General features: G+C 70.7%; 36 protein-coding genes, 2 tRNA genes and 1 pseudogene. 14 read left to right on the top strand and 25 right to left on the bottom strand.

All coding sequences use genetic code 11. The features are described from left to right. The 8 genes and pseudogenes from VED21_RS30020 to VED21_RS29985 all read right to left on the bottom strand — a co-directional run. Positions 1 to 464: pseudogene (locus tag VED21_RS30020) on the bottom strand (hypothetical protein); the annotation flags it as partial. A gap of 148 nt (positions 465 to 612) precedes the next feature. Further along, positions 613 to 2,040: a S41 family peptidase gene (locus tag VED21_RS30015; protein WP_324889045.1), complete on the bottom strand. Its 1,428-nt coding sequence runs from the start codon at positions 2,038 to 2,040 to the stop codon at positions 613 to 615. Next, entirely contained in the window at positions 2,041 to 3,369 is a 1,329-nt protein-coding gene (locus VED21_RS30010; protein ID WP_324889043.1) for a murein hydrolase activator EnvC family protein, read from the bottom strand. A gap of 141 nt (positions 3,370 to 3,510) precedes the next feature. Further along, positions 3,511 to 5,076: a 2,3-bisphosphoglycerate-independent phosphoglycerate mutase gene (gpmI, locus tag VED21_RS30005; protein WP_324889041.1), complete on the bottom strand. Its 1,566-nt coding sequence runs from the start codon at positions 5,074 to 5,076 to the stop codon at positions 3,511 to 3,513. A gap of 59 nt (positions 5,077 to 5,135) precedes the next feature. Continuing rightward, positions 5,136 to 5,594 (bottom strand): 23S rRNA (pseudouridine(1915)-N(3))-methyltransferase RlmH, encoded by a 459-nt coding sequence (gene rlmH, locus VED21_RS30000; protein ID WP_324889039.1) that lies wholly within the window; start codon positions 5,592 to 5,594, stop codon positions 5,136 to 5,138. Positions 5,595 to 5,630: 36 nt separating this feature from the next. Then, positions 5,631 to 6,041, bottom strand: a complete 411-nt coding sequence (gene rsfS / locus VED21_RS29995; protein WP_324889051.1) for a ribosome silencing factor — start codon at positions 6,039 to 6,041, stop codon at positions 5,631 to 5,633. Between the two features lie 15 nt (positions 6,042 to 6,056). After that, the gene (locus VED21_RS29990) at positions 6,057 to 6,677 is read right to left on the bottom strand and encodes a nicotinate-nucleotide adenylyltransferase (RefSeq protein ID WP_324889037.1); all 621 of its coding nucleotides are present in this window, start codon (positions 6,675 to 6,677) and stop codon (positions 6,057 to 6,059) included. A 121-nt stretch (positions 6,678 to 6,798) separates the two neighbouring features. After that, on the bottom strand, positions 6,799 to 8,037 hold the full coding sequence (locus tag VED21_RS29985) for a glutamate-5-semialdehyde dehydrogenase (protein WP_324889049.1): 1,239 nt from the start codon (positions 8,035 to 8,037) through the stop codon (positions 6,799 to 6,801). A gap of 203 nt (positions 8,038 to 8,240) precedes the next feature. Between VED21_RS29985 and VED21_RS29980 the strand changes: the two genes are divergently transcribed. Further along, positions 8,241 to 8,729 carry a hypothetical protein gene (locus VED21_RS29980; RefSeq protein WP_324889035.1) on the top strand — a complete coding sequence of 163 codons (489 nt, stop codon included), beginning with the start codon at positions 8,241 to 8,243 and terminating at the stop codon, positions 8,727 to 8,729. A gap of 34 nt (positions 8,730 to 8,763) precedes the next feature. On the opposite strand, the gene hemA is transcribed toward VED21_RS29980, so the two are convergent. From hemA to VED21_RS29960, 4 genes are all read right to left on the bottom strand, one after another. After that, positions 8,764 to 9,978, bottom strand: coding sequence for a 5-aminolevulinate synthase (hemA, locus tag VED21_RS29975; RefSeq protein ID WP_324889033.1), 1,215 nt, complete (start codon positions 9,976 to 9,978; stop codon positions 8,764 to 8,766). A 182-nt stretch (positions 9,979 to 10,160) separates the two neighbouring features. Beyond that, positions 10,161 to 10,442 carry a type II toxin-antitoxin system RelE/ParE family toxin gene (locus VED21_RS29970; RefSeq protein ID WP_324889031.1) on the bottom strand — a complete coding sequence of 94 codons (282 nt, stop codon included), beginning with the start codon at positions 10,440 to 10,442 and terminating at the stop codon, positions 10,161 to 10,163. Next, on the bottom strand, positions 10,439 to 10,678 hold the full coding sequence (locus tag VED21_RS29965) for a hypothetical protein (RefSeq protein WP_324889029.1): 240 nt from the start codon (positions 10,676 to 10,678) through the stop codon (positions 10,439 to 10,441). The genes VED21_RS29970 and VED21_RS29965 overlap by 4 nt, the downstream gene beginning before the upstream one ends. Before the next feature lie 4 nt (positions 10,679 to 10,682). After that, on the bottom strand, positions 10,683 to 12,053 hold the full coding sequence (locus VED21_RS29960) for an aspartate aminotransferase family protein (RefSeq protein WP_324889027.1): 1,371 nt from the start codon (positions 12,051 to 12,053) through the stop codon (positions 10,683 to 10,685). 178 nt (positions 12,054 to 12,231) lie between these two features. On the opposite strand from VED21_RS29960, the gene VED21_RS29955 reads away from it, so the two are divergent. Next, positions 12,232 to 12,864, top strand: coding sequence for a glutathione S-transferase family protein (locus VED21_RS29955; RefSeq protein WP_324889025.1), 633 nt, complete (start codon positions 12,232 to 12,234; stop codon positions 12,862 to 12,864). A 6-nt stretch (positions 12,865 to 12,870) separates the two neighbouring features. Here VED21_RS29955 and VED21_RS29950 read toward each other — a convergent pair whose 3' ends face one another. Further along, complete coding sequence (locus VED21_RS29950; RefSeq protein ID WP_324889023.1) at positions 12,871 to 14,619, bottom strand: putative bifunctional diguanylate cyclase/phosphodiesterase; 1,749 nt, start codon at positions 14,617 to 14,619, stop codon at positions 12,871 to 12,873. 325 nt (positions 14,620 to 14,944) lie between these two features. Here VED21_RS29950 and VED21_RS29945 point away from each other — a divergent pair, with 325 nt between their 5' ends. Next, the gene (locus tag VED21_RS29945) at positions 14,945 to 15,784 is read left to right on the top strand and encodes a universal stress protein (protein ID WP_324889021.1); all 840 of its coding nucleotides are present in this window, start codon (positions 14,945 to 14,947) and stop codon (positions 15,782 to 15,784) included. A gap of 198 nt (positions 15,785 to 15,982) precedes the next feature. Here VED21_RS29945 and VED21_RS29940 read toward each other — a convergent pair whose 3' ends face one another. The 4 genes from VED21_RS29940 to VED21_RS29925 all read right to left on the bottom strand — a co-directional run bounded on the left by VED21_RS29940 (position 15,983) and on the right by VED21_RS29925 (position 18,701). Beyond that, positions 15,983 to 16,342, bottom strand: coding sequence for a hypothetical protein (locus VED21_RS29940; RefSeq protein WP_324889019.1), 360 nt, complete (start codon positions 16,340 to 16,342; stop codon positions 15,983 to 15,985). Between the two features lie 128 nt (positions 16,343 to 16,470). Then, a complete protein-coding gene (locus VED21_RS29935) occupies positions 16,471 to 18,306 on the bottom strand; it encodes a bifunctional diguanylate cyclase/phosphodiesterase (RefSeq protein ID WP_324889017.1) in 1,836 nt (611 codons plus the stop codon). 238 nt (positions 18,307 to 18,544) lie between these two features. Further along, a tRNA-Gly gene (locus VED21_RS29930) sits at positions 18,545 to 18,619 on the bottom strand. Between the two features lie 5 nt (positions 18,620 to 18,624). Further along, positions 18,625 to 18,701 (bottom strand) — tRNA-Asp (locus VED21_RS29925). Between the two features lie 344 nt (positions 18,702 to 19,045). Here VED21_RS29925 and VED21_RS29920 point away from each other — a divergent pair. Then, positions 19,046 to 20,278: a nucleotide disphospho-sugar-binding domain-containing protein gene (locus VED21_RS29920; protein ID WP_324889015.1), complete on the top strand. Its 1,233-nt coding sequence runs from the start codon at positions 19,046 to 19,048 to the stop codon at positions 20,276 to 20,278. A gap of 26 nt (positions 20,279 to 20,304) precedes the next feature. On the opposite strand, the gene VED21_RS29915 is transcribed toward VED21_RS29920, so the two are convergent. Next, on the bottom strand, positions 20,305 to 20,904 hold the full coding sequence (locus VED21_RS29915) for a response regulator transcription factor (RefSeq protein ID WP_324889013.1): 600 nt from the start codon (positions 20,902 to 20,904) through the stop codon (positions 20,305 to 20,307). Further along, complete coding sequence (locus VED21_RS29910; RefSeq protein WP_324889011.1) at positions 20,901 to 22,466, bottom strand: sensor histidine kinase; 1,566 nt, start codon at positions 22,464 to 22,466, stop codon at positions 20,901 to 20,903. The genes VED21_RS29915 and VED21_RS29910 overlap by 4 nt, the downstream gene beginning before the upstream one ends. A 158-nt stretch (positions 22,467 to 22,624) precedes the next feature. Here VED21_RS29910 and VED21_RS29905 point away from each other — a divergent pair, with 158 nt between their 5' ends. From VED21_RS29905 to VED21_RS29890, 4 genes are all read left to right on the top strand, one after another. After that, positions 22,625 to 23,749, top strand: coding sequence for a 2OG-Fe(II) oxygenase (locus VED21_RS29905; RefSeq protein ID WP_324889009.1), 1,125 nt, complete (start codon positions 22,625 to 22,627; stop codon positions 23,747 to 23,749). 16 nt (positions 23,750 to 23,765) lie between these two features. Beyond that, positions 23,766 to 24,983 carry a Na+/H+ antiporter NhaA gene (nhaA, locus tag VED21_RS29900; RefSeq protein WP_324889007.1) on the top strand — a complete coding sequence of 406 codons (1,218 nt, stop codon included), beginning with the start codon at positions 23,766 to 23,768 and terminating at the stop codon, positions 24,981 to 24,983. A 5-nt stretch (positions 24,984 to 24,988) separates the two neighbouring features. Then, the gene (locus tag VED21_RS29895; RefSeq protein ID WP_324889005.1) at positions 24,989 to 25,672 is read left to right on the top strand and encodes an MlaA family lipoprotein; all 684 of its coding nucleotides are present in this window, start codon (positions 24,989 to 24,991) and stop codon (positions 25,670 to 25,672) included. Between the two features lie 155 nt (positions 25,673 to 25,827). After that, positions 25,828 to 26,238: a hypothetical protein gene (locus VED21_RS29890; protein WP_324889003.1), complete on the top strand. Its 411-nt coding sequence runs from the start codon at positions 25,828 to 25,830 to the stop codon at positions 26,236 to 26,238. A gap of 557 nt (positions 26,239 to 26,795) precedes the next feature. Here the strand turns inward: VED21_RS29890 and VED21_RS29885 are convergent. Then, the gene (locus VED21_RS29885) at positions 26,796 to 27,686 is read right to left on the bottom strand and encodes a LysR family transcriptional regulator (RefSeq protein ID WP_324889001.1); all 891 of its coding nucleotides are present in this window, start codon (positions 27,684 to 27,686) and stop codon (positions 26,796 to 26,798) included. 176 nt (positions 27,687 to 27,862) lie between these two features. After that, positions 27,863 to 29,557 carry a thiamine pyrophosphate-binding protein gene (locus VED21_RS29880; protein ID WP_324888999.1) on the bottom strand — a complete coding sequence of 565 codons (1,695 nt, stop codon included), beginning with the start codon at positions 29,555 to 29,557 and terminating at the stop codon, positions 27,863 to 27,865. 158 nt (positions 29,558 to 29,715) lie between these two features. Between VED21_RS29880 and VED21_RS29875 the strand changes: the two genes are divergently transcribed. From VED21_RS29875 to VED21_RS29860, 4 genes are all read left to right on the top strand, one after another. Further along, positions 29,716 to 29,967, top strand: coding sequence for a hypothetical protein (locus VED21_RS29875; RefSeq protein ID WP_324888997.1), 252 nt, complete (start codon positions 29,716 to 29,718; stop codon positions 29,965 to 29,967). 85 nt (positions 29,968 to 30,052) lie between these two features. Beyond that, positions 30,053 to 31,720 carry a peptide ABC transporter substrate-binding protein gene (locus tag VED21_RS29870; RefSeq protein ID WP_324888995.1) on the top strand — a complete coding sequence of 556 codons (1,668 nt, stop codon included), beginning with the start codon at positions 30,053 to 30,055 and terminating at the stop codon, positions 31,718 to 31,720. 166 nt (positions 31,721 to 31,886) lie between these two features. Beyond that, complete coding sequence (locus VED21_RS29865; protein WP_324888993.1) at positions 31,887 to 32,852, top strand: ABC transporter permease; 966 nt, start codon at positions 31,887 to 31,889, stop codon at positions 32,850 to 32,852. Continuing rightward, positions 32,849 to 33,742: an ABC transporter permease gene (locus VED21_RS29860; protein ID WP_324888991.1), complete on the top strand. Its 894-nt coding sequence runs from the start codon at positions 32,849 to 32,851 to the stop codon at positions 33,740 to 33,742. The genes VED21_RS29865 and VED21_RS29860 overlap by 4 nt, the downstream gene beginning before the upstream one ends. Before the next feature lie 128 nt (positions 33,743 to 33,870). Here the strand turns inward: VED21_RS29860 and VED21_RS29855 are convergent, their stop codons facing one another. Genes VED21_RS29855 through VED21_RS29845 form a run of 3 tightly spaced genes read right to left on the bottom strand, consistent with a single transcriptional unit; the run spans position 33,871 to position 36,165 of the window. After that, complete coding sequence (locus tag VED21_RS29855; protein ID WP_324888989.1) at positions 33,871 to 34,350, bottom strand: protease complex subunit PrcB family protein; 480 nt, start codon at positions 34,348 to 34,350, stop codon at positions 33,871 to 33,873. A gap of 2 nt (positions 34,351 to 34,352) precedes the next feature. Next, positions 34,353 to 35,528, bottom strand: a complete 1,176-nt coding sequence (locus tag VED21_RS29850; protein ID WP_324888987.1) for a M20 aminoacylase family protein — start codon at positions 35,526 to 35,528, stop codon at positions 34,353 to 34,355. Between the two features lie 22 nt (positions 35,529 to 35,550). Then, complete coding sequence (locus VED21_RS29845; RefSeq protein WP_324888985.1) at positions 35,551 to 36,165, bottom strand: glutathione S-transferase family protein; 615 nt, start codon at positions 36,163 to 36,165, stop codon at positions 35,551 to 35,553. A gap of 139 nt (positions 36,166 to 36,304) precedes the next feature. Between VED21_RS29845 and VED21_RS29840 the strand changes: the two genes are divergently transcribed. Together VED21_RS29840 and VED21_RS29835 are read left to right on the top strand one after the other, a co-directional pair. Continuing rightward, on the top strand, positions 36,305 to 37,216 hold the full coding sequence (locus tag VED21_RS29840; protein WP_324888983.1) for a cation transporter: 912 nt from the start codon (positions 36,305 to 36,307) through the stop codon (positions 37,214 to 37,216). A gap of 111 nt (positions 37,217 to 37,327) precedes the next feature. Further along, positions 37,328 to 40,204, top strand: coding sequence for a patatin-like phospholipase family protein (locus VED21_RS29835; RefSeq protein WP_324888981.1), 2,877 nt, complete (start codon positions 37,328 to 37,330; stop codon positions 40,202 to 40,204). Positions 40,205 to 40,318: 114 nt separating this feature from the next. Here the strand turns inward: VED21_RS29835 and hemN are convergent, their stop codons facing one another. Next, the gene (hemN, locus tag VED21_RS29830) at positions 40,319 to 41,674 is read right to left on the bottom strand and encodes an oxygen-independent coproporphyrinogen III oxidase (protein ID WP_324889047.1); all 1,356 of its coding nucleotides are present in this window, start codon (positions 41,672 to 41,674) and stop codon (positions 40,319 to 40,321) included. Between the last annotated feature and the right edge of the window lie 55 nt (positions 41,675 to 41,729).

Genomic DNA, 41,729 nt, shown 5'->3' with positions numbered 1-41,729 from the left:
AAGGCGTCGGCCGGCGGCGCGGGGACGGCCGGCGGAGGGGGAGCCGGGGGTGCCGGGGCAGCGGCCTGCGCGGCCGGGGCCGTGGCCGGACCCGTGGCCGGCGCGGCGGGGGCGGGCTCGGCCGGGCGGGGCGGCGGGGGCGGGGTGGCGCCCTTCACGGCCACCTTCACCTGCGGGATGCCGGCCTCCCAGGCCAGCGTCGTCTCCTCGCCCTTCAGCGCCAACCAGCCGGCGGCGCCGCCCAGCAGCAGCGCCAGCACGCCGAAGGCGGCGATCAGCGCCACGGGCTTCGGCTTGCGCGGCTTGGGGGGCGGCTCGTCGAAGCCGCCGAACCCGTCCTCGGCCCAGTCGTCGCGGTGCCGCTTGCGGCGGAACGGCAGGCGCAGTCCGCCCCGCGGCAGCCATGACCGCGGGTTGAGCTTCAGGCCGAATTTCAGGCGGCCGAGCATGGCGGCTGCGTTCACCGGGGCCTCAGGATCGGGGGTCCTCGAAAATGGCACCGGCCCCGGAAAGGGGCCGGTTCACCAGATTATAGTCTAACACCGAATTCCCGCGCCATGCCGTGGACATTTGCAATCCACGGCCGGCACGGGATACCGGCCCGCCGGCGTCCTAGTTGGTGCTGGCGCGCGCCTGGAACAGCGCCACGCCGCGCAGCAGGTCCAGCGCCCGCGACAGCTGGAAGTCGAACGGCGGCTTGTTGTCGTTCGACGCCGCACCATTGGCCGGGGCACCATTGGTCGGAGCGCCGTTCGTCGGGGCGCCGTTCGCCGGTGCGTTCACGCCGTTGGCCGGCGGGGTCGCCCCGGCACCCGGCGCGCCGGGTGCGGCCGGCTGCGTGGTGGTGGCGGGCTTCGGCTTGGACGGGTCCTGCTTCACCGTGTCGTTGCGCAGCGAACCGCGCAGGTCCGCCTCGCGCCGCCGCGCCTGTCCGGCGTCCAGCTCCTCCAGCTTGGCCGGGTGCACCTCGATGTCCGGGGTGATGCCCAGCTGCTGGATCGAGCGGCCCGACGGCGTGTAGTAGCGCGCGGTGGTCAGGCGCATCGCCCCGTGGCCGGGCAGCGGGATGATGGTCTGGACCGAGCCCTTGCCGAAGGTCTGCGTGCCCAGCACGATGGCGCGCTTGTGGTCCTGCAGCGCGCCGGCGACGATCTCCGACGCCGAGGCCGAGCCGCCGTTGATCAGCACGACGACGGGCAGGCCCTTCGTCATGTCGCCCGGCTTGGCGTTGTAGCGGGTGCCCTCCTCGGTCTTGCGCCCGCGGGTGGAGACGATCTCGCCCTTCTCCAGGAAGGTGTCGGACACGGACACCGCCTGGTCCAGCAGGCCGCCGGGGTTGTTGCGCAGGTCGAGCACATAGCCCTTCAGCTTGTTGCCCTGCTCCTGCTGCAGGCTGGTGATGGCCTTCTCCAGGCCGGCCTGCGTCTGCTCGTTGAAGCTGGTGATGCGGATGTAGCCGACGTCGCCTTCCGTGCGGTAGCGCACCGACTGCACCTTGATGACGGCGCGGGTGATGCTCACCTCGAACGGCTCGGCGGTCTCGCCGCGGCGGATGGTGACCTTGATGTCGGAACCGACGGGGCCGCGCATCTTCTCCACCGCCTCGTTCAGCGTCAGGCCCATGACGGCCTCGCCGTTGAGGTGGGTGATGAAGTCGCCCGGCTGCAGGCCGGCGCGGAAGGCCGGCGTCTCGTCGATGGGGGAGACGACCTTGATCAGGCCGTTCTCCATGGTCACCTCGATGCCCAGCCCGCCGAACTCGCCCCGGGTCTGCACCTGCATGTCCTGGAAACTCTTCTTGTTCAGGTAGCTGGAGTGCGGGTCGAGCGAGGTGAGCATGCCGTTGATGGCGGCCTCGACCAGCTGCTCGTCCGTCGCCTGCTCCACGTACTCCGCACGCACGCGCTCGAAGACGTCGCCGAAGAGGTTGAGCTGGCGGTACGTCTCGGAGGTGTTGGGACCGGCGGCGGTGACCGCGCCGATGCCGGCACCCATGAATACCAGGGCCGCGGCGTACGCGGCGCGCTTGATCATGCTCATCTAACCTTGTCCTTTCCCCTCCGGGGCGGCGGCGCCGCGCTGCGGATTGATGGGCTGGCCGTTCCTGCGCAATTCGAAATAAAGATCCGGCGAACCGTCCGCCGGCATGAGTGCAATCGGTTCTCCGGCGGTAACATGCTTGCCGACGGCGGTGTCGATCCGGCCCAATCCAGCAATGAGGCTATGATATCCATTGCTGTGTTCCACGATCAAGATTTGCCCATACCCGCGGAACGGCCCGGCGAACATCACCGATCCGGCATAGGGGGCGACGACGGCGGTACCCGGCCGCGCCGAAATGGTCAGGCCGCGGCTGGTGGCGCCGAAGCGGTCCTGCTCGCCGAAGCGGGTGACGATGCGCCCGCCGACCGGCAGCGTCAGACGGTTCCCCGCCGTGGCCGGCGCCGGGTCCGGCGCCTTCTGAACCGCCGCCTGCTGGGCCGCCGCCTCGGCCCGCGCGCGCTGTTCGGCCTCGCGCTGCTGGGCCAACTGGCGCTCGGCTTCCTTCTGCTCCGTCTCTTTCTGCTGGGCCAGCTTGCGGTCCGCCTCGCGCTGCTCGGCTTCGCGCTGCCGGGCGAGGCGGCGTTCGGCCTCCAGCCGTTCGGCCTCGCGGCGCGCCGCCGCCTCCATGGTGACCCGCCGCTCGGCCTCGATGCGGTCCATCAGCTGCTTCAGGTCGCTGGCCTGCCCGGTCAGCGCCGCCATGCGGCGGCCAACGGCGATGCGCTCCTCGTCGGTCTGGCGTGACAGTTCCTCGCGCCGCGCCACCAGGGCGGCGATCTCCTGCTGGCGGGATCCCAGCGCGTCGCGCTTGGCGACGATGCTCGTGCGCTGCCCTTCCAGCCGCTCGCGCACCTCGGCCAGCCGGTTCAGCGCGGCGGCCAGCGCGTCGGCGCGCTGGCGTAGCGCCGGCACGGTGTCGCGCAGCAGCAGGGCGGAGCGCAGCGTGTCCACCGGCCCCTCGGGCCGGGCCAGCGCCACCTCCGGCGGGATGCGCGACAGGCGCTGCAGCGCGGCCAGCAGGTGGGCGATCTGCTGGCGCTCGCCGTCCAGGCGGGTGGCCTGCTGGCGCTCCTCCTCCTCCAGCGCGCGCAGCGTGCCTTCCAGCCCGTCGAGTTCCTCTTCCTGCGCGCGCGCCTGCTCGGCGAGCCCGACGAGGCGGGCGCGCAAGTCCTCGGTTTCCTTGCGGATGGCGTCGGAGCGCTGGTCGAGTGCGCGCTGGCGGGCCTTGTCCGCCTGAATCTCCTGCTCCACGCGCTTCAGCGCCGCACCGGGGGCTTCCTCCTGCGCGTAGGCGGGAAGGGCGAGGAGGAGGAGGGCCAGGGCCAAATTCCCTCTCCCCCCTGGGGAGAGGGTTAGGGTGAGGGGGTTCGCGGGGGACCGGAAGCGCGGGCGTCGCGAGACCCCCTCACCCCGACCCTCTCCCCGGGGGGGAGAGGGAGACCGCAGGCGCTCCCCCCTGTCCATTCCCTATTCCGCGGCGGCGCGGGCGGCGGCGCCGTCGATCAGGGTGGAGCCGGTCATCTCCGCCGGCTGCGGCAGGCCCATGAGGGCGAGCAGCGTCGGCGCCACGTCGGCCAGGCGACCACCGCGCAGGCGCGCCCCGGCGGGGCCGTTGACCAGGACGAGGGGCACCTTGTCCAGCGTGTGGGCGGTGTGCGGGCCGCCGGTCTCCGGATCCTTCATCAGCTCGCAGTTGCCGTGGTCGGCGGTGACCAGCATGGTGCCGCCGGCGCGCCGCACGGCCTCCTCCAGGCGGCCCAGGCTCTGGTCCACCGCTTCCACCGCCTTGATGGCGGCCGACAGGATGCCCGAATGGCCGACCATGTCCGGGTTGGCGTAGTTCACGACCACCAAATCGTAGGTGCCGCCATCGATGGCGGCGACCAGCTTGTCCGTCACCTCGGCGGCGGACATCTCCGGCTGCAGGTCATAGGTGGCGACCTTCGGCGACGGCACCAGAATGCGGTCCTCGCCCGGATACACGCGCTCCTCACCCCCGTTGAAGAAGAAGGTGACGTGCGGGTACTTCTCGGTTTCGGCGATGCGCAACTGCTTCAGCCCGGCCTCGGAGACGACTTCGCCCAGCACCTTGGTCAGGGATTTGGGCGGAAAGATGGTCGTCAGGAAGGCGTTCAGCGCGCTCGAATACTCGACCATGCCGACGGCGGCGGCGAAGTTCACCGGCGTGCCGCGCTCGAACCCGTCGAAGGCCGGGTCCAGCAGGGCGGCCAGGATCTCGCGCGCGCGGTCGGCGCGGAAGTTGGCCATCAGGATGGCGTCGCCGTCCTTCATGCCGGTGTAGCCGTCGATGACGGTGGGCGCGATGAACTCGTCGTGCTTGCCGATGGCGTAGCTCTGCTCGATGGCCTTGATCGGGTCGGCGGCCGTCGCCTCGCCCTTGCCCTGCACCATGGCGGCGTAGGCCTTGGCGACGCGCTCCCACCGCTTGTCGCGGTCCATGGCCCAGTAGCGGCCGATGACCGTGGCGACGTTGACGCCCGGCAATTCGTGCACGTCGGCCATGAACTCGGCCACCTGATCGACGGCGGACTGCGGCGGCACGTCGCGGCCGTCGGTGAAGGCGTGCACCTCCACCGGGATGCCCTCGTGCGACAGGGCGCCGGCCAGGGCCGCCATGTGGTCCTGGTGCGAGTGCACGCCGCCCGGCGACAGCAGGCCCATCAGGTGGCAGCGCCCGCCGCTGGCCTTCAGCTTCTTGATGAGTTCCTGGAGTGCCGCGTTGCGCTCGAACTCGCCCTCGACGATGGCGTGGTCGATCATGACGAGGTCCTGCATGACCACGCGCCCGGCGCCGAGGTTCATGTGCCCGACCTCGGAGTTGCCCATCTGCCCCTTGGGCAGGCCGACCTCTTCCTCGCTGGCGTCGAGGAAGGCGGTGGGCTCGCTGCTCCACAGCCGGTCCCAGGTCGGCGTGCTGCCCTGCGCGATGGCGTTGTCCGCCCGCTCCTCGCGGTATCCCCAGCCGTCCAGGACGCACAGAACGACGGGGCGGGGACGTTTGGTCTGGGTCATCGCGGGTCCTCTTATGCCGGTCTTGGCCGATGAATTCGGTGAGGGAGAAAATGGCGCCGTTATGCCCGATGGTAAGGGTGCCCGGCGAGGATCTGTTGCGCGCGGTAGATCTGCTCCGTCAACATGCCGCGCACCAGCATGTGCGGCCACGTCATCGCTCCGAAGGCCAGCAGCAGATCGGCGCGCTGGCGCACGGCCTCGCCGTGGCCGTCGGCGCCGCCGATCAGGAACGCCAGGTCGGCCACGCCGCCGTCCCGCCACGCGCCGATGCGCTGGGCGAAGGCGGCGCTGTCCATGGTCTTGCCGCGCTCGTCCAGGGCGACGACCGTCGCCCCCGCCGGGATGGCGGCCAGAAGCAGCTCGGCCTCCTGGCGCTTCATCTCGTCGGGCGGGAGGCGCTTCTTCACCTCCACCTCCCGCAGCGTCAGCGGCCACGTCAGCCGGCCGGCGTACTCCGCGTACAGGTCACGAGCCGGGCCACCCCGGGCCCGCCCCACCGCGGCGAGCCACAGGCGCATCGCTCCGGCTCCCCCTGCCTTCAGTCCCGGTCCCGCTCAGGCGTGCAGCCGCGAGGGCTGCGCTTCGGCGCGGTTCGGCAGGTCCAGCCCCCACATCTTCTCGATGTTGTAGAAGCTGCGGACCTCCGGCCGGAACAGGTGGACGATGACGTCGCCGCCGTCGATCAGCACCCAGTCGCACTGGGGCATCCCTTCGATGTCGACACCGACGATGCCGGCGGCCTTCAGCTTGTCGCGCAGACGTTCGGCCATGGCGGCGATGTGCCGCGTGTTGCGGCCCGACGCCACGATCATGTAGTCCGCGATGCTGGTCTTGCCGGCGAGGTCGATGACGACGATGTCGTCCGCCTGGTCGTCGTCCAGGGATTTCTCGATGAGCGCCTTGAGTTCCTGGGGAACGGGCGCGGGCCGCAGGGTGGGCGCGGCCGGTTGAAGATGCGTGCTTATGGTCCTCACCTCGTGTCACTGGGGTCCCGACCCGTGGGCACGTGCCCGACGGATCGCCGTCGCCGACGCCGGATGCAGCGGGTTGCGCAGGAACGTCCATACCGGCGGAGCCGCGACGGACAGCCCCTTCGCCCGCGTCTCCGCCAATCGGAAACGGGCATAGCGCTGCGCGGCAACGCCGCCCAGCGCCCCTAGAGAATAGGTTGGACGGGCGAAGACTGCAACCGGCACCGACTCGAAGATTCGCGTCCACCTCTTCCAGCGCGGAATCTGCCGCAAATTGTCGGCTCCCATCAGCCAGACGAAGCGGGTGCGGGGGAAGCGGCGGACCAGTTCGGCGATGGTGGCGGCGGTGTAGCGGGTGCCCAGTTCCGTCTCGATGGCGGTGGCCGTGATGCGCGGGTGCCGCGCCACCGCGCGCGCCCACGCCAGCCGCTCCTCCAGCGAGGCCATGTCGCGCGCGGACTTCAGCGGGTTCTGCGGGCTGACCAGCCACCACACCCGGTCGAGCCCCAGCGCCTTCAACGCATACAAGCTGATGTGGCGGTGCCCCGCGTGCGCCGGGTTGAACGACCCGCCGAGCAGCCCGATGCGCAGGCCGGCGAAGCCGGGGCCGGAGTAGCGGTGGGGACCCAACCCTCTCCCGCCCCGGGAGAGGGTGGCGCCGAAAGGCGCCGGGTGAGGGTGCAGCCAAGGATCCTTGCCTTTACCCCCACCCCGACCCTCCCCCGGGGCGGGGGAGGGGGATTTGGCATCCTTACGCCCGCGTCTGCCCATCGCCCCGCACGACGTACTTGTAGCTGGTCAGCTGCTCCGCCCCCACCGGGCCGCGGGCGTGGAACTTGTCGGTGGAGATGCCGATCTCCGCCCCCATGCCGAACTCGCCGCCGTCGGCGAACTGGGTGGAGGCGTTGTGCAGCACGATGCCGCTGTCCACCCGGTTCAGGAACCGCTCGGCCTCTGCCGCGTCCTCGGTGAGGATGGAGTCGGTGTGGTGGGAGCCGTGGCGGTTGACGTGGTCGATGGCGGCGTCCACCCCGTCCACCACGCCGCAGGCGATGATGGCGTCCAGGTACTCGGTGTCCCAGTCGGCCGCCGCCACCGGCTTGACGCGCGCGTCCACGGCCTGGGTCGCGGCGTCGCCGCGCACCTCGCAGCCGGCGTCCAGCAGGTCCTTCACCAGCACCGGGAGGTGGGTGTCCGCCACCTTGCGGTCGACCAGCAGCGTCTCCGCCGCGCCGCAGATGGAGGTGCGGCGCATCTTGGCGTTCAGCACCACCTTGCGTGCCTTATCCAAGTCCGCACCCGCCGCCACGTAGACGTGGCAGTTGCCGTCCAGGTGCTTGATGACCGGGACGCGGCTTTCCTCGGTGATGCGCTGGATCAGCGACTTGCCGCCGCGCGGCACGATCACGTCCACATAATCGCGCATGGTCAGCAGGTGCCCCACCGCGGCGCGGTCGGTGGTGGGGACGAGCTGGATGGCGGCTTCCGGCAGGCCGGCGGCGCGCAGCCCCTCGGCCAGGCAGGCGGCGATGGCGCGCGAGGAGTGGAAGCTTTCCGACCCGCCGCGCAGGATGGCGGCGTTGCCGGACTTCAGGCACAGCCCGCCGGCGTCCGCCGTCACGTTCGGCCGGCTTTCGTAGATGATGCCGATGACGCCCAGCGGCACGCGCACGCGCTGGATCTTCAGCCCGTTGGGGCGCGTCCATTCGGCCAGCACGGTGCCGATGGGGTCGGGGAAGGCGGCGATGTCCTCCAGGCCCTTGGCCATCGCCTCGATCCGCTTGTCGTCCAGCGTCAGGCGCTCGACCATCGGGCCGGCAACGCCGCGCGCCCGGGCCGCGGCCACGTCCTGGTCGTTGGCAGCCTGGATCTCCGCCCGGCGGGCGCGCAACGCGGATGCCGCGGCGCGCAGAGCCTCGTCCTTTCGCGGGCCTGGCACGGTCGCCAGTTCCGCGGCGGCCGCACGCGCCGCGCGGCCAAGCGCGAGCATCTGGTCCAGCAGGGGATCGGCAACATCGTGAAGCGCAGACACGGGACGTGATCCTTCTTTCAAGAGAGGGCGGAGACTGTACCCGATCGCCGGGGGCGGGGAAAGGCCGGCTCAAGCGCAGCCTGAGCAGAATGGTGGGCGCGGAACGGTGGAGAGGCGCCGCTGTTGCTCAGGTCAAGACGTCCTCGAACAGGAGACCGATCTTGAGCAAGCTCGCACCGCTCGCCGCCGCCCTTCTGCTCGGGCTCGCCGCCGGAGCGGCGTCGGCCCAGCAGCCCCAGACACAGACCCAGCCGCAACCGCAGCCGCGCTCGCAGTTGCCCAACGACCAGCGGCCGTCGTCCGTCGACACCGACGCGGTCAATCGCACCATCAAGCCAGGCGACACGTCGCTGGGCGAACAGCACGGCCGCCCGGCCGGCGACGCGCTGGCGCGCCCCTCCGACCCCTCGCGCCCGACGCAGGGCGAGCCCATGCGGCCGAGTGCCGAGAAGGGCGACACGTCGGCGACCAACGCCAAGAGCGGGACGACGGCCGGCGAGGCGATGCCTTCGGGCCGGTCCGGAGCGGACCGGGCCGATCCGGGGCAGGGCGGCAACCAGTCCTATCCGGTGATGCCGGACCGCAGCCAGCCGCCCAAGCGTGCCGACGACGCCAGCAACCCGCCGCCGGGCAGTTCGGGCAAGAAGTAAGTCCGGGAAGACGAAGGGAAGGGAGCCGGCGGCCTCAGGCCGCCAGCTTCAGTTCCAGCAGGTCCCACACGTCGCGCAGGGAGTCGACGAGGTGGGCCATCATGGCGTCGTCGTGCAGCGGGGTGGGGGTAAAGCGCAGCCGCTCGGTGCCGCGCGGCACCGTCGGGTAGTTGATCGGCTGCACATAGATGTTGTGGCGCTCCATCAGCAGGTCGCTGGCGCGCTTGCAGCGCTTGGCGTCGCCCACCATGACCGGCACGATGTGGCTGACGCTGTCCATCACCGGCAGCCCGGCGTCGGCGAACAGGCGCTTCAGCGTCGCCGCGCGCTCCTGGTGGCGGGTGCGCTCGGCCTGGCTCTTCTTCAGGTGGCGGATGGAGGCGAGCGCGCCGGCCGCCAGCACCGGGGCCAGCGAGGTCGAGAAGATGAAGCCGTTGGCGAAGGACCGCACGCAGTCCACCAGCGCGGCCGACCCGGTGATGTAGCCGCCCTGCACGCCGAACGCCTTGCCCAGCGTGCCCTCGATGATGGTGATGCGGTCCATCGCGCCGTCGCGCTCGGCCACGCCGGCGCCGCGCGGGCCGTACATGCCGACCGCGTGCACCTCGTCGATGTAGGTCATGGCGCCGTGCTTGTCGGCGACGTCGCAGATCGCGTGGATGGGGGCGATGTCGCCGTCCATCGAATAGACGCTCTCGAACGCCACCAGCTTCGGCCGCTTCGGGTCGATCTGGGAGAGCAGTTGGTCCAGGTGCTCCGGATCGTTGTGGCGGAAGATGTGCCGCTCGGCTCCGGAGTTGCGGATGCCGGTGATCATCGAGTTGTGGTTCAGCGCGTCCGACAGGATCACGCAGTTCGGCAGCAGCTTGCCGATGGTCGACAGCGTGGCGTCGTTCGACACGTAGCCGGAGGTGAACAGCAGCGCCGCTTCCTTGCCGTGCAGGTCGGCCAGCTCGCGCTCCAGCAGCACGTGGTAGTGGTTGGTGCCGGAAATGTTGCGCGTGCCGCCGGCACCCGCGCCGACCTGGTCCAGCGCCGTGTGCATGGCGTCCAGCACCACCGGGTTCTGCCCCATGCCGAGGTAGTCGTTGGAGCACCACACGGTGATCTCCCGCTCGCGCCCGGCGCCGTCGCGGAAGGTGGCCCGGGGGAACTTGCCGGCGTGTCGGGCCAGATCGGCGAAGACCCGGTAGCGGCCTTCCTGCTTCAGGGCTTCGATCTGGCTGCGGAAGAAGTTCTCGTAATCCATGGGGCGGTTCCGTTCGACGTCTTCGGCGCGGGGTCCGGTGCGATGTGTCCCTGCACGCGGCAACAGCGGCGGCGCAGAGAATGGCATGATTGTTTCAGACACGCCACACGGCATTGACCGAAATCAAACCCGGCGGCGAAGGCCGTTCATCAGCGTATCCTACTATACGCGGGGCGGACGTGTCACGGGGTATGCTGGCGCCGCCGGCTCCCGTGCCAGACACGGCCGATCTCCACCGCCTCGTCCTTCACGCGATAGACGATGACGTAGGGGTGGGTCACCGTCAGTTCGCGCGTGCCCGGCAGGTCACCCTGGCGCCCGCGGTGCGGGAAGGTGGCAAGGCTGTCGCCGGCAATGACGAGGGCTTCCGCGACGCGCCGGGCCGCGAATGGATTGAAACGGGCGATGTAGTCGAAGATTGCCGCCACGTCGTCCAGGGCGGCATCGGTCCAGACGACCCTCACCGCGGCCGGGGACGTTCGGTGCGCCGGCCCGCCGCCAGATCGAGCAGCCAGCGGCGGACATCCTCATGCGGCACGACGCGGCCGGCGTCGGCGTCGGCAAAGCCTTCGCGAACGGCGGCCCGCTTCGCTTCCAACTCGTCGTCATGGTCCGGCAAGCGCGCGGGATCACTGGGAGGCATGAAGGTCCCCTCGATCGTCTGCCAATCAGTATGGCGTCGCGCGCGTGCCGGTTCCACTCCTTTACCCCCTCAACGCCGGCAGGGCCGCGTCCAGCGCCGTGGTCAGGCGGTCGAACATGGCGTCGATCTCGGCCTCATTGATGATCAGCGGCGGGCACAGCGCCAGGCTGTCGCCCATGGCGCGGCTGATCAGGCCGTTCTCGTGGCACAGCGCGTTCACCTTGGCGCCGGCCATGCCCACCGGCTCGAACGGCGTCTTGGTCGCCTTGTCGGTCACCAGTTCCACTGCGCCGATCAGGCCGATGCCGCGCGCCTCGCCCACCAGCGGATGGTCGGCAAGGGCCTTCAGCCGCTGCTGGAAGCGCGGCGCCACCGAACGCACGTGGCCCAGGACATCGCGCTCCTCGTAGATCTTCAGCGTCTCAAGCGCCACCGCCGCCGACACCGGGTGGGCGGAGTAGGTGTAGCCGTGGCCGAAGGTGCCGATCTTCTCGCTCTCCACCACGCAGGCCTTGTAGATGTCCTCCGACACCATCACGGCCGAGATCGGCAGGTAGCCGGACGACAGCGCCTTGGCACAGGTCAGGATGTCCGGCTTCATGCCGAAGGTCTGCGTGCCCCAGAAGTTGCCGGTGCGCATGAAGCCGCAGATCACCTCGTCCGCGACCAGCAGCACGTCGTACTTCTTCAGCACCGCCTGGATCTTCTCGAAGTAGGTGGCGGGCGGCACGATGACGCCGCCGGCCCCCATCACCGGCTCGGCGAAGAAGGCGGCGACGGTGTCCGGCCCCTCGGCCAGGATCAGCTTTTCCAGATTGTCGGCGAGGCGGGTGGCGAAGTCCTCCTCGCTCTCGCCCGGCTCGGCGAAGCGGTAGTGGTGCGGGCAGTCGGTGTGCAGGATGCGGGCGATCGGCAGGTCGAAGTCGCGGTGGTTGTTGGGCAGGCCGGTCAGGCTGGCCGCCGCCACGGTGACGCCGTGGTAGCCCTTGGTCCGCGCGATGATCTTCTTCTTCTCGGGCCGGTTCAGGGCGTTGTTGTAGTACCAGATCAGCTTGATCGCCGTGTCGTTCGCCTCGGAGCCCGAGTTGGCGAAGAACACCTTGGACATCGGCACCGGCGCCAGCTTGATCAGCGCCTCCGACAAATCGATGCCGGGGTCGTGCGACTTGTGGCCGAACACGTGGTAGGTGGGCAGCTTGCGCATCTGCCGCGCCGCCGCCTCGACCAGCCGCTCGTTGTCGAAGCCCAGCGACACGCACCACAGGCTGGCCAGCCCCTCGATGTACTCCTTGCCGGCGTCGTCGTAGACGTAGACGCCCTTGCCGCGCTCGATGATCATCGGGCCGGCCGTCTCGTGCACCTTCAGGTTGGTGTAGGGATGCAGGCAGTAGGCCTTGTCGCGGCTGGCGGCCGAATTGCCGATGGCGGTCATCTCGTCTCCCTTTGGCACGTGCTTGATATTTTAAACACTGGTGTCCGGGATCCTACACCCCCGCCGCGCCCGGCACAAACCGCCCGATCCCGCAACACCGCCCTGCGCGAAACGGATGGCGCCAATTCCGGAATGCCATGCTCCAATGCGCCGCCTGGAACTGGGAGGCGCACCGCGCATGATCACGCTCTACAACATGCCGAGCACCGCGGGCATGGCCCCGCACATCGTGCTGCGCGAGATTGGCGCGCCGCACCGCATGGTCCTGCTGGACGGCGACGCCAAGGCACAGAAGGCGCCGGAGTATCTGGCGCTGAACCCGCACGGCCGGGTGCCGACGCTGGTGGACGGCGACCTTGTGATCAGCGAATCGGCGGCGATCTGCCTGCATCTGGCCGAGACGCACCCGCAGGCCGGGCTGGTCCCGCCCTTGGGCAGCGCCGAACGCGCCCGGCTGGTGCAGTGGCTGGTGTACCTCACCAACACGGTGCAGGCGGAGATGATGCCGTACTTCTACCCCGACCGCTACGTGCCGGAGGAGGGTGCGGCCGCCCTGCGCGCCAGGGTGGAGGCGCGCCTGGCCGGCATGTTCGCCCACATCGACGGTGAACTGGCGGGGCGTACGTGGCTGCTGGGCGAGCGCTACACCATCGCCGATCCTTACCTGTTCATGCTGGCGCGCTGGACCCGCAACATGACGCGCAAGGCGCGCGACCTGCCGAACCTTGGGCCGTACCTCGCACGTGTGTACGCGCGGCCGGCGGTGGCCGAGGCGCTGAAGGCGGAGGGAATCGGGGAGCCGTATTATTGAGGCGGGCTACATCGCCTCGCGCCAGGGCGGCTCATTCACCACCAGGGCCTCGGCGTCGGCCGGCGGCATGGGGCGGGCGAAGTGGTAGCCCTGGCCGTAGTCGCAGGCCAGCGCCCGCAGCAGGTTGGCGTCGGCCGTCGTCTCGATGCCCTCGGCAATGACGTCGAAGCCCAGCAGGCGGGCGAGGTCGACGATGATGCGCACGATGGCCCGGTTCTCCTCCGACTGGTGCATGGCGGAGACGAAGGAGCGGTCGACCTTCAGGCTGTCGATGGGCAGCTTGTGCAGGTAGGACAGCGACGAATAGCCGGTGCCGAAGTCGTCGATCGACAACTTGATGCCCAGCGCGCGCAGGCCTTCCAGCAGCCGGATCGACTGCTCGGCCTTCTCCATCACCGCGCTCTCGGTCAGTTCCAGCTTGATCCAGGACGGCTCGACCCCGGTCTCGCGCAGCACGTCGCGCACCTGGTTGACGAAGTCCGGGTCGGCCAGCTGGCGGGTCGACAGGTTCACGCTCATGAACAGCGGGGCGGAGCCGGGGATGCGCTTGTCCTGCCAGTCGGCCAGCTGCAGGCACGCCTCGCGCAGCACCCACTTGCCCAGCGTGACGACGAGGCCGGTGCTCTCGGCGATGGGGATGAAGACGCCCGGCGGGATGTTGCCGCGCTCCGGGTGGTTCCAGCGCACCAGCGCCTCGAACCCGGCCAGCCCGCCGGTGACCATCTCGACGATCGGCTGGTAGGCGACCCACAGGTTCTCGTTGCGCTCCAGCGCGTGGCGCAGGTCGTGCTCGATCCGGACCTGCTCGACGACGTGGGCGTGCATGGTCGGGTCGAACCACGCGTGGCGCGCCCCGCCGCCCTCGCGCGCGCGGCCGGTGGCGATCTCGGCGTCGCGCAGCACGTCCTCCGGCCGCTCGTGCGCGGCGTTCCAGGTGGCCACGCCGATGCTGGCCGACAGGAACACGGCGGCACCCGAGCTGGACCGGGCCGAGCGGACGATGCCGGTGGCCGCCGCGATGCGCTGCTCGATGGCCGGCGCGTCGCAGTCGCCGGCGACCAGCATGGCGAAGGCGTGGTCGCTGACGCGCGCCAGCAGGTCGACCGGGCCGCCGTCGCGGCCCAGGCGGTGCGCCAGATCGATCAGCAGCTCGTTGGCGAAGCCTTGGCCCAGGCTGGTGCGGATCTCGACGAAGCGGTCGATGTCGATGATGACCAGGGTGAACGGCTCGCCCACCGCCTGATAATCGCCCATGTGCTTCAGCAGCAGCAGGCGGTTCGCCAGCCCGGTGACCGGGTCGTAGTAGGCGAGGCGGAAGAGGTCGTCCTGCATCTGCCGCCGCTCGGTCATGTCCTGCATGAGCACGAAGTAGCCGGCGATCTCCCCGTCCGGGCCGCGGTGCGGGCCGTGCAGGCGGACGACGTAGCGCTGCTGGCCCCCGCCGTTGAAGGGCATCCACCCTTCGCTCTGCACCACCTCGCCCTTCAGCGCGCGCTCGGCCATGGCCTGGGTGGCGCGGAACTGCTCCTCCCCCATCGGCCCGGCCAGGGTGTGGCCGACCAGGGTCGGGAGGTCGCGGCCCATGTACTCGCGGTACGAGCGGTTGGCGTAGACGTGCCGGCGTTGCGTGTCCAGCAGGGCCACCATGACCGGCATGGTCTCCAGCACCTGCAGAAGCGTGTCGAGCGCCGGAGTGGCGGCGACCGTCCCGGACAGGGCGGCGGCCAGCGCGTCGAGGTGGGGATCCAGGGTCATGGGCACGGAATGGGGCACGGGAGGCGGGCACCGTCTAACAAGCAATATCCAACAATTACGCGAAACCTCGCCCGCCCGTCAAAACGAAAGCCGTCCTTTGCGCGCGATGCCACAGGGATTCTCCACCCGGCGCGGTGCGCGCCACGACGCATGCCCGGCTATGCCTGCGGCGATCGGCCGCTGGCCCGGGACGCGGCGGCGCCGCATGGCTGCATCGCCCATCGTGGGCGTCGATTTCACGGCTTGCCCATGTCTATAGTTGTACGGCCCGTGCCGGGACGGCCCGACTCCGGCCGGTGGCCGGGCGCTGCAGGGAGAAAACGACATGGCACTGAAGGATCTGCTGGTCGTCGTCGACGACTCCGCGGCGTCCGCGGCCCGCATCGCGGTGGCGGCGCAACTCGCCGCCCGGCACGACGCCCACCTCACCGGCCTCTACGTCATCACCGCCGCGATGATGCCCGGCTACATCGCGGCGGAAATCCCCGAGGCGGTGCGCACCGCCCAGCGCAGCGCCGCCGAGGAGCGCGCGCGGGAGGCCGCCGCCCGGTTCGACGACGCCATGCGCCGCTTCGGCCTGACCGACCGCTCCGAATGGCGTGCCGTGCGCGGCAATCCCACGGACGTGGCGGCGGTGCACGGCCGCTACGCCGACCTCGTCGTCGTCGGGCAGGTCGATCCCCGGCGCGACCACGACGTGCCGACGGTGCAGCCGGCCGACCTGGTGTTCGAATGCGGCCGGCCGCTGCTGGTCGTCCCCTACGCCGGCACCTTCGCCACGGTGGGCGAGCGCGTGCTGATCGGCTGGAACGCCAGCCGCGAGGCGGCCCGCGCGGTGGGGGACGCCATGCCGCTGCTCACCGCCGCACAGCGCATCGTGGTGTTGGCGGTCAACGCCAGGACCGGGGTGGAGGGGCTGGGCGACGCGCCGGGCGCGGACATCGCGCGCCACCTGTCGCGCCACGGCAACCGCGTGGAGGCGACGCACATCGCCACCGATCAGGTGGAGCCCGGCGACATGATGCTGAACACCATCGCCGACGAATCGTGCGACCTCGTGGTGATGGGCGCCTACGGCCGCTCGCGCCTGCGCGAACTGGTGCTGGGGGGCATGACCCGCTACATGCTCCAGCACATGACCGTGCCGGTGCTGATGAGCCATTAGGGCCGTCTGGGGATTGGCGTTGGGCCGACCTGCGGTTGGCCCAACATCCTCCATGTCAAAAAAACCATCCCAAAAAAACGCCGGGCTTGGAGGCCCGGCGAGTTTCTGTGGGTACGTGCTTTCATTCAGATGGGCACGCCAACGGTTTTCCGCATCCCTTCCGGTATGCCTAGGCCGCTTGGCCAGACGGATATGACCTTACGGCCCGTGCCCGCCCGGCCCGGCGCGCTGGCCGTCGTCGGTGGCGGCGCGCTCGCGCTCCATGGCGCAGGCGATGGCCAGCAGGTGCAGCGCGCCCGGCAGGCGGGTCATCGCGTCGGCCTGCGCGTCGGTCTGCGGCCGCAGCGTGCGGCGCAGCCGGACCAGCAGGCGCATCAGCGCGCGCGCCGGGATGAGGTCGAGCGGAACGTCGGGCACCACCGGCTCGGAAAAGGCGGTCTGGATCGCCCGCAGGCAGGAGAGGATGTAGTCCTGGTCGCCGCCGGTCAGCGGCAGCGGCCATTCGGGGGCGCGCCGGATCAGGCGTTCCCCGGCAAAATCGATGATCCCGTCGGTCATGGCGGCCACCCTCGCGCGCGCGGCGTAGTTCCACAGGCCCGTTTTGGCGGGCCATTCCGTAACATGGCCCCGAACGCGGCACGAATCGAGTGTTTTTCTGCCCGAACGGGCCTGCGCCGCCGCATGTCCTACATGGTTACAAAGCAAAGCTTGTCGGGGCTGCCCTTGGCGGCGGGCTTGTGGGCGGCGATGGCGTCGGTGATGGCGTCCAGCGTCACCCCGTGTTCGCCGGCCGGGATGGTCACCGCCACCCCGCTGACCGACAAAAGCGGGAAGGTGCGCACGGTGCCGAAGCGGTCCTTGGCGGTGATGTGCCCGGCGGCGCGCGAGGCGGCGTCGTACAGGCTCTCCGCGTCCGAGCGGAAGGTGGCGACGAGGTCCTGCACGCGCCGGCGCATCTCCGCCCCGGTCTCGCCACTCACCCCTAGGAAGAAGTCGTCGCCGCCGATGTGGCCGGCGAAGCCGCCGCAGGACGACGCCAGCACCTTCAGCCGTTCGCCGAACATCTGGATGGCGCGGTCGCCCTGGCGGAAGCCGAAGGTGTCGTTGAACGGCTTGAACCAGTCGAAGTCGAAATAGACCAGCGTGTGCGCCTCGCCCGTGTCGTCCAGCGCCTCCTCGATGTGGCGGATGATGGCGGCGTTGCCGGGCAGGCGGGTCAGCGGGTTCTGGTCGGTCGCCATCGCCAGGTTCTTCTCGTGCACCAGCCCGATCAGCGCGCGGCTGGTGAGGAAGCCCACGTACTCCCCGCTCTCCACGATGATGACGCCGTCCTCCGCCGTCTCTTCCGAGAACGCCTCGATCACGCGGTCCAGCGGCGTGTTGATGTCGCAGACCGGGCACTTGGCCAGCAGGTCGATCAGCGTCTTGCTGTGCCCCTTGTTGTTCAGCAGGTCTCGGCCGTACTTGGAATAGACGTACTGCTTCAGGTCGCGCTCGCGCAGCAGGCCCAGCGGCATCCCGTGCTTGTCCACCACCGGGGCGATGGGCGGGTTATCGCCGTCGCGGAAATAATCGAAGATGATGCTCTTCGGCTCGTCGGCGGACACCGGCGGGATGCGCTCGATCACCTCGGCCAGGCGCTGGCGCACCTCCACCGGCTGGCGGCGGTCGCGGGCGTTCAGCTGCTCCACCGTCGCGATGCGCGGCGGCAGCCGGGCGAGGTCGAGCGCCGGCCGCGCGATCAGGTAGCCCTGCATGAAGTCGCAGCCGATGTCGCGGCAGGTATAGAACTCGGCCTCCGTCTCCACGCCTTCGGCGATGGTCAGGATGCCCAGCGTGTGCGCGTAGCCGACCAGATGGTTGACGATGGCCCGCTTGCCCAGGTCGCGGTGGATGTCCTGGACGAAGAAGCGGTCGATCTTCAGGTAGTCCGGCTTGATCTTGTACAGGAGTTTCAGCCCGGCGAAGCCGACGCCGAAGTCGTCCAGCGCCAGCCCCACCTGATGCTTGCGGTAGGTGGCGGTGATGTCCTCCATGTCGACGGCGTCGCGGACCTCCTTGTGCTCCGAGATCTCGTGCACGATGGCCAGCTCCTTGGGGCCGGGCAGCAGCACCGGCGACACCGCCTGCGCCCCGCCCACCACGCGGGCGTCGATGTTGAGGAACAGCTTGGCGTCCTTCCAGCCGTCCAGGGAACAGTACTTCGCCACCGCCTTGGCGTGCAGCTCCGCCTCCACCAGCGGCAGCACGCCGTCGGCGTGCGCTTCGTCCAGCATGTCGGGCACGTTGGCGAACTGCGCCGGGTCGATGCCGCGCAGCAGCGCCTCGAAGCCGTGGCAGCGCCCGGTGCGCACGTGGACGATCGGCTGGAAGGCGTGCTCCAGTCCGGCCAGGATGCCCTTCCACGCGCGCTCGCGCGGCCGCGCGCGGACGGCGCGGCGCGGGTCCGGCTGCGGGCCGTCGCCGGGGTAGGGCGTGTCCGCAAGCGCGGCGGCCAGCGGGGTCTGCGCGGGGGCGGTCATCGGGATCCTCTGCCGTCGGTCGGGAGACACCGCGGGGGCGCGGGGGTGCGCTCCTGGACCGGCGCTCCTGGACCGGCAGTGTACGCGCCGGGCGTTGCAGATTTATGGCGGTGCCGCGTGCGGGACGTTGCAACGCACGCGGGCGCAGGACGGCTGCCGCGCGTCGCGTTCGGAAACTGATGTTTTGGATTGTCCGTACCGGATCAGCGGATCCGCTTCATCTTCCCCGGAGGGGAGATGGAGCGGGCGAAGGGATTCGAACCCTCGACCCCAACCTTGGCAAGGTTGTGCTCTACCCCTGAGCTACGCCCGCAGAACTGGCGCGAGTGACGGGACTTGAACCCGCGGCCTCCGGCGTGACAGGCCGGCGCTCTAACCAACTGAGCTACACCCGCGCAAGGGAGCGCCTGTATACGGCGGCGCCGCCGGCAGGGCAAGGGGAGAATTCGGGAGGCGTGCACTTTTTTTGGAGCCCCCGCGGGGTGCTGGCGAGGGCCGCCCGGGACCGGCCCGTGGCGGCCCCCGTCCGCCCCCCGCCCCGGTTCGACAGCGACGACAACCCCGGGGCGGGAGAACCCTGTTCCGGGAGGCGCGGAACCCCTCCAGCATCGGGCAGGCCGCGCGGCGCGCGCACCTGTCAGCCCTGACAGGTCCGTCCGCTCCGGCAAGGCCCTACAACGTGGGGGTGCCGGGCCGCCGGCCTGCGCCCGGCCCGCTCCACATGGAAAGGGCTTTTGCCATGGCGCGCGTTCTGCTGGCCTGGGAATTCGGTGCCGGCCTGGGGCACCTGAACCGCCTCCTGCCGGTGGCGGTGCGTCTCGTGGCGCTGGGCCACGAGGCGGTGTTCGCCGTTCCCGATCCCGAGGCGGCGCGGCCCGCCGTGGTGCGCGTGCTTCCCGACGCCGCCGCGGCGCTTCTGGCCGGCCCGCACTGGAAGCCGGTCCCCGCACCCGGCCTGCGCGACGTGCCGACCGACAGCTTCGCCGACGTGCTGCGCCTGTTCGACGCCCACCGGCCGGAGGTGCTGCGCGCCGCCGTGGCGCGCTGGGACGGCGTGCTGGCCCAGGCGCGGCCCGACCTGATCGTTGCCGACTTCGCGCCGACGCTGGCACTGGCGGCGCCGGCCGGCGTGCCGCGCGTGGTGCTGGGCAACGGCTACACCGTGCCGCCGCCCGGCCGGCCGCTGCCGCCCATGCGGCCGTGGGTCCAGGCGCTGCCGGAGCACAGCCGGGCGCACGAGGCGGACCTGCTGGACGCCGCCGGACGGCTGCACCGCGAACGGCAGGGGCGGCCGCTGCGGCACCTCGCCGATCTGTTCTCCGGCGACCGCACCTTCGTCTGCACCATCGCCGCCTTCGACCCCTACGGCCCGCACCGGCGCGGCCCGGTCTGCATGCCGTTCAACGTGCCGCGCGTCACACCCGGGCCGCCGGTGGCGGAGCGGACGGGCGGCGCCGCGCTCTACCTGCCGGCAAACCACCCGCAGGTCCGCGCGGCGTTCACGGCGCTGGAGGCGGCCGGCATCCCCTGCGACGCCCACATCGGCGGCGCCGACCCGCACGCGGCGGCGCGCGCCGCCCCGCCCGGCGTGGCGGTGCACGGCCGGCCGCTGCCGTTGGAGACGGTGCTGCCGGCGGCGACGGCGCTGATCCACCACGGCGGCCTCGCCACCGCCTACGCCGGGCTGCAGGCCGGCGTGCCGCAGCTGGTCATGCCGGTGAACCTGGAGCAGAGCATCACGGCACGGGGGCTGCAGCGGACGGGTGCGGCCGTGCTCCTCCCCGGACGCGGGGCGGTGGAGCCGGCCACCATCCGCGCCGCGCTGGAGCGGCTGACGGGCGACCCGGTGATCACCGCCGCCGCGCAAGCCGCCGCACGCGCCGCCGCGGCGCGGCCGCGGCAGGACACGCTGGAGCTGGTCGTCGCCGCCTGCCGGGACTTTCTGGAGGAGCCGCGCCGCCGCCGGGCGTAAGGAAAGGCCGGCCCTATCGGCCGGTCCTATCGGATGATGCCGTCGCGGGTGGCGCGCATCACCGCCTGGGCGCGGGTGGAGACGTCCAGCTTCCGCATGGCGTTTTCCACGTGGTAGTTCACCGTGCGCTCGGAAATGCCCATCAGCACGGCGATGTCGCCCGACGCCTTGCCGCGCGCGACCCAGGACAGCACCTCCGTCTCGCGCGCGGTCAGCAGCGTGGTGGCGGCGTTGCGGGCGCGGGCGGCGCCGCTGTTCAGCCGCGCCTTGATGACCTCGATCAGGATCTCGAAGTCGACCGGCTTGGTCACGTAGTCGTCCGCACCCAGCTGGCGCCCGCGCAGCACGCTCTCGCGGTCGGACAGGGCGGTGAGGAACACCAGCGGGATGTCCGCGTGGCGCGGATAGGCCGCCGTCAGCCGCTCCAGCACGTCGAAGCCCGACATGCCGGGCATCGACACGTCGCACAGCACGAGGTCGGGCTTGCACCGCTGGATGGCCGCCAGACCGGCCTCGCCGTCGCTGGCGGTGTCGACGGCGAAGCCGGCCTCCTCCAGCGCTTCCACCAGCAGGTCGAGCGTTTCGCGGTCGTCTTCGATGACGAGGAGGCGGGCGGTCGGGGTCATGTCCGGGCTTCCATGGTGGCGGGCGTGGTGTGCGGCAGGACGATGGTGAAGGTCGACCCTTCCCCCTCGCGGCTGGCGACGTCAAGCCGGCCGCCGTGGCGGGCGACGATCGCCTGCACCACGTGCAGGCCCAGGCCGCTGCCGGCCCGCGTGCCGACGTTGCGCCCGCGGAAGTAGCGCTCGGACAGCCGGCCGCGGTCGGCCTCGGGGATGCCGATGCCGTGGTCCTCGACGGCGACGTGGACATGGCCGGCGTCGCGCCAGCCGCGCACGTGCACGCCGCTTCCGGGAGGGGAGTATTTCACCGCGTTGCTCAGAAGGTTCTCCATGGCCTGCCGCAGCAGATTTGCATCGACGACCGCCGTCCCCGGCAACTGTGAGAAGTCCCAGGACAGGCGGTGCTGGTCGGCCACCTCCGCCTGCTGCTCGCACACCGCCGTCAGCGTGCGGGCAAGGTCCACCTGTTGTGGATCGAACGGCAGCTCGCCGTCCGCCATGGGGGCGGCCTGGAGGATGCCGTTGATCAGCGTGGTCATGCGGGTGACGGCGTCGCGGATCCGCTCGGCGCGCCGCGCCAGGTCGTCCGGGGCCAGCTGGGCGCGCAGCGTCCGGAGGCGCTGCGCCTGCCCGTCGATGACGGTCAACGGGGTGCGGAACTCGTGGCTGACCATGGACACGAAGTTGCGCTGCAGGGCGGCCAGCTCCCGCTCCCGCGCCAGCTTCTCCTCCAAAAGCCGGGCTTGCGCCTGCAGCCGGCTGCGGCTTTCCGACAGCGCCTCCTGGCTGGCGCGGAAGATGTCTACGGCGCGCGCCATGGCGCCGACCTCGTCGCCGCGCCGGGCGTAGGGGGGGAAGGGCGCCGGCCGCCCCTCCGACAGCGCCAGCATGGCGCCGGCCAGCGTCAGCATGGGCTCCGTCATGTGGCGGGTGAAGAAGACCAGCGCCGCCGCGACCAGTCCGCACTGCACCGCCAGCGCCAGCAGGATCGTCGTGCGCGCGTGCAGGAAGGTGTCGATCACGGAATCGGCGGCGGCGGTGCCGTTGGCCTGGTTGAAGTCGGTCAGCCGGGTCAGCCGGTCGGACGCCCGGGCGAACATCTCGCGCGACGCGCCGCGGTAGAGGATCCCCGCGCGCTCCGCGTCGCCGGCCTGGAAGGCGGCGACCATGGCGCCGCGTGCGTCCAGGTAGGCCTGCCAGTCCCGGCGGAAGGCGTCGTGGAGGGCCTGCTCCTCCCGATTGATCGGCAGTCGCTCGTAGGCCCGCAGGCTGTCGTCGACACGGGCCAGCGTCGCCGCCGCTTCCTGCTCCACCCAGTCCTTTTCGTCCCGTGTGGCGGCCAGCAGGCGGTTGCCGTCCATGGTGCGCAGGTCGGACATGTGGTTGTTGATGTCGCCCAGCACCCGCGTGCTGGGCAGCCAGTTGGTCTTCACCGCGTCGGCCGCCGCGTTGACCGAGTGCAGCTCGGAGATGCTGAACAGGCTCACCGCCAGCGTGAAGGTGAACACCAGCAGGAAGGCGGCGCGAATCTTCACCGACAGCGGCGTCCGGCTGATCCAGCGCATGGGACGGCTCCCCTTTCCTGAAACGACTGCGGCGCCGGCCATCGAACCGGTTGGCCACGCCTCCGGCTACCTGTGAGCCCTCACAGGCGCGCCCGGCCGGGGCGCTTGGCTAGCATAGGAGCCGATGACCCGAAAGATGCGCTGAAACAGGAACGTCCATGCTCCTGCCCGGAGATCCCTGCCCATACTTCTGCGGGCGCACGCCCGCCAAGCCGGAGTTCCATTTCGACACCATGGGCGGGCGCACCCTCGTGCTCGCCTTCTTCGTGTCGGCCGGCTTCGACCTGGGCCGCCGCTTCCTGGCCGCCGTCGACGCCATGGCCCACCGCTTCGACGACCGGACCGCCTCCTTCTTCGGCGTCACCGTCGACCCGGCCGACGAGCGCGAGGGGCGCCTGCGCGACCGCCCGCCCGGCCGGCGCTTCTTCTACGATTTCGACCGGCGGATCAGCGCGCGGTATGGGGTCTGCAAGCCGCAGGGCGAGGGCGCCGTCGACGCGTACACGCCGCTGGTCTACGTGATCGACCCGCGGCTGCGCGTCGTCGGCGTGCTGCCGATGGGCGATCCGGAGGGGTGCGCGGCGCAGCTCGCCTCCCTGCTCGACCGCCTGCCGCCGCCCGAGGAGCCGGTCCCGGCCCGGCCGCAGGCGCCGGTTCTGGTCGTCCCGCGCGTCTTCGAACCCGACCTCTGCGCCCGCCTGATCGCGCTGTACGACGAGCGCGGCGGCGAGCGCTCCGGCCATATGACCGAGCGCGACGGGCGCACCGTCGGCGTGCTGAACGCCGGCATGAAGGTTCGCCGCGACCGCTACGTCGAGGACGAGGCGCTGAAGGACGTGCTGCGCCAGCGCCTGCGCCGCCGCCTGCTGCCGGAGATCGCCAAGGCCTGCCAGTTCCGCGCCACGCACGTCGAACGCTATCTGGTGGCCTGCTACGACGGCACCGAAGGCGGGCACTTCCGCGCCCACCGCGACAACACCACCAAGGGCACCGCGCACCGGCAGTTCGCCATCTCCGTGGCGCTCAACAACGGGTACGAGGGCGGCGAGGTGTTCTTTCCGGAATACGGCAACGCCCTGTTCCGCGCGCCGCCCGGCGGGGCGGTGGTGTTCTCCTGCTCCATCCTGCACGCCGTGCGCCCGGTGACGGCCGGGCGGCGGATGGTCTTCCTGCCCTTCGTCTACGACGGCGCGCACGCGGCCCTGCGCCGCGCCAACCAGGGCTTCCTCGGCGCGGCGGAGCCGCCCGCCGCCGCGCCGGAACCCGTCGCGGCGGAATCATGATGTTCGGGAGGCTGCGATGGCGCCGCTGTCGATGATTCGCGAGTTCCTGCGCATGGAGGCGGCGGGCGGCGTTCTGCTGGTCATCGCCGCCGTGCTGGCGCTGCTGCTGGCCAACTCGCCGGCCGGGGGCCTGTACGCGGCGCTGCTCGACACGCCGGTGGTTGCGCAGGTCGGTGCGCTGACGCTGGCCAAGCCCCTGCTGCTGTGGGTGAACGACGGGCTGATGGCGATCTTCTTCCTGCTGGTCGGGCTGGAGATCAAGCGCGAGGTGCTGGAGGGCGAGCTGTCCACGCCTGCGCGCGCGGCGCTGCCGGGCATCGCCGCCCTGGGCGGCATGGCGGTGCCGGCCGCCGTCTACCTCGCCCTGGCCGGCGGCGACCCATTGGCGGCGCGCGGCTGGGCCATCCCGGCCGCCACCGACATCGCCTTCGCCGTGGGTGTCCTGGCGCTGCTCGGCAACCGGGCGCCGGCGTCGCTCAAGGTTTTCCTGCTGGCGCTGGCCATCCTGGACGACCTGGGCGCCATCGTGATCATCGCCCTCTTCTACACGGCCGAGCTGTCGCCCGTCTCCCTGGCGCTGGCCGGGGTGGGGCTGGCGGGGCTCGTCGCGCTGAACCGGCTGGGGGTGGTGCGGCTGGCCGGCTACGTCCTGCTGGGCATCTTCCTGTGGGTGTGCGTGCTGAAGTCCGGCGTGCACGCCACACTGGCCGGCGTGGCGCTAGCCTTCGCCATCCCGCTGCGCACCGGCGGGCCGCGCGGCGCCTCGCCGCTGCGCACGGTGGAGCACGCGCTGCACCCGTGGGTCGTCTACGGCATCCTGCCGGTGTTCGCCTTCGCCAACGCCGGCGTGTCGCTGGCCGGCCTGTCGGTCGACGCGCTGTTCGCGCCGGTGCCGCTGGGCATCGCGCTGGGCCTGTTCCTCGGCAAGCAGGCGGGGGTGATGGGCGCCACCTGGGCGGCCATCCGGCTGGGCGTCGGCGCGCTGCCGGCGGGGGCCACGTGGATGCAGTTCTACGGCATGGCGCTGCTGACCGGCATCGGCTTCACCATGAGCCTGTTCATCGGCGGCCTCGCCTTCACCGGCGACGGCTACGGCGTCGCGGTGCGCATCGGGGTGCTCAGCGGGTCGCTGCTGTCCGCCGTGGCCGGCTATCTGGTATTGCGCTACGTCGCCGTCCGCCGCCGGCCGCCGGTGCCCGTGATGAAACCGGTGCCGTCGGACGCGCAGGGGTGAGCGCCATGCGCAGTGCCGTGGCCCCTGCCGTTCTGGCGCTGCTCCTGGCGGTGGCCGCCGTCCGGCCGGCGCAGGCCGGCGAGGGGCCGGACGGCTTCCTGGACGGCTTCAACGAATGGGCGCACGCCGCCAACCGGAGCTTCGCCGCGACGGTGATCCGGCCGGCGCTGGACGCCGCGCGGTCCCTGCCGGACCCGCTGCCCGCCGCCCTGGGCAACGCCTACGCCAACCTGACCGAGTCGGTGACGGCGCTCAGCCACGCCCTGGCCGGCGACCCGACGGCGGCCGGGCGCTCGACGCTGCGCTTCGCGGTGAACTCCACGGCCGGCGTGCTGGGCGTTTTCGACGTGGCGCAGTTTGCGGGCCTGCCCGCCGAGAAGAAACGCTTCAGCGAGGGCGTGTGCGCGCTGGGCGTGCCGGCCGGCCCTTACTTGGTGGTGCCCGGCTTCGGCCCATCCTCCGTCGGCGTCGTCTCGGCGGCCGTGGTGGTGATGGCCGGATCGACCTGGGCGCTGGCGCTGGTGTCCATGGAACTGGCGCTCGCCAGCGTGCTGGCCGACCTCGCCGGCTCCGCCGCCGCCCTGGAGAACGCCGCCGCCCTGGCCGAGGACGCAGGGGCCGAAGCCGCGGGCGGCTTCCAGGCCGGCGCGGCGGCCTACCGCGGCTGGCTCACCGGGATCGGCTGCTGATCTCGCACTGTCGCGGGGCGCGGCGGCAAGGCCGTGCTTCGAAAAGACATTCCTGCTCGCCGCCGAAAGCCCGCAGATTTTTTGGAACTTTTCCTCGCTCCAGGGCACCAACGGATCGCAGGCGCCACGCCCGCCTCGACTGGAGGATCACGAACATGCCCGCTCCGAAGATGCTTGCTGCAATTGCCGCCACTTTGACAGCGGCCCTCCTGTCGTCACCGTCGGCCGCCCAGGCAGCGTCGTTCCAGCTGTGCTTCACGAACAAGGCGTGGGTTGTGTGGGATTACACGCTGGTAATATCGCATGACGCTTATTCCCATACGGATCAACAAACAGGGCAAGAGCACTTCATTACTAAGGAAGAACACAAAAGGTGGCAGCTTACCCTGGGGGAAAACGCCTGCTATACCATTCACGATTTCCAGCGAAATGCGAGATTCGTCGTTGACTCGAATTTCGGCGGGGTGCTCAACATTGGCGTCAGGAACACCAGCACGACGGTTCGCCTGGATGGGACCGTGTTCAACGCCAGAATGACGGTTCTCGACGGCGTCAGGCTGGATTGACGGGTGAACTCGGCCGGGAAACGGGGAACCGTCCGGTCCGAGGACGAGAGCGAGGATGCCGGGGTGGGAGCGTGTCCGGAGGACGACTTGTCCGTGCAGCCGCCGCAGGGACGGACGCAGTGACGAGCGCCGTTCGCCGGCCTCGACGGCGTGTACCGGCGGATGACGTCGCATAAATCGGCGTGGTGTTGCCCTGGTGTTGCCCAGGCCCCCTCCGCCCATAAAAAAACCGCCGCCAACCCGTTGGATTGGCGGCGAGTTGAACAGGGAGGCTTCACGTCTGGGAGACGTCGGGTCCGAAAACCCGCTCCCGGGGGGGAGCCCCGGGCGAAACGCCGGGTGCTGCGACGCAGCAACCAACGCCCCAAGAATTGAGCATTTGCCCCCTTCCATGCCATTCACATATCGATAATCCTACCATGCGCATCGCGCATGGCTTTGAAGCCATTGAATTTACAACCAAAATCGCGGCGCGCCGGGGTCACCACCAAAGAAGCGGCCCGTGCCTGCAAAGCTGGCACGGGCCGTGATGTGACGCAAAAAAAGGCGGGGACGCGTCAGAAGTGGCTCTCGGCCACCTTGCGCACGAGGAAGTCGCGGAACACCGCGATGCGCTTGGAATGGCGCAGTTCCTCGGCGTAGACGAAATAGGCGTCGACCTTCGGGCTGCTGATCTCCGGGATGACGCGCACGAAATCCTTGGTGCCGTCCACCAGGAAATCGGGCAGGGCGGCGATGCCCAGGCCGCTCTCCACCGCGCGGTAGATGGCGTACATGCTGTTGACCTGCAGAATCGGCCGGCGCGCCCCCGGCGGCGGGTCGCCGACCTCAAGGATCCAGTTGACGTTGGCGAAGGGGGCGCGCGCATCGGGCGGGTAGGCGATGATGTCGTGCTCCGCCAACTCCTCCGGCGTCTTCGGCGCGCCGCGCCGCTTGACGTAGCTCTGGTGCGCGTACAGGTGGAAGCGGATCGCCATCAGGTGGCGCTGGATCAGGTCCGGCTGGCGCGGCGTGTTCATGCGGATGGCGATGTCCGCCTCGCGCATGGCCAGGTCCAGCTCGTTGTCGTCGATCAGCAGCGTCAGCTGGATGTCCGGGTAGATCGACAGGAATTCCTGGATGCGCGGCGTCAGCCAGGTGGACCCGAAGGCCACCGTGGTCGTCACCTTGAGCGGCCCTTTCGGGTACTCCTTGCTCTCGGTGAGCATCGCCTCGGTCATCGACAGCTTGGCGAAGACCTCGCGCGCCGTCCGGTGCAGCAGCTCGCCCTGTTCCGTCAGGATCAGGCCGCGCGCGTGGCGGTGGAACAGCGGCACGCCCAGGCTCTCTTCCAGCGCGCTGATCTGCCGGCTCACCGCCGACTGGCTGAGGTTGAGGGTCTCACCGGCATGCGTGAAGCTGCCCGCTTCGGCCACGGCATGGAACACCCGCAGCTTGTCCCAGTCCATCGTCCCGTCCTGTTCGTGCGGAGCGGAGAATTGGTCCTCCGCTCTTCTTATGATTGTACCGGCATGATCCTGCCGCAGATCAGTTATAACGGGAACGCCGCATCAACGCACGCGCTACCGTCACAGAACGGCACAAAAACCGGGCAAGCTTTTCCGGAATCCGCCTTTGGTATAGGTCAGCCGCCCGCTTTTCCGGCCGCGGCGGCGCGCAACGCGGTGATCGTCGTGCGTGTGGTGATCTGTTCGGGATCGACTCGCAGCTCGATGACGGCGGGCTTGCGGCTCCACATCGCCTCCCAGAACGTCGGCACGAAGTCCTTGGTGCGCTCGACCACCGCGCCGAAGGCGCCATAGCTCTGCGCCAGGGCGGCGAAGTCCGGGTTGGTCAGGTCGGTGGCGCTGAGGCGGCCGGGGAAGCGCTTTTCCTGGTGCATGCGGATGGTGCCGAACATGCCGTTGTTGATGACCAGGATGATGGGGGCGGCCCCCGCGTGCACGGCCGTCGCCAGCTCCTGCCCGGTCATCATGAAGCCGCCGTCGCCCACCAGCCCCACCACCACGCGCTTCGGGTTGGCCAGCTTGGCCGCGATCGCCGCAGGCACGCCATAGCCCATGGCGCCGTTGGTCGGCCCCAGCTGGCGGCCGGGGCGGCGGTACAGCAGGTGCCGCTGCCCCCAGCCGGAGAAGTTGCCGGCGTCGGTGGTGACGACGGCGTCCACCGGCAGGCGGTCGCGCAGCCAGCCGAAGATCCAGCCCAGGTCCACGTCGCCCGCGCACCCTTCCGGCTCCAGCCACGCCAGCCAGTCCATGCGCGCGGCGTCGGCCCAGGCGCGCCAGCGCGGCTCCTCCCCCTCCGCCACCAGCGGCGGCAGGGACGCCAGCGCGGCGGCCATGGCGGCGCTGCCAGCCTGGATCGCCAGCGTCGGGCGGTACACGCGGCCCGGCTCCTCGGCCAGGGCGTGCACGTGGATCAGCACCTTGTCCGTCTCCGGCACGCTCAGCAGCTCATAGCCCTGCGTGGTGATCTCGCCCAGGCGGGCACCCACCACCAGCAGCAGGTCGGCCTCGCGCACGCGGGCCAGCAGCTTGGGGTTGGAGCCGGTGGTCAGGTCGCCGACGAAGCACGGGCTTTCGTTGTCGAACACGTCCTGCCGCCGGAAGGAGCAGCAGACGGGCAGCGCGTTCGCCTCGGCGAACGCCTTGATGTCGGCGCAGGCCGCGTCGTCCCAGCCCGGCCCGCCGACCAGCACCAGCGGCCGCTCCGCCGCCGCCAGCAGGCCGCGCAGGCGCTCCACGTCGGCGGCACCGGGGTGCGCCACGGTGGGGGCGTAGGGGGCGGTGTCGCGCACGCCGACCGTATCGCCCAGCATGTCCTCCGGCAGCGCCAGCACCACCGGCCCCGGCCGGCCGGAGGTGGCGACGTGGAAGGCCCTGGCGATGTATTCCGGGATGCGCTCGGCCTGGTCGATCTGCGCCACCCACTTGGCGACCGAACCGAACATGCGGCGGTAGTCGATCTCCTGGAACGCCTCGCGGTCGAACTGGTCGCGCGCCACCTGCCCGATGAACAGGATCATCGGCGTGGAATCCTGAAACGCCGTGTGCACGCCGATGGAGGCGTTGCACGCACCGGGGCCGCGCGTGACGAAGCCGATGCCCGGCCGCCCGGTCAGCTTTCCGTAGGCCTCCGCCATGAAGGCCAGCCCGCCCTCCTGCCGGCAGGTGACCAGCCGGATCTCCGGCGTGTCGACGAAGGCGTCGAGGACGTCCAGGTAGCTTTCGCCGGCCACGCAGAAGGCCAGTTCGGCGCCGTGGATGCGCAGCGCGTCGACGAGGACGCGGGCGCCGGTGCGGGGGAGGATTTCGGACATGTCTCGGGCCGGGACGGTTCGTTGCGCGATCTATTGCAGAGTTAAGGGCCGGTTGCGGGGGGCTGTCAACGCATCCGGCCGACATCCTCCCGGGCGCTTGCCTTTTCGGGGTGCCGCCGGTATCGGGGAAGGGTCGTTTTCGCGAGGAGGACACGCCGATGCCCACTCAGACGCCGACTCAGCAGACCGTGACGCGCGACCAAGTGATCGAGATCTGCGGACGGCTGGACGACATGCGCATCGCCAGCATCATCGCCACCGGCGCCACCCCGGCCGAGGTGATGGAGGCGTACACCTGGCTCGGCTCCGACGACTATCTGGCCGCCGCCACCCACCGCCAGCCCTCCGGCCGCGTCGCCCGTCTGGTCGAGGTGCTGAAGGCCGACGAGCCGGACTGGGACGACCGGTAGGGGGCTTCCCACACTCGCGCTGGACCGGCGCCGCGGCACTCCCCATAGTTGGACAGGGTCTAACGTTTCGGGGGAGGGTCCGGTCGTGCGGCGAAACCGATGGGGTGCGCTGGTCCTGGCCGCCGGGTTGCTGGCGTCGGCGCCGGCGTTCGGCGCCAAGGACGAGCTGGTGATCGGCATCAGCCAGTTCCCGGCCAACTGGCACCCCTCCATCGAGGCGATGGCGGCCAAGTCCTACATCACCGACATGGCGCGCCGGCCGTTCACCACCTACGACGCCGACTGGAAACTGGTGTGCCTGCTGTGCACCGACCTGCCGGCGGAGGACAAGGGCACGGCGGTGCTGGAGACGCGCCCCGACGGCGCCAAGGGCTTCGCCGTCACCTACACCATCCACCCCAAGGCCGCCTGGGGCGACGGCACGCCCGTAACGACGAAGGACGTGCTGTTCACCTGGGAGGTCGGCAAGCACCCGCAGAGCGGCTTTTCCAACTTTGACCTCTATTCGCGCGACATCGTCGGCATCACCGCGAAGGACGACAAGACCTTCACCGTGCACCGCCACAAGCCGCTGTGCACCTACGCCGAGATCAACGACTTCAACATCCTCCCCGCCCACCTGGAACGCCCGGTGTTCGAGACGGACCCGGCCGCATACCGCCTGCGCTCGAAGTACGAAACGGACACCACCAACCCCGGCCTGTGGTTCGGCCCCTACCGCATCGCGGCCGTCGAGCCCGGCGCGCACGTGGTGCTGGAGGCGAACCCGACGTGGTGGGGGCCGAAGCCGCCCTTCAAGCGCGTCGTCGTCAAGGCGGTGGAGAACACCGCGGCGCTGGAGGCCAACCTGCTGGCCGGCCAGCTGGACATGATCCCCGGCGAGACCGGGCTGCCGCTCGATCAGGTGCTGGCGTTCGAGAAGCGCCAGGGGAGCCGCTACAATGTCGTCTACAAGCCCGGCCTGTTCTACGAGCACATCGACGTGAACCTGGACAACCCCGTGCTCCGGGACGTGCGGGTGCGCAAGGCGCTGCTGCTGGCCATCGACCGCGAGGCGATCTCCAAGCAACTCTTCGCCGGGCGCCAGCCGGTGGCGCACAACCAGGTGAACCCGCTGGACCGCGTGCACAGCGACGACATCGCCAAGTACCCTTACGATCCCGCCGCGGCGGCGAAGCTGCTGGACGAGGCCGGCTGGACGCGCACCGGCAACGGCCCGCGCCGCAACGCCAAGGGCGAGACGCTGACGCTGGAGATCATGAGCACCGCCGGCAACCGCACGCGCGAGCTGACGCAGCAGGTGCTGCAGGCGCAGTGGAAGCAGGCCGGCATCGAGGTGCGCATCGCCAACGAGCCGCCGCGCGTGTTCTTCGGCCAGACGATGCGCGAGCGCCGGTACAAGGCGATGGCGCTGTTCGCCTGGCTCTCGGCGCCGGAGAACATCCCGCGCACCACGCTGCACTCCACCATGATCCCCACGGCCGCCAACGGCTGGGCCGGCCAGAACTTCACCGCCTTCAAGGACGCCGAGGCGGACAAGATCATGGACGACCTGGAAACGGTGTGCGAGCCGAAGGCGTCCCAGGCCCTGTGGACGCGCCTGCAGCAGATCTACGCCGAGCAGCTGCCGGCCCTGCCGCTGTTCTTCCGCGCCGACCCGCACGTCCTGCCGAAATGGGTGGAGGGCATCGTCCCCACCGGCCACCAGTACGCCACCACGCTGTGGATCGAAAATTGGAAGGTGAAGGAGTGAGGGGAGGGAAACATCTCCCTCCCTCGCCCCCGGCGGGGGAGGGAAGGGGCCCACGAAGTGGGAAGGGTGGGGGCAACGGCTTCTCGGGCAGGCCGCTGCCCCCACCCTTCCCATGCTGCGCATGGGCCCCTTCCCTCCCCCTGCGGGGCAGGGGGAGGGAGATCTAATGTTTCGCTTCCTCCTCTCCCGCCTCCTCCAGGCCGCCGTCGTGCTGTTGGTGATGAGCGTGCTGGTCACCGTGCTGCTGGGCCTGATGCCGGGCGATCCCGTCGACCTGATGGCGGCCGGCAACCCGCACATGACGCCGGCCGACGTGGCGCGGCTGAAGGCGCTGCACGGGCTCGACCGGCCGCTGCACGAACGCTATCTGAACTGGCTCTCCGCGGCGTTGCGCGGCGACTTCGGCTACTCGCGGCTCTATTCCCAGCCGGTGCTGGCGGTGCTGGCGCCGCGGCTGGTCAACACGCTGCTGCTGCTGGGGGCGGCCTTCGTGCTGGCGATCGCGGTGGCGCTGCCGCTGGGCGTCTACGCGGCGCGGCGGCCCTATTCGACCGTGGACAGTGCGGTCAACCTGTTCTGCTTCGCCGGCATCTCCATCCCCGCCTTCTGGCTGGCGCTGCTGCTGATCCTGCTGTTCGCGGTGACGCTCGGCTGGCTGCCGGCGTCCGGCGCCGGCCCGGTGGGGGAGGCGGCGTGGTGGCAGCGGCTGCCCTACTTCGTGCTGCCCGTGCTGACGCTGACGCTGGCCAGCATCGGCGGCTACACCCGTTACGTGCGCGCCTCCATGCTGGTGGAACTGCGGCAGGACTACGTGCGCACCGCCCGCGCCAAGGGTCTGTCGGAGCGGCAGGTGGTCTGGCGGCACGCGCTGCGCAACGCCTTCATCCCCATCGTCACCATCGTGGCGCTGGAGTTCGGCACCCTGTTCTCCGGCGCGCTGGTGACCGAGACGATGTTCGCGTGGCCCGGCATGGGCAAGCTGATCTACGATTCCATCATGGGCAACGACGCCAACGTGGCGCTGGTGGCGCTGCTGCTGGCCACCGCCACGACGCTGGCCGGCAATTTGATGGCCGACGTCGCCTACGCCGCCCTCGACCCCCGCATTACCTTCCGGGAGCTGCGGACGTGACGGGCCGCCGCTTCCTGCGCCGCTTCGCCCGCCACCGACTGGCGCTGGCAAGCGCCGTCCTGCTGGCGTCCCTGACGCTGGCGGCCGTGGCGGCGCCGCTGGTGGAGGCGGCGCTGGGGGTGGACCAGACGGCGGTCAGCCTGCTCGACCGCTTCGCCCCGCCGTCGGCCGAACACCCGCTGGGCACCGACGAGCTGGGGCGCGACCTGCTGGTGCGGCTGCTGTACGGCGGGCGGGTGTCGCTGTTCGTCGGCGTTGCGGCGGCGCTGGCGGCGGGGCTGATCGGCACCGGAATCGGGCTGCTGGCCGGCTATTTCGGCGGCCGGCTCGACGCGCTGCTGATGCGCGTCACCGACGGCATGATCGCGCTGCCGCTGCTGCCCCTGCTGATCGTGCTGGCGGCGGTGGACCTGACGCGGCTGGGCGTGCCGCCCTCCTGGGCGGGGGCGGAGGACGCCAGCCTGCTGCGCATCGTCGTGCTGGTGGCGCTGTTCGGCTGGACCACCGTGGCGCGTCTCGTGCGCGGCGCCACCCTGTCGGCGCGCCGGCGCGACTACGTGCTGGCGGCGGTGGCGCTGGGGGCGGGAAGCCGGCGCATCATGCTGGCCCACGTCCTGCCCAACGTCGCCGCCCCGGCCGTGGTGGCGACGACGCTGACGGTGGGCAACGTGATTCTGCTGGAATCGGTGCTCAGCTTCCTCGGCCTCGGCATCCAGCCGCCGCTGCCCAGCTGGGGCAACATGCTGACCGGCGCCCAGGACCTCGTCACCACGGCCCCCTGGCTGGCGGTGTGGCCGGGCTTGCTGATCTTCGTCACGGTGATCGCGGTGAACCTGCTGGGCGACGGCCTGCAGGACGCACTGGACCCGCGGACGCTGGGCCGGGCGTAGGGCGGGCAGGCGTAGGGCTGCCTTCCTTACAAGGCGATCCGGGTCTGGATGCCGTCGTATTCCGCGCGCAGATCGCCACTCTCCCCGCGCTCTATCAGGCCGGCTTCCGTCAGGGCCGCCCTCCCGCGTCACCTTTCCCTTACGTACTTCACGTCCCCGGCCCCGCGCGGCACCAGCCGCACGGCGTACGGGCTGGTGCGCACCAGGGCCACCGCCTGCGCCGGGCCGGGCACCTGCTCGCGGTAGCTCACCACCGTGGCCCCGTCGCGCTCCGCGGCCGACTGGATCAGCACGGCGTAGCCGGCGGTGTCCTTGGGGCCCATGAAGACCGCCACCGCCATGCGGTCGCCGGGCAGGGACGACGGCGCCGGCTGGCCGACGCGGGCCCACAGCTCCTGCCACTCCTGGGGCGTGCGGGCGGTGACGTAGGCGCGCTCGAACGCCTCGCTGTGGTCGCCGTTCCAGTAGGCGCCGGGGGTGGCGTCGGCGGGGACGCTGCCGCGCTCGGCCGTCCGCTCGCTCCCCGCGGTCTGGCAGCCGGCCGAACCGAGGATGCCCAGCGCGGCGGCGAGCAGGAGGGCGGGGGCGGGTCGGCACGGCAGGCGCATGATCAGGGGCTCCGCGGCAGCAGGGTTTCGGCCAGCGTGGCCCAATAGCTGGCCCCGGTGGTCAGGATGTCGTCGTTGAAGTCGTAGTGCGGGTTGTGCAGCCGGCACCCCGGTGCCCCGCCGCCGTGGCCCAGCCAGACGTAGCAGCCCGGCTTCTCCTCCAGCATGTAGCCGAAGTCCTCCGCCCCCATGGACGGGTCGGGGTTCCACACCACGTTGGCCGATCCCACCACCTTGGCCGCCACCTGCGCCGCCAGTTCCGCCTCGGCCTGGGCGTTCACGGTGGGCGGGTAGCCGGGGCGGTGCTCCAGCGCCGCGGTGGCGCCGAAGGCGGCGGCGACATTCTCGGCGACGCGGGCGATGCGCTCGGGCATCCGGGCGCGCGTTTCGGGGCGCACGGTGCGGATGGTGCCGTGCAGCTTCGCCTCGTTCGGGATGACGTTGTAGGTGGTGCCGGCCTCCACCCAGGTGACGGAGACGACGGCGCTGTCGAACGGGTCGGTGTTGCGGCTGACGATGCTCTGCATCGCCGTGATGACGTGGGCGGCCACCAGCACCGGGTCGATGCCGTTGTGCGGCATGGCGGCGTGCGCGCCGTGGCCGTGCACGGTGATGGTGAACTGGTCGGCCGCCGCCATCACCGGCCCCGGATGCACGGCGATGCGGCCGGCCGGCAGGTCGGGCCAGTTGTGCATGCCGAACACGCGGTCGCAGGGGAACCGGGTGAACAGCCCGTCCTCGATCATCTTCTTCCCCCCGCCCTTGCCCTCCTCGGCGGGCTGGAAGATGAAGTGCACGGTGCCGTCGAAGTTGCGCGTCTCGGCCAGATAGCGCGCCGCACCCAGCAGCATGGTGGTGTGGCCGTCGTGGCCGCAGGCGTGCATGGTTCCGGGGTTCTTGGACGCATGGTCGAAGGCGTTGGCCTCCGGCATCGGCAGCGCGTCCATGTCGGCGCGCAACCCGATGGCCTTGGTCCCGCTCCCCTGGCCCTGCAGCACGCCCACCACGCCGGTGCCGGCAAGGCCGCGGTGCACGGCGATGCCCCATTCGGCCAGCTTCGCGGCCACGAGGTCGGCGGTCCGGTGCTCCTGGTAGGCCAGTTCGGGATGCGCGTGGATGTCGCGGCGCCACGCGGTCATGTCGGCGTGGAACTCGGCGATGCGGTTGATGACGGGCATGATGTCCCTGCTACGGATGGGCTTACTCGGGCACGGCCATGCCGCGCTGCACGGCGGGGCGGGCGATGATGGCGTCGTGCCATCGCTTCAGGTTCGCATAGCGGTCCAGCAACCCGCCGCCGGCCACCGCCGCGGCGGCGATGAAGGGGAAGCAGGCGATGTCGGCCACCGAATAGTCGCCGGCCAGATACTCCTCCTGCGACAGCCGGTCGTCCAGCGCGCCGTAGCAGCGCAGCAGTTCGCCTTTGAACAGGTCGATGGCGTAGGGGATCTTCTCCGGTGCCCGCACCGAGAAGCGGAACATGTCCAGCGCCGTCGGCCCCAGGTCGCTGATGCCCAGCATCAGCCAGCTCAGCGCCTCGGCCCGCATGTCACCGCCGGGCAGCAGGCGGCCGGTGCGTTCCGCGTAGTGCAGCAGGATGGCGCCCGAGCCGAACAGGCGCCGCGCCGCACCGCCCGGCATCTCCTCGACCGCCGCCGGCAGCTTGCCGATCGGGCTGATCGCCAGGTACTCCGGCGCCTTGTTCTCCCCGCCCATCAGGTCGAGCTTGTGGACCCGGTACTGCAGGCCAAGCTCCTCCAGCAGGATGGAGGCCTTGTGCCCATTGGGCGTGGCGAACGTGTACAGCGTGATCATCGGTGGTGTACCCTCCCGGTACGAACGCACGTGTTTCGTACACTGTGGCCGATTTGGGCGCGCAACACCAGAGCGTGCGGGCCAGAGCGGGCGGGCCGAGCGTGCGGGCCGAGCGTACAGGGGGAGCAGGGGCCGGGTCATGGATGCCAAGGAACGGCGCGTCGTCGTCAGCATGGCCACGGTGACGGCGGCCATCCTCCTGTCCGGCGCGGCGAGCCTCGGCTCCAACGTTCTGGTCGTGCGGCTCGACGCGGTGGGCAGCCTGATCGAGCTGGTGGCGCTGGCCATCACCTACGTGGCCCTGCGCCGCGCCAAGGCGGCGCCGAGCGACGACTTCAACTACGGCCTGGGCAAGCTGGAGAACCTGTGCGGCCTGCTGTTCGCGCAGGTGCAGATCGTCTATCTGGCGGTCTTCGTGTGGCTGGCCATCGGCCGCCTGGGCGAGCCGGCGCCGCCGCAGGGTGCCGGCTGGGGCGTGCTGCTGTACGTCTACGGCGCCGTAGTGACCGGGCTGATGATGCGCTGGTCGGCGGTGCTGAACCGCGAATCGCCGTCGCCGGTGGCGCAGTCGCTGTGGCGCGGCTACCAGATCAAGTTCTGGGCGAACGTCACCACCGGCACGGTGCTGGCGCTGGCCGCCCTGTTCCCCGACCAGCCGCTGACCCAGTACCTGGACCCGCTGAACGTGCTGGCGCTGTGCACGCTGCGGCTGCGCAACATCCACCGCATGCTGAAGGAATCCGGCCGCGACCTGCTGGACGCCGCGGTGGACGAGCACGTGCGCCTGATCATCCTGCGCGAGCTGGCGCGCCGCTTCGACGCCTACGACGACCTGCTGGGCTACGAGACGCGGCGCTCGCCCGGCGCCACCTTCGTCACCATCCACCTTGGCTTCACTGCCGACCGCCCGCTGGCCGACGTGTTCGACGCCGTGGAGACGCTGACCAGGTCCATCGAGGAGCACGTGCCCGGTGCGCGGGTCTCCATCGTGCCGCACAAGGCCAACCTGCCGGCGATGGCGGAGATGGAGCCGCGCCGCGAAACGGCCTGATCTGCATATCACTGTATGCTGCGAGATAGAATCTGTCCGTTTGGTCGATTTACAAGAAATATTATCGGCGTCATGCTCGCCTCCTGAATGGTTCAGGGAAGGGAGGCGGCAATGTCTGGTTCCATACATGGGGATGCCGGGGGCGGGCGCAGCCTGACGACCGAGGAGGTTCTGCACGACGAACGGCGGGAGATCTGGGGCGATGACGCGGTGCGGCCACAGGCGGCCCTGTGCCTGTCCGGTGGTGGCATCCGCAGCGCGTCCTTCGCCCTGGGCGTCATCCAGGCGCTGGCCTGCAAGGGGCTGCTGACCCGGTTCCACTATCTCTCCACCGTGTCCGGCGGCGGCTACATCGGCGGCTGGCTGACGCGCTGGATCCACGACGAGATGCCCGCCCACGGCAACGACCTGATGGCGGCGGCCAGCAAGATCGAGAAGGATCTTGCCGAAAGCGCCAAGGGCGAGGCCGGCAGCGCCCGCCCGCTGCGCCGGCTGCGCGAGTACACCAATTTCCTCACCCCCCAGACCGGCATCGCGTCGACCGACACCTGGACGGGGTTCGTGCTGGTGGCCCGCAACCTTCTGCTCAACTGGCTGATCTTCGTTCCGGCGCTGCTGCTGGTGGCGCTCGCCCCGAACCTCGTGGTCCGGGGCATGGACGCCTACGGGTACCGGACGGCGCAAGGGAACTTCGCGGCGGACGCAGCCATGCCGCCCGGTGTCGGCATTCTGCTGCTGGGGCTGGCGGCGCTCTTCGCCGCCGTATTCCTTGCCGGCCGCTACCTCCCCAGCCATGCGATCGGCGCGCCGGAAAAGACGGGCGTGGAGGCGCGCAACGCCGGGCTGACCGAGGCCAAGAGCCGCATGCACGCCTGGATCGCCGGCGCCGGGGCGCTATGGGCGCTGCTGCTGGTCGTGTACCTGTCGCCGGCCGCGGGCTTCGGCTGGGTGCTCCAGGACAAGGCTCTGCCGGCCGCGATGGCGCTGAAGGCGGCCCTGGCGACGGTCGTGGTCAGCAACCTCGCCTATTTCGCGGCGGCCCTGGTGGCGGGGCGGGAAGACCGCCGGTTCTTCCTCCGGCAGCTTCCGTTCTGGTTCGTCGCCTCGCTGGTGCCCGCGGCGCTGATCTATGGCGGCTGCCTGCTGCTGTGGCTCCTGCCGGCGAAATGGCAGCTGGACGTCCTGGCCACGGCCGGGCCGCTGTGGATCATGATCGCGCACCTGCTGCAGTCCGCCGCCTACACCGGACTGCGCGGCGCCCGATGGGGCGACGACGACGACCGGGAATGGCTGGCCCGGCTCAGCGCGGTGAGCCTGGCCCCGATCGCCGGCTGGGCGCTGCTGGCGGCCGCCTGCCTGCTGCTGCCGCGACTGCTGTGGGACGAGGCGGGGCTCTTCGGCTGGATCAGCGCCGGTGTGGCCGGCGTGTCGGCCCCGCTGGCGGCCTGGGCCGGCAACAGCGCCAAATCGGCGGTCGAGGCGTTGGCGAAGCGGGCCGGGGACGCGTCCGGCGGCTGGCTCAACCTCGCGTTGGTGGTCGTGACGCCGATCGCCATCGCCGGCCTGTTCGCGGGCATGAGCCGCATCGACGTGACCATCGCCCAGCAGTTCCTGCCGGCGGGCGTGCCGGCGGAGCATTGGACGTTCCACCTGTGGAAGCCGCTCCTGGTGCTGGCGCTGGTGCTGGCGGCCGTGGTGGCCTTCATGTCCTGGCGCATCAACGTCAACCGCTTCTCGCTGCACGGCTTGTACCGCAACCGCTTGGCGCGCGCGTTCCTGGGTTCGGCCAACGAGGTGCGCCAGCCGCACCCCTTCACCGGCTTCGATCCGGAGGACAACCCCGACATGTACGAGCTGGGCGCCGGAAACGCCGCCACCGCGTCCGGCGGACGGCCACGCCGGGTGCTGTTCCCGGTGGTCAACGTGGCGCTCAACCTGACCCGCAGCGACCGGCTGGCCTGGCAGGAGCGCAAGGCCATGTCCTTCACCTTCACGCCGCTCGCCTCCGGCAGCGCGCAGCTGCATCCCGACGGCGCCACGCTCTCCGCCCGCGACCGGCAGGACCCGTGCAAGACGCCGGCGGGGGCCTACGTGCCTTCCTCGACGTACGGCGGCAGCGTGCACGGCAACCGCCCCGGCCAGAAGCACGGGAAGGCCGGCGTCAGCCTGGCGACCGCCATCACCATCTCCGGCGCCGCGGCCAGCCCGAACATGGGCTACCACTCCTCGCCCGCGACGGCGTTCCTGATGACGCTGTTCAACGTCCGCCTGGGCGCCTGGCTCGCCAACCCCGCCATCGGCAAGCCGTTCTTCGGCAGGAAGCCGGAGACGCTCTGGCAGCAGTCGGGGCCGCCGGTGGCGCTGTGGCCGCTGGTGTCCGAACTGCTGGGCCGGACGGACGAGCGCGGGCGCTTCGTCTACCTGTCCGACGGCGGGCATTTCGAGAACCTGGGCGTCTACGAGATGCTGCGCCGCCGCTGCTGCCGCATCATCGTCAGCGACGCCGGCTGCGATCCGGGCTGCACGTTCGAGGACCTCGGCAACCTCGTGCGCAAGGCCTACATCGACCACGACGCGACCATCGAGTTCAAGGAAATGCGCCTCGCCTCGCGCAAGGCGGCCGGGCCGGACACCCTGGCCTTCGCGTACGGCACCATCACCTATCCGGAGTCCGACGAGCCGACGGGCGAGATCCTGTACATCAAGCCCAGCTATTTCGGCGACATGCCGCTCGACGTGCGCGCCTACGCCGAGGCGCACGCGGACTTCCCGCACGAATCCACCGGCGACCAGTGGTTCAGCGAGTCGCAGTTCGAGAGCTACCGGCGCCTGGGCTATTTCCTGACGATGAAGGCGGCGGAGGCCCCGGAGCTGAAGAGCTTCTTCGACGGCCTGCGCGACGGCGCCGCCTGCCTGGGCAGCAGCGGCCGCAAGCCGCCGCTGGTCATCCAGGACGCCGCGACGGAGGTGAAGGCGGACGGTGCGTGAGCGTTCACAGCGTTGGGTTTTCGCTGCGCTCAACCCAACCTACGGGGCCAACCTACGGTCCCGTCGTAGGTTGGGTTGAGGCGCCAGCCGCAAAACCCAACGTCAGCCGCGCCCTCACACCGCGCGGCTGTGCTTGCCGGCCCCGGTGCTGAGGTAGGTGTCGAAGCGCGCGGCGGGCAGGCGCATCAGCGGGCGGGCGGACTCCGGCACGGTGACGCGGCGGCCCTCCACCACGGCCACGCCGTCGGCCACCAGATCGTCCATGCCGGCCAGCTCCTCGTCGAAATGGCCGGCCGGCATGCCGTGCTGCACGGCCAGGGCGCCGACGTCCACCGCCATGTCGCACATCAGCCGCTCAATCACGGCGCGGCGCAGGCGGTCCTCGTCGGACAGGCGCAGGCCCTTGACGGTGGCCAGCCGCCCGGCGTCGATCGCCTCGGCGTAGTGGTCGAAGGGCACGGCGTTCTGCATGTAGCCCTGCGGCATCTGTCCGATGGACGAGGCGCCGAAGCCCAGCAGGACCTCCGCGTCGTCGGTGGTGTAGCCCTGGAAGTTGCGGCGCAGCTTGCCCTGCGCCTGCATCACCGCCAGCTCGTCCGTGGGCTTGGCGAAGTGGTCGAGGCCGATGGGGGCGTAGCCGGCGCCCTCCAGCGTGCGGGCGATGGCGGCGAACTGCTGCCAGCGGCCGATGGAATCGGCCAGCTCCGCCTCGACGATCTTCTTCTGGTGCGTCTTCATCCACGGCACGTGGGCGTAGCCGAAGACCGACAGCCGGTCCGGGTCCATCGCCATGGCGATCTCGGCGGAGCGGGTGACGCTCTCCTCCGACTGGCGCGGCAGGCCGTACATGAGGTCGAGGTTGACGTGGCGGATGCCGTTGGCGCGCAGCCATTCCAGCGTGCGCTCGGTCATCTCGCGCGGCTGGATGCGGTTGACCGCGGCCTGGACCCCCGCGTCGAAGTCCTGCACGCCCAGCGAGGCGCGGTTGACGCCGGCGCGCCCCAGCGCCTGCGTCATATCCTCGGTCAGCGTGCGCGGGTCGATCTCCACGGCGATCTCGGCGCCCTCCACCACGTCGAAGTGGCGGCGCAGGTGGTCGATCAGCGCCTCGAAGTCGGCGGGCGAGGTCATGGTCGGCGTGCCGCCGCCGAAGTGCACGTGCCGCACCTTCAGCCGGCCGGGGATGCGCGCGGCGACCAGCTCGATCTCGCGGCGGATGTGCTGGAGGTAGCGGCCGATCGGCTCGTAGCGGGCGACGATCTTGGTGTGGCAGCCGCAGTACCAGCACATCTCCTTGCAGAACGGCACGTGCAGGTACAGCGACCCGGCGTGCGCGGCGGTGTCGAGCGCCTCCAGCCAGCCGCCGTACACCTCGTGCCCGACGTTGGGCGAGAAGTGCGGCGCCGTCGGGTAGCTGGTGTAGCGCGGCACCCGCGCGCCGTCGTACTTGGCGAGCAGCGCGGGATCCATGGAGGCGGGGGCGGGGGCGGGGGCGGTGTGTGCGGTCGTCATGCGGCGAATGTGG

Origin of the sequence: Azospirillum sp., assembly GCF_035627195.1 — a bacterium.
Lineage (GTDB): Bacteria > Pseudomonadota > Alphaproteobacteria > Azospirillales > Azospirillaceae > Azospirillum.
Note: the sequence above shows the minus strand (reverse complement) of the source record. Positions and strands in the feature narration are given on the sequence as shown.

What these genes read in the sequence shown, in the direction of transcription:
- VED21_RS30015 (WP_324889045.1), bottom strand. Translation starts at nt 2,040, where the DNA reads ATGAGCATGATCAAGCGCGCCGCGTACGCCGCGGCCCTGGTATTCATG.
- gpmI (WP_324889041.1), bottom strand. Translation starts at nt 5,076, where the DNA reads ATGACCCAGACCAAACGTCCCCGCCCCGTCGTTCTGTGCGTCCTGGAC.
- rlmH (WP_324889039.1), bottom strand. Translation starts at nt 5,594, where the DNA reads ATGCGCCTGTGGCTCGCCGCGGTGGGGCGGGCCCGGGGTGGCCCGGCT.
- VED21_RS29985 (WP_324889049.1), bottom strand. Translation starts at nt 8,037, where the DNA reads ATGCTCGCGCTTGGCCGCGCGGCGCGTGCGGCCGCCGCGGAACTGGCG.
- hemA (WP_324889033.1), bottom strand. Translation starts at nt 9,978, where the DNA reads ATGGATTACGAGAACTTCTTCCGCAGCCAGATCGAAGCCCTGAAGCAG.
- VED21_RS29960 (WP_324889027.1), bottom strand. Translation starts at nt 12,053, where the DNA reads ATGACCGCCATCGGCAATTCGGCCGCCAGCCGCGACAAGGCCTACTGC.
- VED21_RS29955 (WP_324889025.1), top strand. Translation starts at nt 12,232, where the DNA reads ATGATCACGCTCTACAACATGCCGAGCACCGCGGGCATGGCCCCGCAC.
- VED21_RS29950 (WP_324889023.1), bottom strand. Translation starts at nt 14,619, where the DNA reads ATGACCCTGGATCCCCACCTCGACGCGCTGGCCGCCGCCCTGTCCGGG.
- VED21_RS29945 (WP_324889021.1), top strand. Translation starts at nt 14,945, where the DNA reads ATGGCACTGAAGGATCTGCTGGTCGTCGTCGACGACTCCGCGGCGTCC.
- VED21_RS29940 (WP_324889019.1), bottom strand. Translation starts at nt 16,342, where the DNA reads ATGACCGACGGGATCATCGATTTTGCCGGGGAACGCCTGATCCGGCGC.
- VED21_RS29935 (WP_324889017.1), bottom strand. Translation starts at nt 18,306, where the DNA reads ATGACCGCCCCCGCGCAGACCCCGCTGGCCGCCGCGCTTGCGGACACG.
- VED21_RS29920 (WP_324889015.1), top strand. Translation starts at nt 19,046, where the DNA reads ATGGCGCGCGTTCTGCTGGCCTGGGAATTCGGTGCCGGCCTGGGGCAC.
- VED21_RS29915 (WP_324889013.1), bottom strand. Translation starts at nt 20,904, where the DNA reads ATGACCCCGACCGCCCGCCTCCTCGTCATCGAAGACGACCGCGAAACG.
- VED21_RS29910 (WP_324889011.1), bottom strand. Translation starts at nt 22,466, where the DNA reads ATGCGCTGGATCAGCCGGACGCCGCTGTCGGTGAAGATTCGCGCCGCC.
- VED21_RS29905 (WP_324889009.1), top strand. Translation starts at nt 22,625, where the DNA reads ATGCTCCTGCCCGGAGATCCCTGCCCATACTTCTGCGGGCGCACGCCC.
- nhaA (WP_324889007.1), top strand. Translation starts at nt 23,766, where the DNA reads ATGGCGCCGCTGTCGATGATTCGCGAGTTCCTGCGCATGGAGGCGGCG.
- VED21_RS29895 (WP_324889005.1), top strand. Translation starts at nt 24,989, where the DNA reads ATGCGCAGTGCCGTGGCCCCTGCCGTTCTGGCGCTGCTCCTGGCGGTG.
- VED21_RS29890 (WP_324889003.1), top strand. Translation starts at nt 25,828, where the DNA reads ATGCCCGCTCCGAAGATGCTTGCTGCAATTGCCGCCACTTTGACAGCG.
- VED21_RS29885 (WP_324889001.1), bottom strand. Translation starts at nt 27,686, where the DNA reads ATGGACTGGGACAAGCTGCGGGTGTTCCATGCCGTGGCCGAAGCGGGC.
- VED21_RS29880 (WP_324888999.1), bottom strand. Translation starts at nt 29,557, where the DNA reads ATGTCCGAAATCCTCCCCCGCACCGGCGCCCGCGTCCTCGTCGACGCG.
- VED21_RS29875 (WP_324888997.1), top strand. Translation starts at nt 29,716, where the DNA reads ATGCCCACTCAGACGCCGACTCAGCAGACCGTGACGCGCGACCAAGTG.
- VED21_RS29865 (WP_324888993.1), top strand. Translation starts at nt 31,887, where the DNA reads ATGTTTCGCTTCCTCCTCTCCCGCCTCCTCCAGGCCGCCGTCGTGCTG.
- VED21_RS29855 (WP_324888989.1), bottom strand. Translation starts at nt 34,350, where the DNA reads ATGCGCCTGCCGTGCCGACCCGCCCCCGCCCTCCTGCTCGCCGCCGCG.
- VED21_RS29850 (WP_324888987.1), bottom strand. Translation starts at nt 35,528, where the DNA reads ATGCCCGTCATCAACCGCATCGCCGAGTTCCACGCCGACATGACCGCG.
- VED21_RS29845 (WP_324888985.1), bottom strand. Translation starts at nt 36,165, where the DNA reads ATGATCACGCTGTACACGTTCGCCACGCCCAATGGGCACAAGGCCTCC.
- VED21_RS29840 (WP_324888983.1), top strand. Translation starts at nt 36,305, where the DNA reads ATGGATGCCAAGGAACGGCGCGTCGTCGTCAGCATGGCCACGGTGACG.
- VED21_RS29835 (WP_324888981.1), top strand. Translation starts at nt 37,328, where the DNA reads ATGTCTGGTTCCATACATGGGGATGCCGGGGGCGGGCGCAGCCTGACG.
- hemN (WP_324889047.1), bottom strand. Translation starts at nt 41,674, where the DNA reads ATGGATCCCGCGCTGCTCGCCAAGTACGACGGCGCGCGGGTGCCGCGC.